The sequence below is a fragment of the Roseovarius azorensis genome (assembly GCF_900109455.1).
GTDB classification, from domain to species: domain Bacteria; phylum Pseudomonadota; class Alphaproteobacteria; order Rhodobacterales; family Rhodobacteraceae; genus Roseovarius; species Roseovarius azorensis.
In genome coordinates this window covers 1-47,449 of the sequence record NZ_FOAG01000018.1, presented here as the reverse complement: position 1 = coordinate 47,449, position 47,449 = coordinate 1, and the positions used below count along the sequence as shown (strand labels likewise).

Here is a 47,449-nt window from a genome sequence, read left to right as displayed (position 1 = left end):
TTGGGCACCGATTTGGTCGCCGGCAAAAACCGCGTCCCCAAACCCGCAACAGGAAAAATCGCCTTCGTTACCTTGCTTCGCATCGTCTGCTCCTGGTCAGTTCTGCAACATAGTTTCGTCGGTTTCATATTGTCCGAGGTTACATGAAACATGGCTGACTCTGCTACTCAACCGCCGCGAACCAGCCGGCAACACATTGCCGGATATTCGATAACAGCAGCAAGAAAACGCCCACCGGAAACCAGATCCCCAATCTGCCCGGAGCAACCGGGACAGGATGACAAATCACCGAATGGGTTTTACATAAGCGTGGCGCCGTCGGGCGGGACCGATTTTTCATCGTCATTTCAGGGACAAACAATACTGCGCAACTCCCGAACGGTTGCTTCGGTGAAGCCGCAGGCGGGACCTTCGTGTCGGGTCATGGTGAGCTATGGACGCTCAGGCACGTATTCCGATGATCAACCCGGCACATGCTGTCATCGCTGTGACGTGGTACACTGTTTGCGGAAAGTTGCCATCGCGCGGGCAAGTTTGCCGCATCTCGTCCACCTCACCCGAGATGTTGAAGGCATAGATCACCCGTTTTCCGGTGCGCTCGGCGTGGCGGTTCAGCGCCGCCATGACCAATGCGACTCGCTCGGCCAGCGGGCAATTGGGGCCGTTGGCCTGCAATTCGTCATCCTTGATGAAATCGATTCCGGCGGTAGCAAGGCTCTGCACCAGATCGGCGGTCTCTTGCGGCCTCAGACCCACGCTGGGCTTGATGATCGTGCCAATCAGCGGCCCCTCATGTCCACCCATCCTGACGCGGGTGCCGGGAGCTGCGAATTGGGGGCCGGGATGGGCGCGGGCGAAGTCAGTGCAGGCGGCAGATCCGCCTGCATCCGGTCCGGGGACCATGTGCGCGCGGTCGAGGCAATGCCTATCCCGCGCAGACCCGGGAAACGCGCCAGTTGCCCTGGCGTCGGTGGATCGAGGAACAGGGCCGTCGGCAGTCCGGCAAAGGTCAGAACCTCCATTACCGCCGCAGCACCGGTGAAATCGTCACCATACCAGGCGACGAGCAGATCGGGCAGTCGGTGGTTTTGGTCCTGTTGCATCTCGTCACGACCTCCTCTTGACAAACTGGACTAATTATTGATTCATCATACCAGTTGTCAAGTGATCGCTGCAGACTGTGGCGGCGAGGGAGAAAACAGATGATCAAGCTGGCCCTTTTCGGGGCAGGGGGAAAGATGGGGATGCGTCTTGGCGCAAACCTCGCTGCGGCCCCTGAGTTCGAAACCCACCGGGTCGAGGTTTCACCCGAGGGAAAGGAACGGGTGAAGCAATCGTTCGGTGTGGACTGCGTATCGGGAGAGGCGGCGCTGGATGGCGCGCAGGTTGTCGTGCTGGCGGTGCCGGATACAGTGATCGGCAAGGTTACGCACTCTATCATCGACATGGTGCCGTCGGGCGCAATGATCGTCTGCCTTGATGCTGCGGCACCCTATGTGGGTCATCTGCCGGTACGCGAGGACATCACCTATTTCGTGACCCATCCCTGCCACCCGCCAATCTTCAACGACGAAACCGCGATGGCGGCCAAGCGTGATTTCTTTGGCGGCATCGCGGCCAAGCAAGGAATCGTCAACGCGCTGATGCAAGGCCCGGAAGAGCACTATGCCCTGGGCGACAAGGTGGCTCGCACGATCTATGCGCCGGTTGCGCGATCACACCGCGTCACGCTCGAAGGCATGGCGCTGCTGGAACCGGGCCTGTCCGAGACGGTCTGCGCATCGCTTCTGGTCGTAATGCGCGAGGCGATGGACGAGGTGGTGGCCAGGGGTATCCCGCCCGAGGCGGCGCGGGATTTTCTTCTGGGGCATATGAACATCCTCGGGGCCGTGATCTTCAATGAGGTGGACGGGGTGTTCTCGGATGCGTGCAACAGGGCTATCGAATTCGGCAAGCCGGTTTTGATGCGCGACGACTGGAAGCGCGTATTCGAGATTGACGAAAATCGTGCGAGCATCGAGCGGATCACGTAATGTAGGGTTGTCAGAGGGAATGTGAGCAACGCTGCTGATTGGTCAGCCCAGAGTTGATCCGCGCGACGATGAGACGAATTTTCATCCAGTGAGTCTGGAGAGGCTAAAGATCGAATGGTCAGAGGATATCCGTCAGACACAAGGGACGCATCCGACAGCCCGGACGACCAGATCGTCCGGCAGAAGCTGTCGGATCAGATCTTTGACCGTCTGTGGCGGATGATCAAGTCGGGTGAACTGGCCCCGGGGGATCTGATGCCCTCGGAGCGTGCGCTGATGGAGCGCTTCAAGGTGGGCCGACCCGCCGTGCGCGAGGCGCTGCAAAGTCTTGCGAACAAGGGGTTGATCTCTATCTCGCATGGCGAGCGCAGCCGGGTGAACATGCTGACCCCCGGCGTGGCCGTCGGGCAGATCGATGCGCTGGCCAAGTTGATGCTGTCAAGCGAACCCTCGACGCTGGAACATCTCAAGCAGGTGCGGCTGCTCTTGGAAACCGCTTCGGCCCGGCTGGCTGTCCCGGCCTGCGGGACGGATGAAATCGCAGAGTTACGCGGCCTTGTCACGGCGCAGCGCGCGCAACTGGGACATGAAAAGGCGTTCATCCAATGTGACATCGCCTTTCATTGTCGGATTGCGGCGCTGACCGGTAACCCGATCATTCTGGCGGTGACCGAGGCGATGCTGGCCTGGTTGTTCGATTACTACAAACCGCTGCTCTTGTGGTCGGGACGAGAGGAAACTACGCTGCGGGAACATGACCGGATCGTCGATTTCCTGGAGACGCAGAACGCTGATGAGGTGGAGCGTATGATGCATGCACATCTCACGCGGGCGGACGCATTGTATCAGGCCGGGACAGGATAGGAGAACATCGGGCGCCACGCATGCGCTCAGAAATTGAGCGCCGCGCAGTGAGCGTCGGCATCAGGGAAGTCGGCCGTGCCGGAAATGCTCTGGGCGGCAGGTTGGGCGGGTAGCCCGAAATCTGGAAACAAGGGAGGAATACTGATGAAACACTTTATTATTGGCGCCGTTGCGGCGCTGACGATCACTGGGGCTGCGGAGGCTCAGCAAAACATTGTGGTCGCGCATACGACCCCGGCGGGATCGCATTACGGCGTAGGCGCCGACGCCTTTATCGCCAAGCTTGAGGAATTGTCGGGAGGCGCCTTTACCGGCGAACAGGCAGCTGCAGGGCAGTTGGGCGGCGAGCGCGACCTGATCGAGGGGTTGCAGATCGGTTCTATCGACATGGTGATCACCTCGACTGGTCCGCTGGGCAATTTCGTACCCGAGATCTATGCGCTGGATCTGCCGTTCCTGTTTCGCGACTATGATCACGCGCGCAAGGTGCTGGACGGTGAGATCGGCCAGGAGTTGATCGCGAAGATCAACGAAAACAACCTTGTCGGTCTGGCCTGGGCCGAAAACGGGTTCCGACATGTGACCAACTCCCAGCGTCCGGTGCGCACTCCGGCCGATCTTGCGGGTCTGAAACTGCGCACGATGGAGAACCGTGTGCATATGGCGGCGTTCACCGGGATGGGCGCCTCACCAACTCCGATGGCGTTTCCGGAAGTCTTCGGCGCATTGCAACAGGGCGTCGTGGACGGACAGGAAAATCCGGTCACCGTGATCACCGCGTCGAAATTCTGGGAGGTGCAGAAATACGTCTCGCTGACCGGGCATGTCTACTCACCCGCGATCATCCTTGTGTCACCGATTCTGTTCGACGGTTTGAGTGATGAACAGAAAGGCTGGTTCTACGAGGCGGCAAAGGCCGGTGTCGAGGCAAATCGCGCCGAGGTGAACCGTCTGGAAGAGACCGGAGTTGCGCTTTTGCGGGAGAATGGGATGGAGGTTATCACCGACATCGACAAGGCTCCCTTTGCGGCACTGGCCGAAGAGACCGCCTATTCGGTTTATACCGATGAATATGGCCCGGACATGATCGACCGGATCAAGGCCGTCGAGTAAACCCTGACAGGGTGATCGGACTGGCGCGTTCGCGCCAGTCCCTTTCACGAAAGCCGGAGCCGATGGATATATTTCTTAGATTCGAGACAGTTACGACGCGCATCGCGCTCTGGCTCGCCGTCGGGTTCCTGTTAACTTCGACCGCGTTGGCAATGTATCAGGTTACCGCGCGTTTCCTGCTTGGCAACCCGTCTACATGGTCCGAGGTGATCACGCGCTCTGCGATGATCTGGTCGGTTCTGCTGGGGGTTGGTCCCGCCTTTCGTCATGGCAGCATGATTTCGGTCGAGATCATTCAACGTGCCTTGCCGATGCGTCTGGGTCTCGGGCTCTATCAGGTGTCGCTGGGTCTGACGCTGATCTTCTTTGGCGTGCTCTTCTGGCAGGGCTGGGCCATGGCGCAGAGGGTGGTATCGCAGAAACTCGCCGCGCTCGAGGTCTCTATCTCTTGGGTTTATGCCGCACTGCCGGTTGGCTCTGTTTTCATCATGATCGCGGTTCTGGGCTGCATGCTGCGCGCCTCGCGCGGCGAGTGGGCTGCGCGATCCGATCCACAACCAGAGGCGATGCAATGAACCTGGCGCTGGCCCTTTCGCTGGCCATCTTTTTTCTGGCGGGCGTGCCGATTGCGGTGGCGATCGGTCTTGCCTCTGTGATCGGCATCGAGGTGCAGGGTCGCCTGCCCATGTTGCTGGTCGCGCAACGCATGTTCACCGGGCTTGACAGCTATCCGCTGATGGCGATCCCGCTCTTTATCCTCGCGGGCAACCTGATGTCGGCGGGTGGCATTTCGCACCGGCTGGTCGAACTGGCGAAATCCATCGTGGGAGGCATTCAGGGCGGGCTTGCTGCCTCTTGCGTGCTGACCTGCATGATGTTCGCCTCGGTTTCCGGCTCTTCGGTGGCGACAACCTTTGCAATCGGCGCGATTCTCATTCCGGCGATGGTGCGACATGGATACCCCAAGCCGATGGCGGCCTCGGTGCAGGCAAGCTCTGCCGAACTGGGTGTGCTGATCCCGCCCTCCATCCCCCTGATCCTCTACGGTGTCTCGACCGATACCTCCATCGGGCAGCTGTTTCTTGCCGGACTCGGGCCTGGCCTTTTGGTCGCAGTGTCCCTGATGGCGCTGGTTCTGATCCTCTGCCGTATCCGAGGCATCGGACTTCAGGATGCCGTGGATCGCCCGCGCCTCGGGCCTGCGCTGGTCCAGGCTCTGCCCGCGCTGCTGGTGCCGCTGGTGATCCTGGGCGGTATCTATTCGGGCATCTTCACCCCGACCGAGGCGAGCGCGGTCGCCGTCGCCGCCGCGGTTCTGGTGGGCATGGTGTTTTACCGCGAACTCAAGTTTCGCGATCTGCCAGACATTCTAAAGCGAACGGTGATTTCGACCTCTGCGATCATGCTGATCATATCGGCGGCGGCGCTGTTTTCATTCCTAATCGCGCGATCTGGCCTGCCCAACGAAGTAGCCGCATGGTTCAAGGACATGTTCGAGTCGCGCATAGCCTTTCTCTTTGCGGTCAACATCCTTCTGCTGATCGTGGGCATGTTCATCGAAACATCGGCGGCGATCCTCGTGCTGGCTCCGATTCTGACGCCTATCGCTATCGCCTATGGCGTTGACCCGGTACATTTCGGGCTGATCATCGTGGTCAATCTGGCGCTTGGTATGATTACGCCGCCTCTGGGCGTAAACCTGTTCGCGGCCTGCGCCGTGGCCGACCTGCCGGTCGAGAAGATCATCCCGCAGCTCATGTGGTTCGTGCTCACGGTTTTTGCGGCGCTGATGATCGTGACTTATGTGCCGGCGGTGTCGCTCTGGCCGATGCAAATGATCATGGGGATCGAATGACGGCAGGCGCGGCTCCGGTCAATCGTCCGAGAGCCGCGCAATGGCATCGGGCGCCTCGGCGAGATAGCGATCTGTCATACCCGCCGCCGCCAGCGCCGTGAGTGTGCCGAGGATGCCATCAGCGACTCCGTGGCTCGACCCGGCGTCGCGCACGAACTGCCCGTAATAATCCAAGTCCTTGCGGGCATTGGCGACCGAGAATTTCATACGCGAGGGATCGCCCTCGAGAACATAGGGCGCGAGCCGGTCAAGCGCCGCGCCATGCCCGCCGCCCTGTTGCAGGACACTGACCAGCACCTCGGCCGATATTCCGGACGCCTTGGCGCAGGCAAAGGCCTCTGCGATCAGGGTAACGCCACCGATCGAGACAAAATTGTGCAACAGTTTAAGCGCGTGGCCCGCCCCGACCTTTCCGGCGTGAAACCGGTTTTCGGAGAAACACGCAAGAAGCGGCGTCATCTCGTCGAGCAATGCGGGATCAGCCCCGATCAGGAGGTTGAGCCGCCCCTGTTCCGCCTCAAGCGGGGTGCGTGTCATTGCGGCATCCATGAACCGACTGCCCGCTGCGGCCACCCTGGCCGCAACCGTTCTGGTAGAGGCGGGAACGGCTGTCGAGCAATCCACCACCACCGATCCGGGCCTGAGTCCCTCCAGCACTCCGCTCTCTTTCAACATCACTGCCTCGACCTGAGGCGAACCGTTGAGACAGAGCACCACCACATCCGAAGTAGCGGCAAGCGCCGCAAGCCCGTCGATTCCGGTTGCGCCGAGAGCGTCCAGATCGTCGGTCGGCTGATTGCCCGCATGCCGGTAATACTTCAGCCGCCAGCCCTTGCGCACCAGGTTGATCGCAATGCCATGGCCCATCAGTCCCACACCAATGATCCCGATTGTCTTGTTCGTCATGGAGTCGCTCCTATGCCGCCAGCGTGCGGCAGATCGCTTGTGTCATTTCCGTGCAACTTGCCGTGCCACCCAGATCGCGCGGCACGCTCTCGCCGGTTGCCAGAACCTGCTCTACCGCGCGGTCGATCCGGTCGGCGGCGTCGGTCAGCGACGGGTCGTCATGTTGCCGCGCCAACCACCGCAGCATGAGCGCCCCCGACAGCACCGTGGCTACCGGACTTGCGACATTCTGCCCGGCAATGTCCGGCGCCGATCCATGCGCCCCCTGAAACAGCGCGTGGTTCTCGCCAATCTCGCCCGAGGGCGAGATACCCATGCCGCCGACCGTCGCCGCCCCGAGATCGGAAATGATGTCGCCAAACATGTTCTCGGCCACGATCACATCAAAGTGGTCAGGCCGCTTGAGCATATGGACGGTGATCGCGTCGGCATAGGCGTAATCGATCCCGACATCGGGGAAGCTTGCATGAATCTCGTCGCAGATTGCGCGGAAGAAGGCGTAGCTGCGCAGGATATTGGCCTTGTCACAGACTGTCACACGGGATGTGCCGTCACGCGGTGCACCATTGCGTGATCGGGCGAGATCAAAGGCAAAGCTGGCGATCCGCTCGGTTCCCTTGCGGGTCACGACAAGCGTGTCAGACGCCATCTCATCCCGCAGCAACACGCCCGCGCCCCGGCTGGCATAGAGACCTTCGGTATTCTCGCGAACGACCACATAATCAATCCCGCCGCCGTCGAAATCCCTCAGCGGCGAGCGCACCCCGCGCAAGAGACGGATCGGGCGCATGTTGGCGTAGAGATCCAGACGAAAGCGCAGTTGCAGATGCAACTCGTTGCCCACCTCGGTGCCATCCGGGTATGTGACGCCGGGCAGCCCCGCCGCGCCATGCAGGATCGCATCTAGATCACGGCAGGCGGCGAAGGTGCTCTCGGGCAGCACCTCTCCCGTACGCTGGTAATGCGTGGCGCCGCCCTCAACCATTTCAAAGGCGATGCGGGATGAGCCGAGCGCTTCGGTCAGAACCTCAAGAGCGGATCGGGTCACCTCGGGTCCGATACCGTCACCCGCTATGGTGGCGATTCTATAGGTTTTCATCCCATGCTCCCTATCCGATGCCGATCGGTTCGTCCTTGCTTCCTATTTCGTATCCGATATGATATTTGACGTAAAGTGGTGGAAACATCCGCTAACCGACAACTGATGACGGCTGAGACAATGACGATCTCCACGGCCCTACTGTCCGACCGGCCTTCACTTGGCGAGGAGGTGCATGGCATCCTTCTGGCGCGACTCATGTCGCAGGAAATCCCGGCTGGCGAACGGCTGGCGATTGATGTGCTGGCGCGGGATCTGGGTGTGTCGCAAACGCCGGTGCGCGCAGCGCTGATCCGGCTTGAGGCCGAAGGTCTGGTGGTGCGCCGTCACAACGTGGGGTTCAGTGCGGCACCCATGCCGTCCGCAGACAGGTTGCGACAGTTCTACGAATTCCGCCTGCTGCTGGAACCCGAGGCTACCGCCATGGCTACAGTTGCGATGAGTGCGGCTGAGACAGACGCGCTACGAGAGGCCATTAATGAAATGACTGCCGCGCTTCGGGACGCCGATCCCTCGGCGATGTCTGGTCGTTTCGGTCTGGCCGATCTGAGGTTTCACGACAGGATTGCGACTGGTTCTGGCAATGCGCTGATTGTCGAGGCGCTCGGACGGCTGCGCCAGCCGATGCAGATGTTTCGCCTGCGCTTTACTGCCGATCTGAGAGAGCAGGCGCTGCGCGAACATGAGCTGATCTTTGAACGGATCGCGGCGCGTGATGCCGACGGGGCCGCGGCGGCGATGCGGGACCACCTGACGCAGAGCCGGTCGCGGTTCGAACCGTTTTATCAGGCGCTGACCTGATCGAAAGTTCTGAAACACAATGCAAGGACATCACGATGACAGCTGACGCGCAGCTATGGTTTGACCCCACCGGCATTTTCTGGGGCGGGGCGTGGCACCCGGTGACCGGAGGCGACACGCTGCCGGTTCTTGATCCGTCAACCGGAGTGGAGTTCGCGCGCATCGGACGTGCCACGACTATGGACATTGATGCGGCTGTCATGGCCGCCGAGTCCGCGCTATCCGGCGATTGGGGCAGGCTGAGCCCGACAGAGCGCGGGCGGCTGTTGATGAAGCTCCGCGAGTTGGTGCTGGAACGGGCCGAGGATCTGGCGCGGCTGGAATGTCTCGACGTGGGCAAGCCGATCAGCCAATGCCGCGCGGATGTGACGGCCCTGGCGCGCTATCTGGAATTCTACGCCGGTGCGGCGGACAAATTGCATGGCGATACCATTCCCTATCAGGCGGGCCATACCGTGCTGACAATCCGCGAACCGCATGGCGTGACCGGCCATATCGTGCCGTGGAACTATCCGATGCAGATCGTCGGCCGATCGGTTGGCGCGGCGCTGGCCGCCGGAAACGCTTGCGTGCTGAAACCGGCCGAGGATGCCTCGCTCAGTTCGCTGGCCTTGGCGACGCTTGTGTCCGAGGCAGGTTTTCCGGCGGGGGCGTTCAATGTCGTGACCGGGTTTGGCTCCGAGGTCGGCGCGGCGCTCTCGGGACATCCCGGGGTGCATCATGTCTCGTTCACCGGTTCGGTCGATGTGGGTGTGATGATCCAGACGGCGGCGGCGCGCAACGTGGTGCCGGTCACGCTGGAACTGGGCGGCAAGTCCCCGCATATCGTATTCGACGATGTCGATCTGGACGCGGCGTTGCCGACCCTGGTCGGCGCCTGCATGCAAGCGGCGGGACAGACCTGTTCGGCGGCTTCTCGCGTCCTGATCCAGCGGGGCGTTTATGAGCGGGTGATCGCGGCAATGGCCGGGGTTTATCGTGGCCTTGCCGTTGGCCCCGCCATGGCGGATGCCCGCATTGGCCCGTTGATCAATGCCAAGCAGAAGCAGCGGGTCGAGGCGATGCTGGCGCGGGGCGCGGATCTTGCCATCGCTGCCCAAGGCCGGGTTGCGCCGGATGCGCCTGCGGGGGGATACTACGTCGCGCCCACGCTCTTTCGCGATGTGCCGCCTGACCATGTCCTCGCGCAGCAGGAAATATTCGGCCCAGTGCAGGTCGCGATCCCTTTTTCCGACGAGGCAGAGGCGATCGCCATTGCCAATGGTACCGACTACGGCCTTGTCGCGGGCGTCTGGACACAGGATGGGGCACGGCAATTCCGCATGGCGCATGCGCTCAGGGCGGGGCAGGTCTTTGTCAACAATTACGGTGCGGGCGGCGGGATTGAGCTGCCATTCGGCGGGTCAGGCAAATCGGGCCATGGTCGCGAAAAGGGGTTCGAGGCGCTTTACGGATTCACAAGGCTCAAGACCATCACGCTGCGCCACGGGTGACGCGACGCAGCGCGCAACCTGCGATGTCCCGCAAAACCGGGACAGGCCGTGATGATTTCGGCCAGAATTGCTCCGTCAACTTGCGGCCGATCATGCCTGCCCTCTGCCCGGTCAGCGCAGGGTGGCAAGCCAGTCCAGAGTGGTTTCCGTCGGGCCCTGCGGCCGGTATTCCGCCCCCAGAGGCGCGGTCCATCCCAGCTCTGCGATATGGGCGAAAACATGGGCGAAGTTCACCTCACCTCGGTCAGGTGCGCCTCGGTCGGGGACAGAAGCGAACTGGATGTGGCCGATTTTAGGCAGCAGGCGGGTCAGGCGCCGGGTCAGGTTGCCTTCCATCAACTGCACGTGGTAGCAGTCAAACATCAGTCGCAGGTTGGGGGCACCCAATTGGTCGATCAGCGCCTCGGCCTGCGTCGTGGTCTGCAGGAAATACCCCGGCGCGTCGTAGTCGTTGAGCGGTTCGATCAGGATCGTGATACCCTCGGGCCGGGCCTGACGGCAGGCATGGCCGAGGTTGGCGAGGAACGTATCCTGGGCGTGCTCACCTTGTACGAAACCGGCCATGACATGTACGTTGCGTGTACCGATGGCGATGGCATAGGCGATGGCCTCGTCGATGGCGGCGCGGGCTTCGTCTTCGCGTCCGGGCAGGGCAGAGAGCCCGTTCTCGCCTGCCGCGACATTGCCCCGGCGGGTGTTGAGGCCCAGCATCGGCAGGCCGGTTTCTCTGAGAACCGCGGCGACATCCTGCGCCGGAGTATCATAGGGCCAATGGCATTCCACCGCGTCAAAGCCTGCGGTCGCCGCGGCGCGGACCGCATCGGTCAGCGGGCGGTCGGCCCAGAGGAATCCCAGATTGGCGGAAAAGCGCATCAGTCCCAATCCACGTTGAACCGGGTGACGAGCTGTTGTACTTCGGCGGATGACAGCATCCGGGGATTGCAGCCTCGTAGCAGCATCGCAAGGCGCGCGGTATCCTCGAGTTCCTCGATGGCGTTGCAGGCCGCCTCGACATCCTTGCCCGCCACGACTGGCCCGTGATTGGCCAGCATCACCGCAGAGCGCCGCCCTGCCAGCCCGCGCACCGCCAACCCCATCGCCGGATCGCCGGGCAGGAAGAACGGCAAGAGTGCGACCCGGCCCAGTTTCATGATCGCGTAGGGCGTCAGGGGCGGGAGGAAGTCGTCAGCGTCCACATCGGGCATCATCGAGAGGGCGACAGCATGGCAGGAATGCAGATGCACCACCGCGCCCGCAGTTGATCGCGTGTCATAAAAGGCGCTGTGCAGTGGCATTTCCTTGGTTGGCGGATCGCCGTCGATCAACCTGCCCCTGGCATCCAATCTCGACAGGCGCGTCGGATCAAGCCGCCCGAAGGATGTGCCGGTCGGCGAGACCAACAGCCCGCCATCCTCTGTGCGCGCCGAGATATTGCCCGTGGATCCGCCGGTCAGGCCCCGGTCAAAGAGGGATTTCGCCAGCACGCAGATCTGCTCACGCAGGCGGTTATCTGGGGTCATGCCTCCTCCAGTCGGGCGAGGGCATCGGCAAAGAAGCCTTCGGTACCGAAGTTGCCCGACTTCAGGGCGAGAGCCGCGGGGCGTTCGCCGGTATGACAGAAGCACCACGGCACGCCGGGTGCGATCTCTGGCCCGATATCGAGCCGGTCTACGTCAAGCGCCTGGGTGACCGCACCTGAGGTCTCGCCGCCCGCCACGACAAACCGTCCCGCGCCCTTGTCGCGGGCCGCTGTCGCGCAGGCCGCCAGTGCCTTTTCGACGATCTCACCCGCCACCACCGGGCCGAGATCGGCCTGCGTCCGGCGCACGGTCTCGGGATCTGCCGTGGCATAGATCAACGGAGCCTTTGCCAGATCCTGGGCGGCGATCCAATCCAGCGCGGCTCCCGGGCCGTTTCTGACTAGCGTCAGCGGATCAAGCCGATATGCTGGCCGTCCTGCCGCGATATAGGCTGCGACCTGTCGGTTGGTCATGTCCGAGCAGCTGCCCGAGAGCACAATCGCTTGCGGAGCAAGCGTTGGCCGGGCGCGCTGTGCCATCACTGTCTGCGGCAAGAGACCGTCGGCATGATAGAGTGCAGGCAGTGGCATTGCGAGGGCCGATCCTCCGGTCAGGAGTACATGGTCGCGGCAGGCCTCGGCGATGATGAGCAGGTCGTCGTTCGAGACGGCATCGACGACCACATGTGAAACTCCCGCATCCTTTAGCTGTTGCAGTTCGGAATGGAGCGCCTCTGCCCCGCTGGCCACGGTCAGCCGGTCGACCAATCCGGTCCGGCCCTTCACCTGCGATGCCAGCAGGCGCATCAGGTTGCTGTCCTTCATCGGAGTCAGCGGATGGTCCTTCATCGGGCTTTCCGCCAGAGGCAGCCGCCCGACAAAGAGGTTGCCCATGAAAACCGTCCGACCGTTTTCCGGAAAGGCCGGGCAATAAACGGTCTGGTCGGCGCCAAGAGCGGTCATCAGCGCCTCGGCCACCGGGCCGATGTTGCCCTCTGGCGTGGAATCGAAGGTCGAGCAATATTTCCAGAAAAACCGCGTCGCGCCCGCTGTCCTGAGCCAACCGAGTGCCGCGAGCGATTGTGCGCGCGCCTCATCCACAGGGCTGGTGCGGATCTTGAGCGCGACCACATCAAGCGGGGCGGCATCGTCCGGCGGCGTCTTCGGCACTCCGATACGCAGCGAGACGGGCATGCCGCTCCGCGCCAGCAGGCTGGCAAGATCGGTGGCGCCGGTGAAATCATCGGCGATTGCTCCCAGAACGCAACCCATCAACTGCCTTGCCCCGGCAAGGTCAGACCAGCGTTGCGGGCATAGACCTTGGCCACGGCGGCGTCATCCTCAGCCCCGAGACCCATCCCTGCGGCGGCCAGGAACTGCTGCATCGCCGCTGCGGCCAGCGGCGCGCCGAAGTACGCCTCGCGGGCGATGTCGAGCACGATGCCCAAGTCCTTTGGCCAGATGTTGATCGCGCTCTGCGGCGTGTAATCGCCGGCCACCACATGCGGCGCGCGGTTCTCGAGCATCCAGCTGGTGCCCGCGCTCTGCGAGATCACGTCAAGGAATGTTGCCGGCGCAATGCCCTGGGTCATGCCAAAGGTCAGCGCCTCTCCCATCGCGGCGATATGGATTCCAGCGAGCATCTGGTTCGCGGCCTTCATGGCAGAGCCTGCGCCTGCGGTATCACCCAGTTCAAACACCTTTGCCGCCATAGCATCCAGCACAGGACGGGCCGCAGCAAAAGCCTCTGGCTGCCCTGATGCCATCATCGTCAGTTTGCCCTGGGCGGCCTTTGCCGCCCCGCCCGAGATTGGCGCGTCAAGATAGAGCAGCCCCCGAGTCCGGGCCTCGATGTCGATCCGACGGGCGAAGGCGGGTGGCACGGTGGCGCAGGACAGGATCACCGCGCGCTCGCGCAGTCGGCTCATCATGCCGTCGGGGCCGGACAGCACCGTCTCTGTCTGGGTTGCGTTCAGAACGACGACGACCAGCGCATCCAGCATCGGGGCAGCATCAAACAGAGCCTCGGGCTGCCCGCCTTGATCGCGGAAACGATCGACGACAGTGACATTCACATCATGCCCCCAGACGTCATGACCCGCCTTCAATACCGACACTGCCATGCCGTATCCCATGGATCCCAGGCCGATAAAGCCAACCTTTGACATGTCTTGTTCTCCCTGGATGTGTGGTCCCTGTCTGGTGTTGCCGGGTCTCCGCGCCAAGTTCTAAGGCCTCATGACCACAGTTTCCAGTCCACAGTTGTCAGACTGAAGATGCAAGCGCCTTTGCGGAGTATTGCTGGATGGTTGGCCATGGCGAAGGCGCGCAGCGCATCCTCCTGCACGGTTATTCCTGCTTTGCTTTGTCCTGCGGGATCAGGATATGCGGTGGATCAAGGCTGCTCGGGGCCTCGCATTGGAAATATCGGGCTGCGTGGAACACTATCTCTCCTGTATACCAGCGAGCCGCAGCCCTTCGAGGAAGATGTCCAGCTGTGCGGGATCCTTGATGTAGAACAGCCGCTCTCGGGCAAAGCTGCGCGAGAAATCCGGTCGCGCCCGCTTCAGGTCTTCGACGGCGCCCGGCAGTTGTCGCCCGTCGCTGAGGTGGCCGAGCGCTGAAACCAGATTGGCATGGGCCCAGAAATGCGCGTTCGGTACCTGCGTCGCGCGGCGGGCCCAGTGCGCGGCCTCGTCGAACTTTCGGCCAAAGAGATGAGCCAGCGAGCGGTAGGACATGAACGCCCATCGGAAGGGATCGTGCGGGCTGAGATCGATTGCGGTCTGGAACCGGCTGATCGCCTCTTCGAGCCGCCCCTCGTAGGCGAACGAGTCGCCGAGTCCGCAATGGCAAAGTGCGAGGCAGGGATTCAGCTGCAGCGCCTCCTCGAGCGCATCGATGGCTGACTCGTACTCGCAGCGGGCGAGCCGGACGCGACCGAGCGCAAAGTGGGTGTTGGCGTCCTGATCGTCGCAGTCCACCCCGCGAAGAGCGAGGTTCAGCGCCTCGTCCATCCGCGCCCGGACCCGTTCGCCGTCGAAATAGACCATTTCGAGGATCATCGCATAGGCGAGTCGGGCATAGGGAGCGCCAAAGTCCGCATCCTCTTGAATGGCCTGGCGCAACAGGCGCTGGCAGCGGCGGTTGCTCTCGCCGGTGAACCGATAAAATTCAATCGAGCCGAGCTGGTAGAGTTCCCAGGCACCGAGATTCTTTCGCGGCTGGCGTGCGGCGCGCTGTTGTTCGGTAATGCCAAGTTCCGTCGCGACGCGGGCCGAGACGAGCCGGGCGATCTCGTCCTGCAGTTCAAAGATATCGGTCATGTCCCGGTCAAAACACTCGCTCCAGAGGCAACGCATGTCTCGGGTGTCGATCGTCTGTACCGCGACGCGCACCCGATTGCCACTTCGGCGGACGCTGCCAGCCACCATGTAGTCGGCACCGGCAGTGCAGGCGATGGCGGCTGGATTCTCGGCGATCCGGTTGAGGGCGAAGGCGGTGCTGCGGGGGATCACCCTCAGCCAGCGGTTCTTGGAAAGTGCGGTGATCATGTCCTCGGTCATGCCTTGCGCCAGTACCGTCCCCCGTCCGTCGCTGTCGAGGCTGGTGCAGGGCAGTACGACGAGCGTGGGAAGGCCGGTCCGGGCGGATGCCGTGCTGCCGCTGACTCGGGCCTCTGACTCCTGTGCAGAAGCTACGCGGCGGCGGAGGCGGAAGCCGCGCCCGTGTATCGTCGCAATCACCTGCTGTGCGTCGCCGTCATCGCCGAGAGCACGCCGAGCGGCACGGATCTGACTGCTGAGCGCGGCGTCTGAGACAATTCTGCCCTGCCAGACCGCATCGAATATCTCGTCCCGCGTTACTGTCCGTCCGATGTTGCGCGCCAGGAACCGGATGAGATCGAAGGTCCGTGGCTCGACGGGTACCGGATGGCCGTTCTGGCGCAACTCGAAGCGGTCGGAGTCTATCTCGAACGGGCCGAACCGGATGAGGCCGTCGGCTTCATCGAGGGGCGATGGCGGCACCGTTGAGCGGTTCATGAGCGGCTCCCGGCATCATTAGGGCGCGTTGGGCGGTTGTGCCGCGCCTGGTTTGCTCAGGCGTCTCGTCACCGAGAAGAAGAATGCGGAAGCCCGCAGACTAGCGGGCACCGCATATCGTCCCAGCCAAGACCACCTGCGACAAAGTGTATCAGAAACCACGGAGTCGTCGCAATGGAAACCGGATCAGTGGCCGCTTTCGCCGGGGTTGGTGGCGCTGATCACCCAGGACGAACTCGCCATGACGATCCCTTCCGCCGAGGTCGTCTGCGCGCGGATCGCCTCTGCAAGCGCCTCCTCGATCTCGGGTCTGCGCGTCTCGGCCACGTCTCCGGCTTCGCGGAATACTTCGCCAGCGGGGCCGATGGAGAGCTGAAAAGCGATGGCGTCGCGGACATCATGACCGACGAGAACTGGCGCATCGACGCGCTCGAAGCTGATGTCTTCGTAGCCTGCAATTTCCATCATCTTTCGGACCGTCGGTTCGTCCGCCATCGAGAAAGGCCCTGGCCCGCAAGTGCGCGCATCATCGCCCGGTGGCGGCAGAAAGCCCAGCACGACATCCTTGGCCATGGATAGCCATGGATTGTCAGCCGAGTTGCGCCACACGATATGCGTCATCCGGCCGCCGGGTCGCAGCGTCTTGCGCATGTTGCGCAAGCCGGCCACCGGGTTGGCGAAGAACATCGTGCCGAAGCGGGCGAATACAAAATCGAAAGCGCCCTCGGGCAGCGCGACCTCGGCATCGCCGCGGATGAAACGAAGGTTGTTGATACCGGCGTGTTCGCGGTCGGCCTCGGCCGCCGCGAGGAAAGCATCGCAGCAATCGATTCCCACCACTTCGCCATCGGGGCCGACGATACGCGCGAGCTTGATCGCGGTGTCGCCGAAACCGCAGCCAACATCGAGAACCCGGTCACCCTTGCGGACGGGCAGCTTGGGGAAGACGGCTTCGCTGTGATGGGTCAGACCATCGACGAGGATGTGGCGGAACCGGATGAACTTGGGAGCCAGCACCTCGTTCCAGAACTTCACAAACTCGGTGTCCTCAAGCGGCGGCGTGGCGGATGTGACTTGGGTTTCATCAAGCGTTGTCATGCGAGTCTCCTTGGGAAAGACGTGTCGCCCGAGACTAGGCCGGAGTGCACCGGCGATGCTTGGGCGTTTTGCGGGGATTGCTTGTGGTTTTCATGTTCGGAAAAGATCGTTCGGAAAGAGTACGGTCTCGCCTCGGACCTGTCGCTTGAGAGACCAAGAAACCCCCATGCAAAACCGCTCAAACCGCCAAGCATGACAGAGGCGACCTCTCTAATCTTGTGATCGGCGGCCCGGTATCCGCGGAGGGACCGATGCCGTCCCGTCAAGTCAGACAGCGCCTGCGAGGGCGCGTGAGCTTCGAGAAGGAGACTGCAATGACCCATTTCCGAATGCCTGCAGCAATGGCCGCAGTTACGGTCGCCGTTCTGACCGCGCCTGTGGCGCTGGCGCAGGACGACCATGTTATGATCGAGAGCGGCGCTTTCGAATATGCAGCCGGTCCCGGCTCGCTCCAGAAGGGGGCGGAATACGCGGTGCTTTACGGTGATCCGGCATCGGATGGCGTCTTTGCCATGCGGCTCAGGTTGCCCGACGGCTTTCACATCGCGCCGCACCACCATACCAAACCCGAGATCGTCACGGTCATCTCCGGCACGTTCCGGTTGGGGATGGGTGAGGAGGCCGATACGACGGAGACGACCGCGCTCGAACCGGGCAGCTTCTTTGCCTTTCAGCCGGGTATGGCACATTACGCCTATGCCGAGGGAGAGACGGTGGTTCAACTCAACAGCACCGGACCCTGGACCATCACCTATGTCCGTGCGGAAGACGATCCGAGGACGCAGTGAACGGCAGGGTGCGCAGCGCGTCCCGTAGCGACTGGCTGGCTGCTGGCGCCACGCTGGCAGCCGTCGCGGCTTGCTATGGCACGACGCTGGTAGTGGCGACGCTGTCGCTGCTCGGCGTTGCTGTGGCGATCAATGAGGCCCTGTGGGCCGGAGCGATCAGTTTCCTTGCCGTGTTGGCCTGGTCTGGTGTGTTACTCGGATACCGACGTTATCGGATGCCCGGTCCGGCGATGCTCGCCACGGCAGGAGCCGCATCCGTGCTTTGGGCGATGTATGGAAGATATCATTGGCTGATCGAGCTGGCGGGGCTTGCTGCGTTGGGGCTTGCCGCCTTCTGGGACTGGCGGCTCAGGAGATCGGGGCGTTGAATGTCACTATACATTTACCGGATCGAAGCTACCGGTTTCTGGCCAACCACACCATTGTTTATCATTGCTATCCCATGATTAGGGCCATCAGGTACTGTTACAAGGTTCTGCAGTGCGCGATGCGGGAATGTGCCCGTGGGATGGTCAGGTGATGGCCTGAGTTACCACATCAGAAAAGCCCAAACAGGATCATTCCCACTGGAAAGCCCCTGCAGGCAACCGGGAAAAGAGCGCCTGATTACAGGCGTCTTTTCAGGAGGCGGGAAAGCAGGCCTACGACCCCCTCGCGGAACAGCAAAACGCCAAGGACGAAGATCACGCCTTGGATGATTGTAACCCAGGCGCCGAACGTGGCGAGGTAGTTCTGCATTGTAACTATCATCGCTGCGCCGACGAGCGGGCCGAATATTGTGCCCATTCCGCCGAGCAGCGTCATCAATACTACCTCGCCCGACATGCTCCAATGCACATCGGTCAGCGAGGCAAGCTGAAAAACCTGGGCTTTGGTGGCGCCTGCCAGCCCTGCAAAACCGGCAGAAAGGGTAAAGACCATCAGCTTGTAGCGGTTAACCTGATAACCGAGTGAAATTGCGCGCGGTTCATTATCGCGAATCGCCTTGAGAACCTGACCAAATGGCGAATGCACGATACGATAGAGGCAGAGGATGCCGCCAAAAGTGATCACCAGCACGAAAAAGTAAAGCGCTATATTGCCCTGCAACGGGATCACCCCGAACAGATCGCCACGCGGCACGGACTGAATTCCATCCTCGCCGCCGGTGAACTCCGCCTGAAGCGCAAAGAAATAGACCATCTGCGCGAAGGCGAGTGTTACCATCGCGAAATAGATTCCCTGACGGCGGATCGAGAGTGAGCCGATTACCAAACCCAGAACCGTTGCCGACAGCGTCCCGGCCAGTACCGACAATTCCGGTGTGAAACCCCAGACCTTGGCCGCATGGGCGGCGACATAGCTTGCTCCGCCAAAATAAGCCGCATGGCCGAAAGAGAGCAGGCCACCAAAGCCCAGCAACAGGTTGAAGGCCGCCGCAAACAGCGCGAAACACATGACTTTCATTGCAAAGACCGGGTACACCATGAACGGCAGCACGATCAGGAAGGAAAGAAGAACCAGGAAAATTGCCTTGTGAAGCAGCGGCATGCCGACTTCTTTGGGATATATCACATCCTGCAGGGTTTCATTTTCCGCAACAGCCATCACGCAGTCCTCCCGAACAAACCTTCGGGCTTGATGAGCAGCACGATTGCCATGATCACGAAGATCACGACTGCCGACCCTTCCGGATAGAACACCCGCGTCAGCCCCTCGATCAGTCCCAATCCGTAGCCAGTCACGATGGCACCCATGATCGACCCCATGCCTCCAATAACGACTACAGCAAAGACGACAATGATCAGATCGGCACCCATGTTGGGATTGACCGCATAGATCGGTGCCGCCAGCACGCCGGCCAGCCCAGCAAGCGCGACGCCGAACCCGTAAGTCAGCGTAATCATGCGCGGTACATTTATCCCGAATGCCCCGACCAGCGCCGGATTTTCCGTTGCGGCGCGCAGATAGGCCCCAAGGCGGGTCTTTTCGATCATGAACCAGGTACCGAAACAGACGATGACCGAGGCCACGACGATCCAGGCACGATAGTTTGGCAGAAACATGAAGCCCAGATTCTGCCCACCCGACAACAGATCCGGAATCTGATATGGCAGACCCGATATTCCGTAATAGTTGCGGAACAGCCCCTGAATGATCAAAGCGATGCCGAAAGTCAGCAACAATCCATAGAGGTGATCCAGCTTGTAGAGCCGTGACAGCGCCAGCTTTTCCAGCGCGATGCCGGTTGCGCCCACGATCAGCGGCGCAAGAATCAGAGCGGGCCAATAGCCGATGCCAAGATAGTTCAACAGCATCCAGGCTACGAAGGCCCCCATCATATATTGCGCGCCATGACTGAAATTGATGATGTTGAGAAGGCCGAAAATGACCGCCAGCCCAAGCGACAGCACGGCATAGAACGACCCGTTGATCAGGCCCAGCAAAAGCTGCCCCATCAGAACCTGTGGCGGAATTCCCAATAGTTCGAACATGAACGGCCCCGGTCAATGGTTGCTGCGCGACACCCCGACGCGGTCGGGATGCCGCGACGGATCATTTGGTGAAATTGCACTCGTCCAGCATCGGCAGGAACGCATCTTCGCCCGAGATCACGGCAATCTGGTTGTAGAGATCCCATTCACCGCTGCTTTCCCCCGGTTTCTTCACCTCGAAGAGATACATGTCGTGGACCACACGGCCATCGCCGCGAATATAGCCCTTGCCAAAGAGCGGATCGTCGAACTCCATCTCTTTCATCTTGGTCAGGACTTCCATGCTTTCGGTTTTGCCAACCGCTTCGACGGCACGCAGATAATGCAGCGTTCCGGAATATACACCTGCCTGCACCATTGTCGGCTTGGAGCCATGCTGTTCCTCGAACCGCGCAGACCATTCACGCGTCGCTTCGTTCTGATCCCAGTAAAAGGCTTCCGTCAGCGACAGACCCTGCGCAGTCTCGGCTCCCAGCGCGTGAACGTCAGTCACGAACATCAGCAGTGCGGCCAGCTTTTGTCCAGCCTGAGTGATGCCGAATTCAGAGGCCTGCTTGATCGCGTTCACCGTATCGCCGCCCGCATTGGCCAGACCGATCACGTCAGCGCCACTACCTTGTGCCTGCAACAGGAAGGACGAGAAATCGGTCGCCGGGAACGGAACATTCACCTTTCCGACAACCTCTCCTCCGTTGGCCTCGACCACAGTGGTCGTGTCACGCTCAAGCGCATGACCAAAAGCGTAATCGGCGGTCAGGAAAAACCATTTCTTGCCGCCCGCCTCGGTCACCGCCTTACCTGTGCCGTTGGCGAGTGCTGCGGTGTCATAGGTCCAGTGGATCGTAGTCGGCTGGCACTGCGCGCCGGTCAGGTCGGTCGAAGCCGCTCCGGAGTTGATGAAAACCTTGCCGGCCTGCGCCGTGATCTCGGCGACAGCCAGTGCGGCCGAAGAAGTCGGCACATCCAGAATGGCATCGACACCCTCGGTGTCATACCACTGCCGGGCTATGTTTGAGGCGATGTCAGGCTTGTTCTGGTGATCCGCTGAAACGATCTCGACACTGATGCCTTTTTCGGCGGCGCCAAAATCTTCAACCGCCATACGCGCGGCGACAACGGAGCCTTCGCCCGACAGGTCGGCATAGACGCCGGAACGGTCGTTCAGAACACCCAACTTGACGTTGATATCCTGAGCAAGGGCTGGCCCTGCAGTCATCGTGGCAAGCGCAAGGCTTCCTAATGCAATTGGTCTGAACATATCTTTCCTCCTTCATTATACGCGAAATGCGTGATTGATCGCTGCAATTTACACACCCAGATAGCCGTGCAGCTTGCCGATACTCGCGTCGAATTCAGCATTGGGGATCATGTCGATCACCCGGCCCTGTTCGACCACATAATGCCGGTCGGCAACCGATGCCGCGAACCGCAGATTCTGCTCGACCAGCACAATCGTGAACCCTTCTTTCTTCAGTTCACGGATCGTCGTGCCGATCTGGTGCACGATCACCGGGGCCAGGCCCTCGGTCGGTTCATCGAGCAACAGCAGCTTTGCTCCGGTGCGCAGGATACGGCCAATGGCCAGCATCTGCTGCTCTCCGCCGGACAGCTTGGTGCCTTGACTGCGACGTCGCTCCAGCAGATTGGGAAACAGCTGATATATCCGTTCCACTGTCAGTCCGCCCTCGGCGATCTGTGGCGGCAGCATCAGGTTTTCCTCGACATTAAGGGACGCAAAGATGCCGCGCTCTTCCGGGCAGAGTGCAATGCCAAGCCGTGCTATATGACGCGGTTGCAATGCGATCATCTCGGTGTCACGAAACCGCACCGACCCCGTTCGTTTGCCCAAGAGGCCCATGATCGCGCTCAGCGTTGATGTCTTGCCAGCGCCATTGCGTCCCAGCAATGTCACCACCTCACCTTCGTTCACGTCGAAATCGACACCATGCAGGACATGGCTCTCGCCATACCACCCATGCAGGCCGCGCACTGCCAGCAATGCATCATCGCTCTGCGCGGCCCAAGCGCTTTGGGTTGCGGTCTCACTCATCCCCGGTTCCAATGTATGCTTCGATCACCGCCGGTGATCTCGATATGGCCGCATAGTCGCCCTCTGCCAGAACCTCGCCGCGCGCAAGCACGGTGATCCGGTCTGAAAGATCCGCCACGACCGACAGATTATGCTCGACCATCAACACGGTGCGGTTCTTGGCAATTCTGCGGATCAGCGCTGAAATGCGCTCTACGTCCTGCTGAGCCATGCCGGCCATAGGTTCGTCCAACAGAAGCATTCCGGGATCGAGCGCCAGCGTCGTCGCGATCTCCAGCGCCCGCTTCCGGCCATATGACAGTTCGCCGGCACGGTGGTTGATGAATTCGCCGAGTCCGACATCCTCGATATAGCCATGGGCATCGTCATCGAACCGCGACAGGATCTTTTCCGAGCGCCAGAAATCGAAACTCTCGCCCCGTTTGCGCTGCAGGGCGATACGCACGTTCTCAAGAACGGTCAGATCACTGAACACCGCCGAGATCTGGAATGATCTCACCATCCCCAGTTGCGCAATCCCGGCGGGCGACATTCCGGTGATATCACGCTCCTGATAGGTGATCCGCCCTGCCGTCGGCTGCAGAAACTTGGTCAGCAGGTTGAAAAAGGTCGTCTTGCCTGCGCCATTGGGGCCGATGAGCGCATGAATCGTTCCCTTTTCAACCTCCAGATCGACCTTGTTGACAGCGACAAAGCCCTTGAACTCCTTGGTCAGGCCCTCAGCTTTCAACACGATACTCATGTAAAGTTCATCACATTCGGTTGGATGATCGCCCAGAGCATCTGCAAGGCCCCTCATCAGACTTTATGGTTTCTATCACAGACGTTATTTCCCACCCGGGAGAGTGTCAACGGCAGATCGGTGAGCCATCCGCGTCTCGGTATGTCGGAGCGGACGAGACGTTTGACGTAATACCGCAAGCCGATTCCACCCGGAGGCTGTCAAACCGATCGTCATGGTCGCGCCGGTCCGGTTGGAGCCGTCTGCCGATGTCTGACGGACCTTGGTGCTGCCTGTCGGTAGCGGATATTTATCGCGTGTCGCAGCCGATCAGGAGCAGGGAGATGTGAACCCGGTTCGGTGCAGCGGATCTCTGACGTCCAGTTCAAAGATGCGCTGGTCATGCCCTTTCTGGGACAGGTTGCGCCGTTTCGTGATAGGTCATGTAGTTGTACTGGATCGCGATCTGATCCGCGATGAATTTTGCGTCGTGCCAAACCCCCCAGATAAACGACGAGCCGCGCCGTGACTGCCATGGCAGGCCCAGAAAATAGATGCCCGGTTCTTGCGAGACGCCGCGCTGGTGGAGGGGGCGACCGATGTCGTTAAACGTATCAACTTTGAGCCAGCCATAATCGAGCGCATAGCCTGTGGCCCAAATGATCGAGGTGATTTCGGTCGTAGCGACGTCCAGTTCCAGCACCGGATTGGTTACGCAGTCCGGATCTTCGGGGAGCACGCGGGCTATCGGCTCTTCGGGCAGGTCAAGACCGTTGCGCGCGATATAGGCGTCGGCCTCGTCCAGCACGGATAGGTAATTCGCATCGCCATTGAGCAGGTTCTCGGCCAGATCAGATGCGAAGCGGAGTACGCCGTTCGCGAAGGTCTCGGTCCGGCCGAGCAGCGTCATGCCCTGATGAGCCAGCCGACGGAAATCCACCGTCTTGCCACCTGCGGCACCACTGACGGCGATGGTCACATGTTCGGTGCCGGGACCGGGCGAGTCGGCGTTCCATTTGCCCAGAACGCCCAGCCACCAGACATTGTCGCGCCCGCGATACCGGCGCGGCGGGCGATCATGGGGACCGACGGACAGATAGACCTTGCGACCGGCATGCATCAGTTCTTCGGCGATCTGCGCCCCGGACGAACCGGCACCCACCACCAGAACGGCGCCTTGGGGCAACTGTTCGGGATTACGATAGGCATTGGAGTGGATCTGCATGAGATCCGTATCGGCGGGGACGATGGACGGGATCACGGGACGCTGGAACGGTCCGGTCGCGGCCACCACATTCAGGGCCTCCATCGCACCATCGGAGGTTTCCAGATGAAAACCGGCTCGTCCCTTGAGTGGCCTTACTTCGCGCACCTCGACGCCACAGCGGACCGGCGCACCGATCTTTGCCGCATAGGACACGAAATAATCGGCGACGCTTTCCTTGGGTACAAATGTTTCTGCGTCACAATGGAATTCGAGATTGGGAAAGCGATCATGCCAAGCCGGGCCGTTCGCCACCAGCGAGTCCCATCGCTCAGATCGCCAGCGCTCGGCAATACGGCTGCGTTCCAGAACAACGTGATCGATCCCGTGGTTGCCCAAGTGCTCGCTCATGGCGATGCCCGCCTGTCCGCCGCCGATCACCACCGTGTCAAACTTTTGCATGGATTGTTCCTCTCGAGTGCGTTTCGACAGAGTTTAGGGATACGTCAGGCTTGCAAAAACCATGTTTTCGTGAAGCCTTGCTTGGGTTTTTGCTAAGCCCGCTTAGGACGCCCCTAACCGCTGGTGAGGCAGTGCGTTCTTTTCCGTCTCGCACCCGCATGTGAAACCCTGCTGGTGCAGCCCCAACCGAGGAGTCACATATGGCACACCAGCGCATCCGCAGCTTCAACACCCGCGACACTTATCCGGAACAGAACCTCGACAACGATCTGTGCCAAGCCGTGATTACCACCGGTGGTCGGATCGTGTGGCTGCGCGGTCAATGTCCTCAGAACCTGGAGGATGCGCGCAACATCGACAGCCACGACCCGGTTGAGCAGACCCACAAGGTGATGCAGAACATCCGTCAACTGATCGAAGAGGCGGGCGGCCGGATGGAACATCTGGTCAAGGTGGTGGTCTATATCACCGACATGCGCCACCGTGAGGCGGTTTATCGCACAATGGGGGAATATATCCGGGGCGTGCATCCGGTGTCGACCGGGCTGGTGGTGCAGGCGTTGGCGCGTCCCGAATGGCTGGTCGAGATCGACGCCACGGCAGTGATCCCAGACGAGGCAACGTCATGACATTTTCGCTGGTGGCCCGCTGCGCCGAAACGGGTATGTTCGGGGTGGCGATTTCGTCATCTTCACCGGCTGTGGCCGCCCGCTGTTCATTTGCGCGAGCGGGTGTGGGCGCTGTGGCGTCGCAGAATGTGACTGATCCCGCGCTTGGTCCCCTGACACTTGATCTGATGGCGGCGGGGATGTCCGCTCCAGAAGCCGTTTCCGAGGTCCGGCAGCGTGGGACATTCATCGATTACCGGCAAGTGCTTGCGGTGGATGGGGCGGGGCGGACGGCGGTCCACTCGGGATCCAGAAGCCTTGGTATCTGGACGCAGGCGCAGGCCGAAAATGTGGCCTCGGGTGGCAACCTTCTGGAAAATGTCGGCGTGCCTCTGGCCATCGTGCAGGGTTTTCTTGCCGCGCGCGGGCATCTCGGTGACCGGTTGATTGCAGCGTTGCGCGCGGGGCTTGCAGCCGGAGGCGAGGCGGGGCCGGTGCATTCGGCGGGTCTCATTCTGGTGGACAAGGTTGCCTGGCCGGTGGCCGATCTGCGCTGCGACTGGACCAGGGAGTGCCCGATAGAGGCGGTGGCGACCGTTTGGGAGGTCTATAAACCACAACTTGATGCCTATATCCAACGCGCCCTCGATCCGACCGCGGCGCCAAAATATGGCGTTCCCGGCGACCCGTAACATTGCCACGACCGTCCTGGTCTTGAAAACCATAAGGATCAGATACAAAGCTTGAACAATGGTTCGGATCAGGGACGAAATATGCTGAGGTATACCCTCAGACAGCTGGAATACTTCGTGGCGGTCGGCGAGACCGGCAGTATCGCGCGCGCATCCGAGCGCATCAACGTCTCGTCTCCGTCGATTTCTGCGGCGATCGCACAGTTGGAAAAGGAGTTCGGCCTGCCGCTCTTTGTGCGCCAGCACGCGCACGGGCTATCGTTAACGCAAGGCGGGCGGCTGATGATGGAACAGGCCCGGCGCGCGCTGCGCGAGGCGGGGGCACTCATGGACATCGCAGGTGATATTTCCGGTCTTGTCCGGGGGCCGTTCTCTGTGGGCTGCCTGCTGACTTTTGCACAACTCGTGCTGCCGACATTGCGGCGCGGGTTCGAGGCGCAATATCCCGATGTGCGCATTCGCCAGTCGGAACTGAATCAGGTAGAGTTATTCAGCGCCCTGCGCCGTTCCGAGATTGACGTGGCACTGACCTACGATCTTGATGTCCCGGCAGACTTGCAGTTCACGGCGTTGCTCAGGTTGCCGCCATTCGCTCTGATGGGGACCGGGCATCCGCTTGCAGATCGCGAAAAGGTCAGCATCGACGAATTGAAGGATCATCCGATGGTGTTACTCGATCTGCCACTGAGCGCCGATTATTTCCTCTCTTTCTTCGATGCCCTGGGGGTCAAGCCGATTATCGCGGAACGCACCCGCGACATGGCGGTGATGCGCAGCCTCGTGGCAAATGATTTCGGCTATTCGATCGCCAATGTCCGCCCCTTCAGCGAAATCTCACCGGATGGAAACCCGATCCGCTGCGTGCCGATCAGCGGGCTTGTGCGACCCATGCGCATGGGGCTCCTGACGGCGCAAGACGCAGACCGTTCGAACGCGGTGCGCGCCTTTATCGAGTATGGCAAGGAGCTTGTGCGTAGTGGCCGTCTCAATCGTATCGGAGGCGAAGCTCTGGTCTGACTCACGCGCATGGCTTAGCGCGGTCCTAATCAACGCTTTCACAGGTAAGGCTTTCGGTTTGTCCCAGGTTGTCTATGCTCAGGAAGAAACACTCGGAGACGGAGCAAGAATTGCGCGATCCTCGCTATGGTATCCTGTTCGAGCGGCCGCAAGCCGGCCTGGTCACCGCCAGGAACCGCCTTTATCAGGTGCCGCATTGCAATGGTGACGGCTATCGCCATCCCTCGGCTGCAGTGGCGATGCGCGAGATAAAATCCGAGTACGGTTGGGGCGTGATCTTTACCGAGCCGTGCGAAATGCACCATACCTCGGAGATAACTCCTTTCATCGAACGGTGCCTGTGAGGAACAAGGATATTCCGATGCCGGCGCGGATGTGGGAAAGATGAATGCCAAGGGTGACAGTTCCACTGTGCCGGTCGCGGGCTCGGGGTCCGTCGGACAGGAGGCCGCGCGCGTTCGACGCCGTACCGTTGGGCGATGCAATGCACTTCCGGCGTGAGATTGCGGGGCTTGCGGAGGGGTGAACGGGACGCTCGAAATCCTCGACCGGCTGGTCGCATTCGACACGGTCAGCGCGCGGTCCAACCTTGCCTTGATCGCCTATGCCGAGGATTTTCTGAAGGCGCGCGGTTTTGCGGTGACGCGCGTGATTGATCCGGATGGCGAGAAGGCGGGATTATTCGCGGCGCTTGGGCCTGTGGGAGCCGGAATCATGCTCTCGGCGCATACGGATGTGGTGCCGGTGGAAGGGCAGACATGGTCCCGGGATCCGTTTCGCCTGACGCGCGAGGGCGAGCGGCTCTACGGTCGCGGCACCACCGACATGAAGGGGTTTCTGGCCTCTATGCTGACCGCTGCGGACCGGGCTGCGTGCCTGCCGTTGAAAGAGCCGCTTAAACTGGCGATTTCCTATGATGAGGAGGTGGGCTGCGTCGGCATGTCGCGCATGATCGACATGCTGCATCCCGCCATCGGGTTACCCCGCGCCTGCATCGTCGGCGAACCGACGCAGATGCGGGTGGCCATCGGCCATAAGGGCAAGGTCGCCTTGCGGGCGGTCTGCCATGGCGTTTCGGGCCATTCGGCGCTGGCCCCGCGGTTTGTCAACGCGCTCTATCTTGCCACCGATTTCGTGCAGTCCTTGCGGGCGCTTCAGGACTGGCTGCGTGACAACGGCGCGCGGGATCCGGGTTATGACGTTCCTTACAGCACGGTGCATGTCGGCACGCTGCGCGGTGGATCCGCGCTAAACATCGTGCCGGACCGTGCTGTGATCAACTTTGAGTTGCGCCATCTGGCGTCGGATGCGCCGGAAGATATCTTGCGAAAGGTCGAAACGATCGCCGCGCGCATTGCCAGGGAACATGGGTCCGAGTCGCAGCTACTGATAGAGCGGCTGACAGCCTATCCGGGCCTCGACACTGCAGCGGATGCGAGCCTGGTGAAAATGGTGCAGGCGCTCACATGCATGGATGAAATCACCAAGGCGACATTTGGAACCGAGGCCGGGTTCTTCGATGCCTTGGGGATACCTACAGTGGTCTGCGGGCCGGGGTGGATGGAAGGGCAGGGTCACAAGGCGGATGAGTATATCACAACCGACCAGCTCTCCGCCTGTGACGCGATGCTGATGCGGCTACTCGACAGGCTGAGCTGACGTGCGGCGCAGGCGGTTCGCTGTCGATCCCGACCTCATTAATGCTGACAGGCTCGTCTCCGGCCATCCCTTCCAACACCGCAAGCGCGGAGTCGAAACGAAGATCGTTCTCGCCGATGCTCCCGCCGGCCGGGACGAAACGCTCATCCGGAACATCGCGCGGGCGCATGCGGTTGCGCATGTGTTCGGGGAACACTCCACTCAGACCTTCGGCAGCCACACCGTGCCCTACATCTCGCCCGAACGTGTTCAGGAATCGACGTGGGTCCGGATCCTGATCGCGAAGGACGCCATCAGCACGGGTTGAGATTGTCCGCGTGCCGAAGTCATGGTGTCGTTCCGGCCCGCTCGGGACAAGACGCACATCACGCAGCTACTGGGGCGCATGGTGCGCACACCACTGGCGCGGCGGATCCCGGGCAATGAGCGATTGAACTCGGTCGATTGTTTGCTACCATTCTTCGACGAAGCCTCGGTCAAGGATGTCGCAAAGGCGCTGATGTCCGGTGGGGACGGTGGCGACGATCTGCCGGGTCGCCGCGTGCTTATCAACCCCGTCGAGTTGAAGCCTAATCCTTCGATCCCGGAGGCGGTGTGGGACAAGCTGCTCTCGCTGCCGTCCCAATCCCTGCCAAAGCGGCATGCCCGTCCAGTCAAGAGACTGACTTCGCTCGCGCATGAGCTGGCCGTCGATGGCCTGCTCGAGGACGCTGGCAAGGCTGCCATGCGGAAATGCACAAGGTGCTCGATGGCGCCAGAGCGCGCTACAAGGCAGAAATCGAGACTGCCCGCAAATCGGTCCTGACAGTCGAAGGCAAGAGCCTGAAGGCCGACCTGAAAGGCGGCGGCATGTCGTTCGACGACTTTCTCGAGGAAGCGGACTACGCCGTGATCGAAGACGCATATCGCAGGGCGGGTCGTGCGATCAGTCCGGATCTCGCCACGTCGTACAGCGACTACCTAGCGCGGAACGAAGGCGATGCGGACGACATGGAAGCCGCTCTCATCGATGCGCACGTCACGATTGGCGCTCTGGGCTTAGTTCCCGGCATCCGAGAGACACTTGAGGCTGAGGCCGAGAAACTCGCGAACCAATGGCTTACTCGCTTCCGGGTCGACATCAAGAACCTCTCCGACGAGCGTCAGGACGTGTATCGCCAGATTCGAGAGATGAGCGCGAACCCCATGGATGTGGACTTGGCTCGACCGACGTCTTGGATGCAGCCGACGACGATCCGGGAGGCGAACGGCTCAGAGACTCCGCTGCCATCGTTCGAGCGGCACATGCTGTGCGATGAGCATGGGATGTTCCCCGAGGACTTCAATTCCTGGGAAGGTGAAGTCGTGAAGTCCGAACTCGCGCGGGCGGGAGCCGTCGCGTGGTACCGGAACCCGTCGCGCGCCAGCCAGGACTCGCTTGGCATCATTTACGAGGAGGGGGGCGAACCAAGGATCGTCAGGCCCGACTTTGTTTTTTTCGTTCAGCAGGACGATGGGACCGTCGCCGCCGATATCGTCGATCCGCACGGCATTCAGTTCGGCGACGCGATGCCGAAGCTCAAGGGGTTGGCGCAGTACGCAGAACGCTTCGGCGACCAGTATCGTCGGATCGAGGCCGTTGCGAAGATCGGCGACAAGTTCCGTGTTCTGGACCTGAAGGAAGCCGCGACGCGCGCGTCGGTTTCTGCCGCGACAACCATCAGGGCTCTGTATGAAAGCGCGGACGCATTCGATTACTTGCCCTAACCATCACAGAGTTCGATACCAGTTCCCTGCGGCATGGATACAGCTTCCACAACGGTCGCGAATGATCTGTGGATCAAAACCCTTCATTATCAGGGCCTTGATCGGCTTAACCGGACCGTGCGCGGTTAACAGGTCCGGAGAATATCGGCTCGGAGAGAACGCATGCGCGTCCTTCGGGGCGTAGCCCGGTTAACAGCCCCACCCGCATAACCCTCGAAAACAACGGAAAAATCCGGCCGCAGCCGGATCGGGAGAACGCTTTCGCGAGGGCAAGTGGCGGAGCGAAGGGGCGCAGGCTGCGTTACTATGTATCCCATCGTCTGATCCGCAGCTCTGGCCCGAAGGATCCCGGTGGCTGGCGTTTGCCCGCACCAGAGCTGGAGACCCTGGTTGCTGATCTCGTCGGACGGCATCTCAGTGTTCCGTCGATCAAGGCCAGTATCGTCGGCTCTGCCAGCACGGAGGAGACCGCAGACATTACGCAACGAATTACAGCGCTGATCGCTGGTGAAAGCCACGCCGAGGATCAACCAGGCATCAGCGCGCTTCTGCGCCTGATCGAGAAAGTGCAGATCGCGCCGGGGAAGATCCAGATCTCGATCGCCACGAAAGCGATCGCTGAATGCCTGACCGTCGAACCCGCGCGCATCTCTGAAGACCACCTGAGCTTTGTCTGACTTCAGGCATCGGAAGCGTGGCGTTGAAACAAGGCTGGTCCTGGCCGATGGCACGGGTCCACGCGATGAGACCCTGTTCCGGAACATTGCCCTGGCGCATCGGTACTTTGACATGATCCGATCCGGCAAGACTTACGCGGACATCGCGGAAGGTGAAGGGGCCTCAAAACGGCGCATTCAGCAGCTTGTCGAACTGGCGTTTCTGGCTCCCGACATCATCCGGAATGTCTGGGAAGGCACACAGCCTGTGGGACTCAGTTCCCAGTGGCTGAAATCCCATGCATTCACTCCGCTTTGGGACAAGCAACGGGACCTGTTCAAGACACTCTGAGCCGTCGAGCGGGCGCCTCTAAGCCATTGAGAAAACACTCCACCCAGCATCTATCGCCAAACTGCTACCGTGGAAATTGCGATTCCAGACTTTTGAAGGAAATGGGCAGACTGCCTGCGATCTTGGTGTCTGGGGTAACAGGACACCTCTGATTTGGCCGGGAAACACGCGACAATCTTGCATAACGTGCATTATATCAATTACTTAGGTGGTGTTGGCTGGGGTGGTAGGAGACCCTCAAACCCACTGAAACCAGACATGAACCACCCCTGCTCCCTCGACCTGGGGCCTTTTCCGGGGGCAGTCTGGTGGTGTGTGGGGGGTGTCGCTTGCCTCAGCGTTTCCGGTCAGGCAGTGTCGGTGGTGTGGGGCAGAGCGGACTTTCGCCGTAATGGTTAGATTTAATTGGATAGTGGATGATGTCGGTACCCATTACTAACAACAAGTGTCTGAATTGGTGCCTTGAAAGCGGGATATGACGAAACCTCGGAAACGTGCTCCCGATTGGATCCAAGATGGTGAGAAATTTGCCCTCATCGGGTTAGATGTACGATGCACGCCTGATGTTTCCCAGTTCGTTGCTTCTAACAGATTGACAGTCCTCCCAGATGCGGATTTTGAGTTGCCTGAGCATTGGCGTGAGTGGCTTGGCACGATTCGTGTCGAGGATGTATCGAGATGCAGCTTGTTTTTACTCGCCAAGGATACCTCTGCTTCGCTCAGTGTACTAGATGCGGAAAACCATCATCTGTGCGGTGCCGTCAACGACTTGCTGATGGGTCTCATGCTCACAAACAAGTTTGCCACTTCGGATTCGCCATTTATGGCAACTGGTAGCTGCATTTACGGGGAAGTTGATGTTCGCCAGTTTGCCCGGATCAATCCTCCAATGCGTTCCATCGTCGGAAGCGACGATGAGATTTCACTGGCTCAACTGCAGCGCGCCGCCCAACTTGCCCAAGCCCTAGACGCAATCAGAAAAGCGCCCCGCACGAGCAACTGGCGCCTTCTCAGGTGCCTGAGTATCTATCAGGAAACAAGGTGTGAAGGAAATACTCTGGATCGAATTCATCAATTCACTCGTTGTATCGAAGGGCTGATCGTGCCCGAACCGGGGAGTACCAAAAAGCAGTTCAAATCCAGAACCGAGCAATTTGTAGGTCCCTCGCATCACGATCTCATGGGTAAGATTTACGACATTCGAAGCGCCGTGGAACACATGCAAGAGCACCAATACCTAGAGAAGTTCGATCGAGCAACTCGAATTCGCCTCGCGGAATATGAAGCGGTGAGCGAGTGGGTTGCACGCTCATGTCTTGAACGCATCCTTCTTAACCCTGTGCTAACCGCGCATTTTGGAGCCGTCGATTCATCAAAGGCATTCTGGGAGAGGGGACCCGACGAACGTAAACAAATCTGGGGTGCGCAGTTTGATCCCAAGGCTCCGCTTGCGAACTTCATTTTCGACAATGTGCGCGATGCGGCCCTCGGCGCAGAAGAATAGTGGAGCTGTGCGCTGGATGCCGCACCTTTGCCTACCGACAGCCTGACAATCGCGAAAGGCAGACACCAGGACCTAGCCGCAGGCGCAAAACGCACCGGACAGCATCGCGAAAGCGTCCACTCAAACTCAAATATGATCAAAGATCATTATGTCAGACCACCCAGAGAGCACCAGAGTGGCACGAGGGTAGGCCCGCGGCTTCTGGAAACGCCGCACACAGAGGCCTGAGAGAAGTTCGCACTCGATCACATTCCTGAACGGTCAGAAACTTCTTGCACTACGGGCGGCAACCACGGAAGGCCCTAATTGGGCGCCAATGTTTCACCTGCGGATAATCACGCTGGTCACTCCGGTATTCGAGACTCTGCTCGATATGGTATGCTTTGGCCAGCACCACCCACTTTGCTCTACCCAGGAGAACCCAATACACCGGTCAATTCCAAGGCAAACCTCATGGCACTGATCGATGCTGATCTCCCGAAGGCCCTTCGTATCGAAATCGCCGCCTGGGATGTCGTTGTTTCTTAGGATAGTTGGTTGATCCAAAAGTGTTGGTTTACTCATCAGGGGTTTCGAAGTTATCGGTTGGCTCTGGTTCTCGACTCGTGGCCTGCAACCCGCCACCAATTCCGCTAGCCTGCTGTCTTCGAGAGCGAACTCAAAGCCGAGAAACACCCCGCTCTCGTGAACATGCCTTGCTCCAAAGGACGAAGCAGAACGCAGCGCATCAAGCTGGAACTGCTGAAGCGTCAAACTGGTAACGGCCCATCTTGCGTCGCGCGGTCCGGGCTCCCAGCTCGCAGGCGGCATGCTCACGCCATTGATCGTGATCTCGAACGTGTAGTTTCGGTGGTCGAAACTGTGAATGTCCGCCGGCTGAATGTAAGATGAAAAAACCATCTCCCCCGGGTTTGCGCAAGTAGCAATCATCTTGCTCTCGCCATAGTAGCTTTGTTGCCAGAGGCGTAGGTAGTAATGGCCATCAACGTGCCGAAACTCTGTCGCCTGATCGTAAATTGGGCCGGTCACCACCCGGAATTCACGTAGAGCAGTTTCCGGCACCCAGTGGATTTGATCAGGTGCTACGGTCGAGATAACTTTGAAAAAGTCAGGTCGCACTCGGTTCTCATCAAGAAAGGTGACGATTTCACCTGCCATCACCTGCGAGATGGCAACCCCTTCAGACGCTGAAAGCTTTGCGTCCTCCCCGAGATAGAACTGATGCACGCCTATCCGTGAGTCCTTGCCGAGGTATCGATAGTGTCCTCCAATGTAGGCAAAAACGCACGCAGACGCGCATTCTCCGGCTTGGCCCTCCTCTCGTGATACGCTGGTCGTTACAGTGACGGGCAGAGAGGCAAGGTAACGGCCAATTTCGAGCCCTTCAGCGAGCGAACCTCCAGGGGAATTAAAGTTGACGTGGATGCGAAGATCGTCTGAGTAGCGCAATGCGCCGACGAATTCTCGGATTTGATTTGTGTCGCCAGTCCGAAGTTCTCCGTCGACATGCACATGTACAGATCTGCCAAACGGGCCAAGATAACTATCCTCGAACGATATGTTCGCTGCAGTCGCCGCCGTTAGCTGCAAGAGAAGAAATACGTGGAAGAAAAACGAGCATGCTGAAAAGCGGTGCCGCTTCTGCCTTCTGAAAGTATCGAGCAGGGAACCATCATTCATTTGAAATCATCAACTGTTCTTCGGGCTGGCCTCGGGCGCGACATGCCAGGAGACTATCTGCCCGCGCATGTTCTGGACAAGACGCAATTCCAAGGCCTTTACGTCATAGTGTGGATCGGTCGGGAAGGGTGATCTGAGCATTGAGCGTTTCCCGAAGCCGCTACCACTCGCACCTCTGATGACAACTATGCTTCCTGAATCGAGACTATAGAACCGCGCTGTTCATTCATCTCGTGCCATTTCTGCCGAGCGGTTCCCACGGCTTTGAGGCCAGGTGTTGGTCTTCCATCTGTGCCGTCGTCCATTTTCACCCACGTTCCTCGCCAACCATCGACAACAAGTTCGATGATTTTTCCTTGTGACAGGCCAAGGATCTTGTTCTTCAGTTGCTCATTCCCATGAATATGTTTTGCCCAAAGGGCATGGTCGCGGACCTCAACGATGCTCATGATTCCATTCCTTGTGTTGGCTTGAGCAGGGCGCCCATGCGCCCCTTGCCACCCTATATAGCCCCATACCACCCCTAGCGTCAACGAAACTCTCGCGTACTGCGCGATCTTGCGCGTCATCACCCCCCGTCAAACCGAGAAAACCTCCGTATCTATAACGATAACAACCAAGGAGGTTTATCATGCTTATCAATATCTTGGCGTGGATCTTCGGACCCACGAAGACCACCCGTCGCAGGTCCGGTGGTGGCGGTGGTGGTGACGAACTGCTGGGCTGGCTGCTGCTGGTCTGGATCGTGTCGGTTTTCGTGAGTTGAGCGATGACCGATCTCACCCCCGGCACCGTGGTCGTCATCCGAGCCTTCGATGACGTCCCCGAACACCTGTTCATGGTCGACACGGTCGAGGAAGACCGCGTGACTGGCGAGGCCCTGACCGGCCCCTTCGCCGGAAGCTACGGCGAGCCACCGCTGGACCTCATCAAGGGCATCGCTGGCAAGGATTAGAAACATCCCAGCTCGCGCCTGAACACCATTCTTTTCATCGCAATACCGAAATGACCCCGGGGCACTCTCCCGGGAAGGAGTAGTCATGTCCGACATCAAGTACGCCTATCTCAAGGGGCAGACCTGGCTTTACCGCCGGAACTACCCGAAGGAGGTCGCGCCCCTGCTGGGCTCGCGCGCCCTGAAACAGTCGCTGAAGACCGGCGACGTCAAGACCGCCCGCGCTCGCGCCGCCGAGGTGAACGCCAGGTACGAGGAACTGGTTCGCAAGGTTCGCTCCGGGGCCGAGGACGTCCTGAGTGACGCAGAGAGAGCCGGTGACACCGTTGCATGGGCCACCCCATCAAACGCCGCTCTCGTTGCTCTCCGGTGCACTCTGGAGGCCTCTGGGCCGGTTTCGTTCCCGGGGAAGACCCGATCACCGACGGTGGACGAACTGTCACGCACCTACCTGACTCTGCGTGGGGGTGAGCTTCGGTGGGGTGGATTCAAGAGCGTTCGGTACTCGGTGGGTCTGTTCACGTCGAAGTTCTCGGACCGGCGGGTGACCGCGCTGAGCCGTGACGACGGTCGGGAGTTTCTCGGTCTGATCGCGCGGCTGTCTCCGCTCATCGGAAAGGGGCCGGACACCCGGCGAAAGTCGCTGGAGCAACTCGTTCGCTGGTCCGACCGGCGCAACGGTCGCATCTCGGCCCGAACCCGCAAACGCATCTGGTCGCAGGTGAACCACTTCCTCGACTGGGCAGTCTACGAGGGACACCTCCAGCAGAACCCGTTCCGAACGGTCCGCTTCGAGGGCAAGGTCAAACCCGCCCCCTACGCAGTGCCGACCGACGACGAGGTGCGGACGATACTGGCTGCGCGTGACCCGTTGCTCCACGTCCCGCTGCTCTTCTGCCTCCTGACTGGAATGCGGTCCGGGGAGGCGGTCGGGTTGCTGCGTGATGATCTGGTTCGGAAGGGCAACCTTGGCCGGTTCGTCCACGTCCGCCCGAACGCTCTGCGGGAACTCAAGACCGACGCCGCCGAACGGTTGGTGCCGATGCACTCCGCGTTGGAGCCGTTGCTCGGCAACCTGCCGTCCGAGGGGCCGCTGTTTCCTGATCTCTCGGTGAACACGGTGACCAAGCGGTTCGCTGACCTTCGGACACGCCTCAACCTTGAACGGCCCGGTCTAGTGTTCCACTCTACCCGCAAGTGGTTCATCACCCAGTGTGAGCGCACGGGTGTGCCGGAGCACTTCACCGCGTCCTTGGTCGGCCACAAGTCCGCACGGTCGGAGAACGGCCTCACCTACGGCATCTACTCGGCGGGCATCTCCGACGAGCAGAAGCGGGGGATCATCGACCAGATCCGGTTGCCGTCATGTTGATACCGGAAATCGAGGCGTTCGAGGAGCGGGCGGCCATCGCTGAGTACGACGGTGGTCTGTCTCGGGCGGCGGCGGAGGACCTTGCGGCGCGTCAGCAGGGGTTCCGGGACCGGGATCAGTACTGGCAGTGGTTGGCGGACTACGTCGTGGCGCGTAGGTTACCCTGAGAACGAACCCCTCCGGCGTGGCTTCGGCTGCGTCGGGGGGACCTCCACCACTCTTTTTTTCTCTCTGTCGCAGAGCGGGCTCAGGAGGGCACGGGTCGCTGTCTGCTATACCCCCCCTTAGCCCTACAGCCCTAGACCTGCCCTCGTGCCACTCTGGTGCTCTCTGGGTGGTCTCTTGGTTCCGGAGGCAGCATCTAAACCGAAAGCGTGGAACGCCTTGACGCCCGTCAGCAGGACCTCCTGGACCGGGAGCATACAGACAATGGTTGGCGGATTACGTCGTCGCGCGTAGGCTGCCCTGAGAGAACGGATTCGGCTGGCGAGAGTTGGCCGGGGTTTCCCTCAGAAAAGTAAGGCTTCTCATGGCGAAAATCTTTCGCTCGTTCAGGAATGTTGTGTTCCTCGGATGGCTTAGCTTCGCACTGGTGTCCACCACGATTGCGGCGGGCCTCTGGGCGATACAGATGGCAACCACGGTCGTAACAATGACTGCCAATGCAGCGGCCACGGCGGTCGCGCATCGAAAGCAACTGGCGAGGGCTGTCGCAAAAACAAAGGCTAAGGCCCGGCTAAGGAGGGCGATCGTCGACGTTCCCTTTGCGGGTGCCGGTGCAATCTTCTACTTCGAGAAGCAGGACTATCGCGAGTGGAAAGAGCAGAATCCGGGCGGGACGCGCGAGCAGTACGCCTGCGAAGTGGCCGCGTTAACGGCTGAGGTTGTGGATGAAGTTCTACAAGACCTCCCCGAGATCATGCGCCCAGCGCCGGAAACGGTGCTTGGCTACGTGCCGGAGTGCAACGCGGAAATAGAACCACAAGAAAATTAACGGTTTGTTTCGTGGACGGCTGAGTCACCTTATCGGACGATCCGCTGGTAACGGGATAGGTTGCCTTCAGAGAAGGACTCCCTCCGGCGTGGCTTCGGCTGCGTCGGGGGGCCACCTCCACCACTCTTTGTTTATCACACAGAGTGGACACATGGGTATCAAGGCGGTCGCCTGCTATACCCCACAGCACGCTCTGGCCCGTGGGACGTGCGCTGCCGTCGTCGTCTGTCGGTATAGGGCTGGATGAGATCGACGCTGACAAGCGGGCGGATCTCAAAGAGTGGCGGGACGAGCGGGTGATCCGATGTGACGGGTATCTGGCTCGGAAGGCCGCTTGGGAGGACAGGATGGGGCGTACTGTCTCTTGTCTGTCCTAGGAGGGTGGGTAAGCTTCGGGGGTTAGGACAAGGGGAGTAATGACAAGTTGGACAAGTAGGGTTATCCCTCCTCCTCAACCTTTCAATCCAACCTCTCTATCCTCCTTCTTCTCCCCCCGGACCACCTGTTGTTAGGCTCTCAGGCCGATAACAAGCGTGATGACTGGGAGTACATGGCGAACGGGTTTGATCCTCGGCTACCGTGACCGTGTCTCCTCGACCTCTACGGGCCACTGGCGGAGGTGGTGTTCAGGGGTTGAGGAAGGGAAGAAGGAAGGAAGGAAGAGGAGGGGGGGAGAGACTACTGACTGAGGAAGAGGAACCACCAACCTGATCCCTCCTTCTCCTTCTCCATTACTTATACCTATTCCCTTGTCCTCCCCCCCGGACCACCTGTTGTTCGTGTCCTTGGGTGACCGGGGTTGATCCTAGGCGGGTCTCCCCAAGCTCTGGGGTGGGGCACTCTCCGGGGCACTTCAGAGCCAGTTCTGGTCTCCGAGGTGTTAGGAGGTTGATCGAGGTGGTGTTGGCTGGGGTGGTAGGATTCGAACCTACGGTACACGGTACCAAAAACCGATGCCTTACCACTTGGCCACACCCCAACGTGGGGCGTAATTACTCTGGAGTTGGGCGCGGTTCAAGAGCGGATGCAAAAAATCTTGGGGGGGCGGGGGGTAATGCCCGGCCCGGTTTTCCGGGCACGCGGTGGTCAGAACCTGTCGGTCCGGGGCAGTTATTCGAGGGTCTCGTCCGCCAGAACGCCCCAGAGCGCCGATTTTCGCGCCCAGCCCTTGTATCCTGCCGCAGAGATTGCACACCATTCGGGGCTGCATTTATCCAGCCGTGCAATAACGCCCTGTTCCAGATGCGCTACCACCATCGCCGCAGGATCGGGTTTGGTTCGAAGGTCAAGCATTTCCGTCTCGACGATCGCGGTGCGCACGCCGGACAAGAGCGAGTAATGGACCCATCCTCCGGCACCGTCGCGGTCCTGTACCCGTCGCCAGTGGCCGTGTTCCGCCGTGATCTGGAGCGGCATGTCGCGGCGTTGAAAGACCCAGTCGATACGATGTGTCAGGCTGGGACCACGGCGCGCATTTGCCTCTGCCGCCTTCATCGATACATAGCGCGGCAGCGGAAGGTTGGTTACCGGCCCACGTTCCTGCGCACCAGCGGCGGCACCCAGGCACAAGAGGAACGCAAGGGCCGCAAGGCCTGATTTCATCGCTGTCATTCGAGTAATGCCCGACTTAATGCCCGTCAAACTGCAAGGGGGTTCTTGTGCCCCGCTCTATCCTGCGCCACTCTGGCAGCAACGCGCTGGAATTGCAAAGCACAAGGAGGGGCTTCATGCCATCTGCACGCCTGAGTGTTGTCGTTACGCGACGCCTTCCCGAGCCGGTCGAGAAACGGATGCGCGAGTTGTTCGATGTATCGCTGCGCGACAGTGACGAACCGATGAGCCGGACAGAGCTGGCGCAGGCCATGCGACAGGCGGATGTGCTGGTGCCAACGCTGTCGGACCGGATTGACGCGGGGCTGATTGCGCAGGCCAGCGACCGGTTGAAACTGATCGCCAATTACGGCGCGGGGGTGGATCACATCGACGTCGGGACGGCACGTCAGCACGGCATTCTGGTATCGAATACGCCCGGTGTTTCGGCCGATGACACGGCGGACATGACCATGGCGCTCATTCTGAGCGTGACGCGTCGCCTGCCCGAAGGGCTGGCCGTGATGCAGTCGGGCGAGTGGCGCGGCTGGTCTGCGACGGCGCTGCTGGGGGGGCGTGTGGCCGGGCGCCGTCTGGGCATTCTGGGCATGGGGCGGATCGGTCAGGCGGTGGCGCGGCGTGCGGCGGCGTTTGGCATGCAGACCCATTACCACAACCGACACCGGTTGCGGGCCGAGATCGAAGAGAGCCTGCAGGCCACCTATTGGGAGAGTCTGGATCAGATGGTGGCGCGGATGGATGTGATCAGCGTCAATTGCCCGCATACGCCCTCGACCTTTCATCTGATGAATGCGCGGCGGCTGAAACTGATGAAGCCGGAAGCGGTGATCGTGAACACCTCGCGCGGCGAGGTGATCGACGAGAACGCACTGACCCGGATGCTGCGTGCCGGTGAGATCGCCGGCGCGGGGCTGGATGTCTATGAGCATGGGGCTGAGATCAATCCGCGCCTGCGTGAGTTGAAGAACGTGGTTCTCCTGCCGCATATGGGCTCGGCCACGGTGGAGGGGCGCATCGAGATGGGGGAAAAGGTGATCATCAACATAAAGACCTTTGATGACGGGCACCGTCCACCCGATCAGGTTGTCCCGTCGATGCTCTGATTGCTCGCCTTTGGCTGCACATGGCTCTATGACGGCGCGATGAGCAGATCGGATCGTTTCGAGATTTTCCTTGCCGCCCCGCCGGGGCTCGAGGAAGTGCTGACCGATGAGGCGCGCGAAATGGGTTTCGGCCCGGTGACCGCCGTGCCGGGCGGAGCGGGTTTAACGGGGCAGTGGACGGATGTCTGGCGCGCCAACCTGGAACTCAGGGGTGCGGGGCGCGTGCTGGCGCGGATCGGGTCGTTCCGCGCGCTTCATCTTGCGCAACTCGACAAACGCGCGCGCAAATTCGACTGGGCCGCGTATCTGCGGCCCGATGTGCCGCTGCGTATCGAGGCAACCTGTCGCAAGTCGAAGATCTATCATGCGGGCGCGGCAACAGAGCGGATTGCCAGGGCGATCACCGAGACGCTTGGCGCGCCCATTGCCGAGGACGCCACGCTACGCCTGATGGCGCGGATCGAAGACGATCTGGTCACTTTCAGCCTAGACACTTCGGGCGAGCCGCTGCACCGGCGCGGCTACAAGGAGGCGGTCGGCAAGGCGCCCATGCGCGAGACGTTGGGGGCGCTGTTCCTGCGGCAATGCGGCTATGACGGGGCAGAGCCGGTGCTTGATCCGATGTGCGGCTCCGGCACCTTTGTCATCGAGGCGGCAGAGATCGCTGTGGGGCTGCCGCCCGGGCGCGCGCGGCGCTTTGCGTTCGAGGATCTGGCCGGGTTCGATGCTGAGGCATGGCAGGCGATGCAGACCCCGCGCCCGCCGCGCGATACACCCCTCAGATTTTACGGATCGGACCGGGATGCGGGCGCGGTGCGCATGGCAGGCGCGAATGCCGCGCGGGCCGGGGTGGCGGCGCTCACGAAATTCACTTGTCAGTCGGTGAGCGCGCTGACGCGCCCCGAAGGCGCGCCGGGTCTTGTGATGGTCAATCCGCCCTATGGCGCGCGGATTGGTAATCGAAAACTGCTCTTCGGTCTCTATGCTGCCCTGGGCGAGGTGCTCAGGCGCGAGATGAGGGGCTGGCGGGTGGGTCTTGTGACCAGCGATGGCGGGCTGGCCAGGGCAACGGGCCTGCCCTTCTTGCCACCCGGCCCGCCGGTGGCGCATGGTGGGCTGAAGGTGACGCTCTGGCGCACCGGTCCATTGTAGAGGAGGCACTGATGCGCGCGATCGTTCTGCTTTTCGGATTGTTCTGCGCCTTGCCCGCTCTCGCGCAACAGGCTGCCGATGCGGTCGCGCCAGAGGGGGCTGGGGTCGGGGTCCTGTCGGTTCCGCCGATGCTGGCGGATTCGGCAGAGGCCAAGGCGAACGGCCGTCCGGTCGAGGCCGGAAACTGGATGATCGCCGCCGCGCATCCGTTGGCGGTCGAGGCCGGGGCCAGGGTGCTTGCCTCGGGCGGCACGGCGGCGGATGCGATGGTGGCGGTGCAGGCGGTTCTGGGCCTGGTGGAGCCGCAAAGCTCTGGTCTGGGCGGCGGGGCATTCCTGGTCTGGCATGACGGGGCAAGCGGTGAGATCACTACGCTTGACGGGCGCGAAACGGCCCCGCTGGCGGCGACGCCACGGCTCTTTCAGGATGAAGGCGGACAGCCGTTGCAGTTCTTTGATGCGGTCGTCGGCGGGCTGTCGGTGGGCACGCCGGGCACGCCTGCGCTGATGGCTGAGGCGCATGGCCGTTGGGGCCGGGCCGGGTGGCCAGGACTGTTTGCGGATGCGATCCGGCTGGCGGAAGAGGGTTTCGCGGTCAGTCCGCGTCTGGCGGGGCAGATCGCGGAGGATGCGACGCATCTGTCGCGCTTTGCCGACACCCGCGATTATTTCCTGCCCGGGGGAAAACCGTTGCAGAGCGGTCAGATCCTGCGCAATCCCGATTATGCCGACACGCTGCGCAGGCTGGCAGAAGAGGGCGTGGACGTGTTCTACACCGGCGATATCGCGGCGGATATCGTGGCGCATGTGCAGACCGCGCCGGGCAATCCCGGGGTTCTGAGCGAGATGGATCTGGCGATCTATCAGGTCAAGGAGCGCGCGGCTGTCTGCACACCCTATCGCGGTCATGAGGTTTGCGGCATGGGCCCGCCCTCGTCCGGGGCAACGACGGTGGGACAGATACTGGGGTTGCTGGAACCGTTCGATCTGCCCGCCCTTGGCCCGGACAGCCCCGAGGCATGGCGGCTGATCGGCGATGCCAGCCGTCTGGCCTTTGCCGACCGGGGCCGCTATCTGGCCGATAGCGACTATGTGCCGGTGCCTCTCAAAGGGCTGCTTGCACCCAACTATCTGCGCGCGCGTTCCGAGTTGCTCAGGGGGGATGACGCCCTGCCCGAGGTGGCGCCCGGCGATCCGGAATTCGATCACGCGCTGATCCGGGCCGATGACCGGTCACTCGAACTGCCATCGACCTCGCATATCTCGATTGCCGACACCTATGGCAACGCGCTGTCGATGACCACGACGATCGAGAATGGCTTTGGCTCGCGCCTGATGGTGCGGGGGGTTCTGCTGAACAACGAACTCACCGATTTCTCTTTTGTCAGCCACGAGGACGGCCACGCAATCGCCAACCGGGTGGAGCCGGGCAAGCGCCCGCGCTCGTCGATGGCGCCGACGATCCTGCGGCGGGACGGGCAACCCGTTCTGATCCTTGGCAGTCCGGGCGGCAGCCGGATCATCGGCTATGTGGCGAAGACCATCATCGCCTGGGTCGACTGGGGGATGGATGCGCAAGAGGCCGTGGCCCTGCCGCATCTGGTCAACCGTTTCGGACCCTATGATCTGGAAGCCGGGGCGGGGGGCCTTGCAAACCCATTGCGCGCGCTGGGGTATGAGGTAAAGGAAACCGATCTTACCTCGGGCCTGCATGTGATCGCCGTGGGCGAGCGCCTGCAGGGCGGGGCCGACCCGCGCCGCGAGGGGCTGGCCTATGGCGAATAGGGGTATCCCTGCTCGCTGGTCCTTGCGGCGCCGAGGCGACAAGTCCGAGGGCCAGCGGTCTATTTCTTCGCCTTTTTCCCGTTTTTGGCTTTTGCCTTGTCCGCCTTCTTTTTCTTTGTCTCCTTCGTCTTTTTCACCGAGACCCTTGCCTTGTCGGCGGCTTTTGCCTTGGTGGTCTTTTTCTTCTTGCCGGATTTCTTGTCCGCCTTGGATTTCTTCGGTTTCACGACAGGTCTACCGCCATCGTCCGGCGCCGGATCCGCGCTGGGTGCAGCCGTGCCTGCGGACATCTGCTTTGCTGCCGCAATATACGTTTCGGCGCGGGCGGCGCTGATACCGCGCACACGGGTAAGGCGTGCCACGTCGGATGCGGCGAGCGCCTTTGTGCTGGTTACCCCGATTTCTGCCAGACCGGCGAGTGTCGCAGGGCCAATGCCGCGAATGTTGTCTATGGGTGCCACGTTTAAGTCCTGTCCTATGGGTGTTTGTAATATGTCTCGGGCTGGCGACAGTCCGGCGGATCGCTTTCCGCTGATACCTTTCAGCCCCGTTCCGTTCACTTCTTCTTCGAACGCTTGACCTTCTTTGCGGACCTCCTCTGTGGTTGTTCATCTGCTGTCAGATCAGGCCCGCCGATGTTGTTGGCAGGATCTGCGTGAGACAGGATGAAGTCACGAATGAATTTTCGGATTTCACGGGCTGCACTTGTGTCGAGCACATCGCAGAGATCAATGAATTCGTGGCGCTCCGCCTTCTTTATGCGGATGACCAACTGGCCGTCCTTGCGTTCTTTTCCACTACTGGAGCGCTCGGGCATTCGATCTATCTTCTGTTATGGCACAGTTTATCATGACGCATATGCATTGTATATACATTGCGTTGCATGGTACCATTCCCGCATGGGAGGCTTTGCAGAAACGAAGTGCTACCCTTTCGCCAGATCCCGCAGGATCGGACAATCGGGCCGGTTATCGCCTGCGCACTCTCGTACGAGGTGGCGCAGAGTCGCCTGCATGGACTGAAGCTGTGCGATCTTGTCGTCGATCTGGGCCAGATGCTCCTCGGCCAGACGTTTGACATCGGCGCTGGCACGGTCCTGATCCTCGTAAAGTGCCAGCAGCGTCCGGCAATCCTCGATGGAAAAGCCAAGGGCGCGTGCACGGCCCAGAAAGGCCAGCTTGTGTGCGTCCGTCTCGCGAAAGATGCGGTAGCCATTGGTGTCGCGCACTGGTCGGATCAGTCCGATCTCTTCGTAGTAACGGATCGTCTTGGCAGGAACGCCGGTATGTCTGGCCGCATCGGAAATGTTCATTTTTCTATCTCCATCACGGGTTGCACTGTCCGTAGCCTGAGCGCATTGCTGAGCACGAAAACCGACGACAGCGCCATTGCCCCCGCCGCCAGGATCGGCGAAAGCATCAGGCCGGTTGCCGGATAGAGCGCCCCCGCCGCCACGGGAATGAGTGCCGTATTATAAGCGAAAGCCCAGAACAGGTTTTGCCGGATGTTGCGCAGCGTCCGGCGCGACAGATCAAGAGCGTTGACCACACCCACTAGATCCCCGGACATCAGGACAACATCCGCCGTCTCGATGGCCACATCGGTGCCGGTGCCCACTGCAACGCCTACATCCGCCTGCGCCAGAGCGGGGGCATCGTTGATCCCGTCGCCGACAAAGGCCAGCGCGCCAAACCGCTCCTGCAAGGCGCTGACGGCGGTCGCCTTGCCTTCGGGCAGCACCTCGGCCTCGACATGGTCGATGCCCAGTTCGCGGGCGATTGCACGGGCGGTGGCGGTTGCATCGCCGGTAATCATCGCCACCTTGAGCCCTCTGGCATGCAGCGCGTCAACTACTGCTCGGCTGCTCGGTTTGACCGCGTCGGCGATGCCCAGCACAGCGGCGATGCGCGCGTCGATCGCGACGTGAATCGCGCTCTGGCCGGCGTCTGCCAGTTCCTGAGCTACCGGTTTCAATACATCGACCCTGATCCCTTCACGCGCCAGCAATCGCGCCGTGCCAATCACCAGCACATGGCCTTCGACCCGCGCGGTTATCCCGTGGCCCGCAATTGCCTGGAAATCCTCTGCCAATGGCAGGTCCAGCCCCCTGGCTGCTGCCTCGCTCTCGATCGCGCGGGCGATCGGATGCTCGGACTTGGTTTGCGCGGCGGCGGTCAGTCGCAGCACGGTTTCGGCGTCAAATCCCCGGAGTGCCTCGATCCGGGTCACTGTCGGTGCCCCGAGCGTCAGCGTGCCGGTCTTGTCGAACGCCACTACACTCACTTCGTCGAGCCGCTGCAATGCCTCGCCCTTGCGAAACAGGACTCCCAGTTCAGCGGCGCGCCCCGTGCCCACCATGACCGAGGTGGGCGTGGCCAGCCCCATGGCGCAGGGGCACGCGATGATCAGGACCGAAACCCCCGCCACCAGCGCATGCGACAGCGCCGGTGCGGGTCCGGCCAACAGCCAGACGGTGACCGTCAGGAGGGTCACCGCAATCACCACCGGCACAAACACCCGTACCACCCGGTCGGCAAGCGCCTGCACCGGCAGTTTCGCACCCTGTGCCTCTTCGACCATCGCCACGATCCGCGCCAGCACCGTATCGCGCCCCACCGCGGTGGCGCGGAAACTCAGTGCGCCCGCACCGTTGACCGTGCCCCCGACAACCGCGTCGCCAGGCCCCTTGAGCACTGGCACCGGTTCTCCGGTGATCATCGATTCGTCGATATAGGACGTGCCCTCTGTCACCTCGCCATCAATCGCCACCCGTTCGCCGGGGCGCAGATGAAGGAGATCGCCAAGGGTCACGTCATCAATGGGTATCTCGATGATCGCGCCCTTGCGTTCCACTCGCGCCGTCGCGGGTTGCAACCCGATCAGCCGTTGGATCGCGGCTCCCGTGCGCCCCTTGGCCCGCGCCTCCAGCCAGCGTCCCATCAGGATCAGCGTCACGATCACCGCCGCCGCTTCGAAATAGACGGTGCGCGTGCCCGCAGGCAGCAGGTCAGGCAGAAACAGCGCCACCGACGAATAGAGCCAGGCCGCCGTGGCCCCGAGCGCCACGAGACTGTTCATGTCCGGTGCCGCCCTGATCAGCGCCGGAACGCCCAGCCGATAGAACTGCCGCCCCGGCCAGAGCAGAATCGCCGTGGTCAGCAGGAATTGCACCAGCCACGAGGTGCCCATGCCGATCGTCTCGATGATCAGCGCGTGCATCCCTGGGATCACATGGCTGCCCATTTCCAGCACAAAGACCGGCAGCGTCAGCAGAGTGGCGATCCGGACCTGCCGCCGGGCATGGGCAATCTCTGCGCTGCGGCGGGTGGCCTGATCCTCGCCACTCTCCTGTTCGACGCGCGCGGGATAGCCCGCTTCGGTCAGGGCTCGCGCAAGCGCGCCCGCATCGGTATGACCCGGAAGATAGCGCACCTTTGCCGATTCCGTGGCCAGATTGACATGCGTCTCCAGCACGGCGGGCAGGGCGTTCAGTGCCGCCTCGGCCCGCCCCACGCAGGACGCACAGCTCAGCCCCGAGACGCTCAGACGCACTGTTTCTTCGCGCGCGGGGTAATTCGCGGCGCGCAGCGCCTCGGCAATATCCGCAGCACGGGCGCCGTCCAGTACCATCTGCGCCTGGCCATTGGCGAAATTGACCGAGATGTCGCGCAGCCCTGCAACCTCGCCGAGCGCCCGCTCTGCCCTTCCGGCGCAGCTGGCGCAGCTCATTCCCTGTAGTTCGATTCTCAATGTTGCGGGCGGCATGCGGGTCTCCCTGGCTTGCTGCCTGCTCACATAAAGATTCCAGTCACTGGAAGGTCAAGAGAGAAAATCCATAAACAACGAGCTGCGGACACCTTGTTTTTCGGGCCGAGACAGGAACGGCGCCGGCTTGTGCGGAAAATTGCGCCTTTTTCGAAAAAAGCACTTGCGACTCTCGGGAGGCATCCGTAAATAGCGCTTCACCGGCGGCGCTTTGGTGTTGTCGTGTATGTCGGACGGGCTGTTTTGGTTTTTCTGTGACGGTCTGCGAGGCTCGAA

At 61.1% G+C, this 47,449-nt stretch carries 52 protein-coding genes and 1 tRNA gene; 28 read left to right on the top strand and 25 right to left on the bottom strand.

Translation table 11 applies throughout. The features are described from left to right. Positions 1–441: 441 nt before the first annotated feature. On the bottom strand, positions 442–804 hold the full coding sequence (locus BSG08_RS17910; protein WP_093039213.1) for a RuBisCO large subunit C-terminal-like domain-containing protein: 363 nt from the start codon (positions 802–804) through the stop codon (positions 442–444). After that, a complete protein-coding gene (locus BSG08_RS17905; protein ID WP_093039212.1) occupies positions 780–1,103 on the bottom strand; it encodes a four-carbon acid sugar kinase family protein in 324 nt (107 codons plus the stop codon). The genes BSG08_RS17910 and BSG08_RS17905 overlap by 25 nt, the downstream gene beginning before the upstream one ends. Positions 1,104–1,202: 99 nt before the next feature. Between BSG08_RS17905 and BSG08_RS17900 the strand changes: the two genes are divergently transcribed. The 5 genes from BSG08_RS17900 (at position 1,203) to BSG08_RS17880 (ending at position 5,865) form a co-directional block, all read left to right on the top strand. Next, a complete protein-coding gene (locus BSG08_RS17900; protein WP_093039211.1) occupies positions 1,203–2,033 on the top strand; it encodes a phosphogluconate dehydrogenase C-terminal domain-containing protein in 831 nt (276 codons plus the stop codon). Positions 2,034–2,147: 114 nt separating this feature from the next. Then, positions 2,148–2,897 carry a transcriptional regulator NanR gene (nanR, locus tag BSG08_RS17895; RefSeq protein ID WP_093039210.1) on the top strand — a complete coding sequence of 250 codons (750 nt, stop codon included), beginning with the start codon at positions 2,148–2,150 and terminating at the stop codon, positions 2,895–2,897. Between the two features lie 144 nt (positions 2,898–3,041). Beyond that, a complete protein-coding gene (locus BSG08_RS17890) occupies positions 3,042–4,010 on the top strand; it encodes a TRAP transporter substrate-binding protein (RefSeq protein ID WP_093039209.1) in 969 nt (322 codons plus the stop codon). A gap of 62 nt (positions 4,011–4,072) precedes the next feature. Further along, the gene (locus BSG08_RS17885; protein WP_093039208.1) at positions 4,073–4,585 is read left to right on the top strand and encodes a TRAP transporter small permease; all 513 of its coding nucleotides are present in this window, start codon (positions 4,073–4,075) and stop codon (positions 4,583–4,585) included. Continuing rightward, entirely contained in the window at positions 4,582–5,865 is a 1,284-nt protein-coding gene (locus tag BSG08_RS17880; protein WP_093039207.1) for a TRAP transporter large permease, read from the top strand. Before BSG08_RS17885 ends, BSG08_RS17880 begins: the two co-directional genes overlap by 4 nt. Positions 5,866–5,883: 18 nt before the next feature. On the opposite strand, the gene BSG08_RS17875 is transcribed toward BSG08_RS17880, so the two are convergent. Together BSG08_RS17875 and BSG08_RS17870 are read right to left on the bottom strand one after the other, a co-directional pair. Beyond that, a complete protein-coding gene (locus BSG08_RS17875) occupies positions 5,884–6,771 on the bottom strand; it encodes an NAD(P)-dependent oxidoreductase (RefSeq protein ID WP_093039206.1) in 888 nt (295 codons plus the stop codon). A 10-nt stretch (positions 6,772–6,781) separates the two neighbouring features. Beyond that, the gene (locus BSG08_RS17870; protein WP_093039205.1) at positions 6,782–7,870 is read right to left on the bottom strand and encodes an isocitrate/isopropylmalate dehydrogenase family protein; all 1,089 of its coding nucleotides are present in this window, start codon (positions 7,868–7,870) and stop codon (positions 6,782–6,784) included. Between the two features lie 120 nt (positions 7,871–7,990). Here BSG08_RS17870 and BSG08_RS17865 point away from each other — a divergent pair, with 120 nt between their 5' ends. Both BSG08_RS17865 and BSG08_RS17860 read left to right on the top strand, forming a co-directional pair. After that, entirely contained in the window at positions 7,991–8,671 is a 681-nt protein-coding gene (locus tag BSG08_RS17865) for a GntR family transcriptional regulator (protein WP_217649914.1), read from the top strand. A 35-nt stretch (positions 8,672–8,706) separates the two neighbouring features. Continuing rightward, entirely contained in the window at positions 8,707–10,164 is a 1,458-nt protein-coding gene (locus BSG08_RS17860; RefSeq protein WP_093039203.1) for an aldehyde dehydrogenase family protein, read from the top strand. Between the two features lie 111 nt (positions 10,165–10,275). Here BSG08_RS17860 and BSG08_RS17855 read toward each other — a convergent pair whose 3' ends face one another. From BSG08_RS17855 to BSG08_RS17830, 6 genes are all read right to left on the bottom strand, one after another. Next, positions 10,276–11,037, bottom strand: coding sequence for a hydroxypyruvate isomerase family protein (locus BSG08_RS17855; protein ID WP_093039202.1), 762 nt, complete (start codon positions 11,035–11,037; stop codon positions 10,276–10,278). Further along, positions 11,037–11,684 carry a 3-oxo-tetronate 4-phosphate decarboxylase gene (gene otnC, locus BSG08_RS17850; RefSeq protein ID WP_093039201.1) on the bottom strand — a complete coding sequence of 216 codons (648 nt, stop codon included), beginning with the start codon at positions 11,682–11,684 and terminating at the stop codon, positions 11,037–11,039. The genes BSG08_RS17855 and otnC overlap by 1 nt, the downstream gene beginning before the upstream one ends. Next, positions 11,681–12,955 carry a 3-oxo-tetronate kinase gene (gene otnK, locus BSG08_RS17845; RefSeq protein WP_093039200.1) on the bottom strand — a complete coding sequence of 425 codons (1,275 nt, stop codon included), beginning with the start codon at positions 12,953–12,955 and terminating at the stop codon, positions 11,681–11,683. The genes otnC and otnK overlap by 4 nt, the downstream gene beginning before the upstream one ends. Continuing rightward, complete coding sequence (ltnD, locus tag BSG08_RS17840) at positions 12,955–13,851, bottom strand: L-threonate dehydrogenase (protein ID WP_093039199.1); 897 nt, start codon at positions 13,849–13,851, stop codon at positions 12,955–12,957. Before ltnD ends, otnK begins: the two co-directional genes overlap by 1 nt. A 276-nt stretch (positions 13,852–14,127) precedes the next feature. After that, on the bottom strand, positions 14,128–15,726 hold the full coding sequence (locus tag BSG08_RS17835) for a winged helix-turn-helix domain-containing tetratricopeptide repeat protein (RefSeq protein ID WP_093039198.1): 1,599 nt from the start codon (positions 15,724–15,726) through the stop codon (positions 14,128–14,130). 186 nt (positions 15,727–15,912) lie between these two features. Next, positions 15,913–16,824 carry a class I SAM-dependent methyltransferase gene (locus tag BSG08_RS17830; RefSeq protein WP_093039197.1) on the bottom strand — a complete coding sequence of 304 codons (912 nt, stop codon included), beginning with the start codon at positions 16,822–16,824 and terminating at the stop codon, positions 15,913–15,915. Positions 16,825–17,138: 314 nt separating this feature from the next. On the opposite strand from BSG08_RS17830, the gene BSG08_RS17825 reads away from it, so the two are divergent. Both BSG08_RS17825 and BSG08_RS17820 read left to right on the top strand, forming a co-directional pair. Then, entirely contained in the window at positions 17,139–17,612 is a 474-nt protein-coding gene (locus tag BSG08_RS17825; protein WP_093039196.1) for a cupin domain-containing protein, read from the top strand. Next, positions 17,609–17,980, top strand: coding sequence for a MerC family mercury resistance protein (locus tag BSG08_RS17820; RefSeq protein WP_175544824.1), 372 nt, complete (start codon positions 17,609–17,611; stop codon positions 17,978–17,980). Before BSG08_RS17825 ends, BSG08_RS17820 begins: the two co-directional genes overlap by 4 nt. Positions 17,981–18,218: 238 nt before the next feature. Here BSG08_RS17820 and BSG08_RS17815 read toward each other — a convergent pair whose 3' ends face one another. The 6 genes from BSG08_RS17815 to BSG08_RS17790 all read right to left on the bottom strand — a co-directional run bounded on the left by BSG08_RS17815 (position 18,219) and on the right by BSG08_RS17790 (position 24,523). Continuing rightward, positions 18,219–19,142 carry a branched-chain amino acid ABC transporter permease gene (locus BSG08_RS17815; RefSeq protein WP_245770744.1) on the bottom strand — a complete coding sequence of 308 codons (924 nt, stop codon included), beginning with the start codon at positions 19,140–19,142 and terminating at the stop codon, positions 18,219–18,221. 56 nt (positions 19,143–19,198) lie between these two features. Beyond that, the gene (locus tag BSG08_RS17810; protein WP_093039193.1) at positions 19,199–20,086 is read right to left on the bottom strand and encodes a branched-chain amino acid ABC transporter permease; all 888 of its coding nucleotides are present in this window, start codon (positions 20,084–20,086) and stop codon (positions 19,199–19,201) included. A 61-nt stretch (positions 20,087–20,147) separates the two neighbouring features. Further along, entirely contained in the window at positions 20,148–21,344 is a 1,197-nt protein-coding gene (locus tag BSG08_RS17805) for an ABC transporter substrate-binding protein (RefSeq protein ID WP_093039192.1), read from the bottom strand. A 48-nt stretch (positions 21,345–21,392) separates the two neighbouring features. Further along, positions 21,393–22,136: an ABC transporter ATP-binding protein gene (locus BSG08_RS17800; protein WP_093039191.1), complete on the bottom strand. Its 744-nt coding sequence runs from the start codon at positions 22,134–22,136 to the stop codon at positions 21,393–21,395. After that, positions 22,129–22,878 (bottom strand): ABC transporter ATP-binding protein, encoded by a 750-nt coding sequence (locus BSG08_RS17795; RefSeq protein ID WP_093039215.1) that lies wholly within the window; start codon positions 22,876–22,878, stop codon positions 22,129–22,131. Before BSG08_RS17795 ends, BSG08_RS17800 begins: the two co-directional genes overlap by 8 nt. A gap of 379 nt (positions 22,879–23,257) precedes the next feature. Then, on the bottom strand, positions 23,258–24,523 hold the full coding sequence (locus tag BSG08_RS17790; RefSeq protein ID WP_093039190.1) for a flavin-containing monooxygenase: 1,266 nt from the start codon (positions 24,521–24,523) through the stop codon (positions 23,258–23,260). Between the two features lie 200 nt (positions 24,524–24,723). Between BSG08_RS17790 and BSG08_RS17785 the strand changes: the two genes are divergently transcribed. The 11 genes from BSG08_RS17785 (at position 24,724) to BSG08_RS17750 (ending at position 32,757) form a co-directional block, all read left to right on the top strand. After that, positions 24,724–25,152, top strand: coding sequence for a RidA family protein (locus tag BSG08_RS17785; protein ID WP_093039189.1), 429 nt, complete (start codon positions 24,724–24,726; stop codon positions 25,150–25,152). Continuing rightward, entirely contained in the window at positions 25,149–25,823 is a 675-nt protein-coding gene (locus BSG08_RS17780; protein ID WP_093039188.1) for a DUF1028 domain-containing protein, read from the top strand. The genes BSG08_RS17785 and BSG08_RS17780 overlap by 4 nt, the downstream gene beginning before the upstream one ends. Positions 25,824–25,904: 81 nt before the next feature. Then, on the top strand, positions 25,905–26,840 hold the full coding sequence (locus BSG08_RS17775) for a LysR family transcriptional regulator (protein WP_093039187.1): 936 nt from the start codon (positions 25,905–25,907) through the stop codon (positions 26,838–26,840). A 110-nt stretch (positions 26,841–26,950) separates the two neighbouring features. Beyond that, entirely contained in the window at positions 26,951–27,184 is a 234-nt protein-coding gene (locus tag BSG08_RS17770) for a hypothetical protein (RefSeq protein WP_245770743.1), read from the top strand. Between the two features lie 178 nt (positions 27,185–27,362). Continuing rightward, on the top strand, positions 27,363–28,499 hold the full coding sequence (gene argE, locus BSG08_RS17765; RefSeq protein ID WP_093039186.1) for an acetylornithine deacetylase: 1,137 nt from the start codon (positions 27,363–27,365) through the stop codon (positions 28,497–28,499). A gap of 1 nt (position 28,500) precedes the next feature. Beyond that, complete coding sequence (locus BSG08_RS19625) at positions 28,501–28,806, top strand: hypothetical protein (protein WP_217649913.1); 306 nt, start codon at positions 28,501–28,503, stop codon at positions 28,804–28,806. Positions 28,807–28,884: 78 nt separating this feature from the next. Then, positions 28,885–29,304 carry a hypothetical protein gene (locus BSG08_RS19620; RefSeq protein WP_217649912.1) on the top strand — a complete coding sequence of 140 codons (420 nt, stop codon included), beginning with the start codon at positions 28,885–28,887 and terminating at the stop codon, positions 29,302–29,304. Next, entirely contained in the window at positions 29,232–30,245 is a 1,014-nt protein-coding gene (locus BSG08_RS19615; protein WP_217649911.1) for a hypothetical protein, read from the top strand. The genes BSG08_RS19620 and BSG08_RS19615 overlap by 73 nt, the downstream gene beginning before the upstream one ends. 362 nt (positions 30,246–30,607) lie before the next feature. After that, complete coding sequence (locus BSG08_RS19555; RefSeq protein ID WP_175544823.1) at positions 30,608–30,922, top strand: hypothetical protein; 315 nt, start codon at positions 30,608–30,610, stop codon at positions 30,920–30,922. A 112-nt stretch (positions 30,923–31,034) separates the two neighbouring features. Beyond that, positions 31,035–31,253, top strand: coding sequence for a hypothetical protein (locus tag BSG08_RS19550; protein WP_175544822.1), 219 nt, complete (start codon positions 31,035–31,037; stop codon positions 31,251–31,253). Between the two features lie 475 nt (positions 31,254–31,728). Next, positions 31,729–32,757: a hypothetical protein gene (locus BSG08_RS17750; protein ID WP_093039185.1), complete on the top strand. Its 1,029-nt coding sequence runs from the start codon at positions 31,729–31,731 to the stop codon at positions 32,755–32,757. Positions 32,758–33,078: 321 nt separating this feature from the next. Here BSG08_RS17750 and BSG08_RS17745 read toward each other — a convergent pair whose 3' ends face one another. Together BSG08_RS17745 and BSG08_RS17740 are read right to left on the bottom strand one after the other, a co-directional pair. Then, a complete protein-coding gene (locus tag BSG08_RS17745) occupies positions 33,079–34,437 on the bottom strand; it encodes an ATP-dependent Clp protease proteolytic subunit (protein ID WP_093039184.1) in 1,359 nt (452 codons plus the stop codon). A 185-nt stretch (positions 34,438–34,622) separates the two neighbouring features. After that, a complete protein-coding gene (locus tag BSG08_RS17740) occupies positions 34,623–34,886 on the bottom strand; it encodes a hypothetical protein (protein ID WP_139274592.1) in 264 nt (87 codons plus the stop codon). A gap of 182 nt (positions 34,887–35,068) precedes the next feature. On the opposite strand from BSG08_RS17740, the gene BSG08_RS19855 reads away from it, so the two are divergent. The 5 genes from BSG08_RS19855 (at position 35,069) to BSG08_RS17725 (ending at position 37,758) form a co-directional block, all read left to right on the top strand. Beyond that, the gene (locus BSG08_RS19855) at positions 35,069–35,203 is read left to right on the top strand and encodes a hypothetical protein (protein ID WP_281248308.1); all 135 of its coding nucleotides are present in this window, start codon (positions 35,069–35,071) and stop codon (positions 35,201–35,203) included. A 3-nt stretch (positions 35,204–35,206) separates the two neighbouring features. Next, positions 35,207–35,392, top strand: a complete 186-nt coding sequence (locus tag BSG08_RS17735; RefSeq protein WP_093039182.1) for a hypothetical protein — start codon at positions 35,207–35,209, stop codon at positions 35,390–35,392. 85 nt (positions 35,393–35,477) lie between these two features. Then, positions 35,478–36,764, top strand: coding sequence for a DUF6538 domain-containing protein (locus BSG08_RS17730; protein WP_093039181.1), 1,287 nt, complete (start codon positions 35,478–35,480; stop codon positions 36,762–36,764). After that, a complete protein-coding gene (locus BSG08_RS19545; protein ID WP_175544821.1) occupies positions 36,758–36,931 on the top strand; it encodes a hypothetical protein in 174 nt (57 codons plus the stop codon). Before BSG08_RS17730 ends, BSG08_RS19545 begins: the two co-directional genes overlap by 7 nt. Before the next feature lie 362 nt (positions 36,932–37,293). Next, on the top strand, positions 37,294–37,758 hold the full coding sequence (locus BSG08_RS17725) for a hypothetical protein (protein ID WP_093039180.1): 465 nt from the start codon (positions 37,294–37,296) through the stop codon (positions 37,756–37,758). A gap of 904 nt (positions 37,759–38,662) precedes the next feature. Here BSG08_RS17725 and BSG08_RS17720 read toward each other — a convergent pair. Further along, positions 38,663–38,737, bottom strand: a tRNA-Gln gene (locus tag BSG08_RS17720). Positions 38,738–38,868: 131 nt separating this feature from the next. Further along, positions 38,869–39,369, bottom strand: a complete 501-nt coding sequence (locus BSG08_RS17715) for an SH3 domain-containing protein (RefSeq protein WP_093039179.1) — start codon at positions 39,367–39,369, stop codon at positions 38,869–38,871. A 116-nt stretch (positions 39,370–39,485) separates the two neighbouring features. Here BSG08_RS17715 and BSG08_RS17710 point away from each other — a divergent pair, with 116 nt between their 5' ends. From BSG08_RS17710 to ggt, 3 genes are read left to right on the top strand one after another with little or no spacing between them, the layout of a single operon-like run. Then, the gene (locus BSG08_RS17710) at positions 39,486–40,472 is read left to right on the top strand and encodes a 2-hydroxyacid dehydrogenase (protein ID WP_093039178.1); all 987 of its coding nucleotides are present in this window, start codon (positions 39,486–39,488) and stop codon (positions 40,470–40,472) included. Between the two features lie 39 nt (positions 40,473–40,511). Further along, complete coding sequence (locus BSG08_RS17705) at positions 40,512–41,624, top strand: THUMP domain-containing class I SAM-dependent RNA methyltransferase (protein WP_093039214.1); 1,113 nt, start codon at positions 40,512–40,514, stop codon at positions 41,622–41,624. An 11-nt stretch (positions 41,625–41,635) separates the two neighbouring features. Then, positions 41,636–43,408: a gamma-glutamyltransferase gene (gene ggt / locus BSG08_RS17700; RefSeq protein ID WP_093039177.1), complete on the top strand. Its 1,773-nt coding sequence runs from the start codon at positions 41,636–41,638 to the stop codon at positions 43,406–43,408. 59 nt (positions 43,409–43,467) lie between these two features. On the opposite strand, the gene BSG08_RS17695 is transcribed toward ggt, so the two are convergent. From BSG08_RS17695 to BSG08_RS19610, 5 genes are all read right to left on the bottom strand, one after another. Next, entirely contained in the window at positions 43,468–43,869 is a 402-nt protein-coding gene (locus tag BSG08_RS17695) for a helix-hairpin-helix domain-containing protein (protein ID WP_175544820.1), read from the bottom strand. A 95-nt stretch (positions 43,870–43,964) separates the two neighbouring features. Further along, positions 43,965–44,225: a hypothetical protein gene (locus tag BSG08_RS17690; protein ID WP_093039175.1), complete on the bottom strand. Its 261-nt coding sequence runs from the start codon at positions 44,223–44,225 to the stop codon at positions 43,965–43,967. A gap of 108 nt (positions 44,226–44,333) precedes the next feature. After that, the gene (gene cueR, locus BSG08_RS17685) at positions 44,334–44,720 is read right to left on the bottom strand and encodes a Cu(I)-responsive transcriptional regulator (RefSeq protein ID WP_093039174.1); all 387 of its coding nucleotides are present in this window, start codon (positions 44,718–44,720) and stop codon (positions 44,334–44,336) included. Continuing rightward, on the bottom strand, positions 44,717–47,173 hold the full coding sequence (locus BSG08_RS17680; RefSeq protein ID WP_093039173.1) for a heavy metal translocating P-type ATPase: 2,457 nt from the start codon (positions 47,171–47,173) through the stop codon (positions 44,717–44,719). Before BSG08_RS17680 ends, cueR begins: the two co-directional genes overlap by 4 nt. 54 nt (positions 47,174–47,227) lie before the next feature. Beyond that, positions 47,228–47,449: hypothetical protein (locus BSG08_RS19610; protein ID WP_217649910.1), on the bottom strand; the 222-nt coding region annotated here is incomplete at its 5' end.

Coding starts and splice junctions, on each gene's coding strand:
- BSG08_RS17910 (WP_093039213.1), bottom strand. CDS start 804: ATGGGTGGACATGAGGGGCCGCTGATTGGCACGATCATCAAGCCCAGC.
- BSG08_RS17905 (WP_093039212.1), bottom strand. CDS start 1,103: ATGCAACAGGACCAAAACCACCGACTGCCCGATCTGCTCGTCGCCTGG.
- BSG08_RS17900 (WP_093039211.1), top strand. CDS start 1,203: ATGATCAAGCTGGCCCTTTTCGGGGCAGGGGGAAAGATGGGGATGCGT.
- nanR (WP_093039210.1), top strand. CDS start 2,148: ATGGTCAGAGGATATCCGTCAGACACAAGGGACGCATCCGACAGCCCG.
- BSG08_RS17890 (WP_093039209.1), top strand. CDS start 3,042: ATGAAACACTTTATTATTGGCGCCGTTGCGGCGCTGACGATCACTGGG.
- BSG08_RS17885 (WP_093039208.1), top strand. CDS start 4,073: ATGGATATATTTCTTAGATTCGAGACAGTTACGACGCGCATCGCGCTC.
- BSG08_RS17880 (WP_093039207.1), top strand. CDS start 4,582: ATGAACCTGGCGCTGGCCCTTTCGCTGGCCATCTTTTTTCTGGCGGGC.
- BSG08_RS17875 (WP_093039206.1), bottom strand. CDS start 6,771: ATGACGAACAAGACAATCGGGATCATTGGTGTGGGACTGATGGGCCAT.
- BSG08_RS17870 (WP_093039205.1), bottom strand. CDS start 7,870: ATGAAAACCTATAGAATCGCCACCATAGCGGGTGACGGTATCGGACCC.
- BSG08_RS17865 (WP_217649914.1), top strand. CDS start 7,991: ATGACGATCTCCACGGCCCTACTGTCCGACCGGCCTTCACTTGGCGAG.
- BSG08_RS17860 (WP_093039203.1), top strand. CDS start 8,707: ATGACAGCTGACGCGCAGCTATGGTTTGACCCCACCGGCATTTTCTGG.
- BSG08_RS17855 (WP_093039202.1), bottom strand. CDS start 11,037: ATGCGCTTTTCCGCCAATCTGGGATTCCTCTGGGCCGACCGCCCGCTG.
- otnC (WP_093039201.1), bottom strand. CDS start 11,684: ATGACCCCAGATAACCGCCTGCGTGAGCAGATCTGCGTGCTGGCGAAA.
- otnK (WP_093039200.1), bottom strand. CDS start 12,955: ATGGGTTGCGTTCTGGGAGCAATCGCCGATGATTTCACCGGCGCCACC.
- ltnD (WP_093039199.1), bottom strand. CDS start 13,851: ATGTCAAAGGTTGGCTTTATCGGCCTGGGATCCATGGGATACGGCATG.
- BSG08_RS17835 (WP_093039198.1), bottom strand. CDS start 15,726: ATGAACCGCTCAACGGTGCCGCCATCGCCCCTCGATGAAGCCGACGGC.
- BSG08_RS17830 (WP_093039197.1), bottom strand. CDS start 16,824: ATGACAACGCTTGATGAAACCCAAGTCACATCCGCCACGCCGCCGCTT.
- BSG08_RS17825 (WP_093039196.1), top strand. CDS start 17,139: ATGACCCATTTCCGAATGCCTGCAGCAATGGCCGCAGTTACGGTCGCC.
- BSG08_RS17815 (WP_245770744.1), bottom strand. CDS start 19,142: ATGCCGCTGCTTCACAAGGCAATTTTCCTGGTTCTTCTTTCCTTCCTG.
- BSG08_RS17810 (WP_093039193.1), bottom strand. CDS start 20,086: ATGTTCGAACTATTGGGAATTCCGCCACAGGTTCTGATGGGGCAGCTT.
- BSG08_RS17805 (WP_093039192.1), bottom strand. CDS start 21,344: ATGTTCAGACCAATTGCATTAGGAAGCCTTGCGCTTGCCACGATGACT.
- BSG08_RS17800 (WP_093039191.1), bottom strand. CDS start 22,136: ATGAGTGAGACCGCAACCCAAAGCGCTTGGGCCGCGCAGAGCGATGAT.
- BSG08_RS17795 (WP_093039215.1), bottom strand. CDS start 22,878: ATGAGTATCGTGTTGAAAGCTGAGGGCCTGACCAAGGAGTTCAAGGGC.
- BSG08_RS17790 (WP_093039190.1), bottom strand. CDS start 24,523: ATGCAAAAGTTTGACACGGTGGTGATCGGCGGCGGACAGGCGGGCATC.
- BSG08_RS17785 (WP_093039189.1), top strand. CDS start 24,724: ATGGCACACCAGCGCATCCGCAGCTTCAACACCCGCGACACTTATCCG.
- BSG08_RS17780 (WP_093039188.1), top strand. CDS start 25,149: ATGACATTTTCGCTGGTGGCCCGCTGCGCCGAAACGGGTATGTTCGGG.
- BSG08_RS17775 (WP_093039187.1), top strand. CDS start 25,905: ATGCTGAGGTATACCCTCAGACAGCTGGAATACTTCGTGGCGGTCGGC.
- BSG08_RS19620 (WP_217649912.1), top strand. CDS start 28,885: ATGGTGCGCACACCACTGGCGCGGCGGATCCCGGGCAATGAGCGATTG.
- BSG08_RS19615 (WP_217649911.1), top strand. CDS start 29,232: ATGCACAAGGTGCTCGATGGCGCCAGAGCGCGCTACAAGGCAGAAATC.
- BSG08_RS19550 (WP_175544822.1), top strand. CDS start 31,035: ATGATCCGATCCGGCAAGACTTACGCGGACATCGCGGAAGGTGAAGGG.
- BSG08_RS17750 (WP_093039185.1), top strand. CDS start 31,729: ATGACGAAACCTCGGAAACGTGCTCCCGATTGGATCCAAGATGGTGAG.
- BSG08_RS17745 (WP_093039184.1), bottom strand. CDS start 34,437: ATGAATGATGGTTCCCTGCTCGATACTTTCAGAAGGCAGAAGCGGCAC.
- BSG08_RS17740 (WP_139274592.1), bottom strand. CDS start 34,886: ATGAGCATCGTTGAGGTCCGCGACCATGCCCTTTGGGCAAAACATATT.
- BSG08_RS19855 (WP_281248308.1), top strand. CDS start 35,069: ATGCTTATCAATATCTTGGCGTGGATCTTCGGACCCACGAAGACCACC.
- BSG08_RS17735 (WP_093039182.1), top strand. CDS start 35,207: ATGACCGATCTCACCCCCGGCACCGTGGTCGTCATCCGAGCCTTCGAT.
- BSG08_RS17730 (WP_093039181.1), top strand. CDS start 35,478: ATGTCCGACATCAAGTACGCCTATCTCAAGGGGCAGACCTGGCTTTAC.
- BSG08_RS19545 (WP_175544821.1), top strand. CDS start 36,758: ATGTTGATACCGGAAATCGAGGCGTTCGAGGAGCGGGCGGCCATCGCT.
- BSG08_RS17725 (WP_093039180.1), top strand. CDS start 37,294: ATGGCGAAAATCTTTCGCTCGTTCAGGAATGTTGTGTTCCTCGGATGG.
- BSG08_RS17715 (WP_093039179.1), bottom strand. CDS start 39,369: ATGACAGCGATGAAATCAGGCCTTGCGGCCCTTGCGTTCCTCTTGTGC.
- BSG08_RS17710 (WP_093039178.1), top strand. CDS start 39,486: ATGCCATCTGCACGCCTGAGTGTTGTCGTTACGCGACGCCTTCCCGAG.
- BSG08_RS17705 (WP_093039214.1), top strand. CDS start 40,512: ATGAGCAGATCGGATCGTTTCGAGATTTTCCTTGCCGCCCCGCCGGGG.
- ggt (WP_093039177.1), top strand. CDS start 41,636: ATGCGCGCGATCGTTCTGCTTTTCGGATTGTTCTGCGCCTTGCCCGCT.
- BSG08_RS17690 (WP_093039175.1), bottom strand. CDS start 44,225: ATGCCCGAGCGCTCCAGTAGTGGAAAAGAACGCAAGGACGGCCAGTTG.
- cueR (WP_093039174.1), bottom strand. CDS start 44,720: ATGAACATTTCCGATGCGGCCAGACATACCGGCGTTCCTGCCAAGACG.
- BSG08_RS17680 (WP_093039173.1), bottom strand. CDS start 47,173: ATGCCGCCCGCAACATTGAGAATCGAACTACAGGGAATGAGCTGCGCC.